We start from the raw sequence: 57671 nt of genomic DNA, 5'->3' as shown, positions 1-57671 counted from the left end.
GACCCTATGGGGTCGTGCTGGCACCGGGCGAGACCGCGCGCTATGGCTTTACGGTCACGATAGAGGGCTAGTGGCCTATTCGGCCGCGCCGCGCTCGTCGATCAGGTTGTCGGGGCCATTGGGATCGCCCGCAGCGGTTTCGGCACCCAGGTCGGGGAAAGCCACGACCCGGTTGTTGCGGAAATCGAGCCGCACGACGAGCAGGCCCCGTTCCTCGAACCAGGTCAGCAGGCGCCGGGCCCGGCTGGCCGAATGGGTGCCATAGAGGCGCGCCAGCGTTGCGTCGGACGGGCAGGGCGCATTGGTGAGCGCGGCCTGCGCCAGCACGAGGAACACGCCCTGCACGTCGTCGGTCAGCGATTCCGACATGTTGAGGGCATGCTGCCAGCCATCGGACTGGGCGACTTCCTTGTCCGGGGCGACGCGGGCAATGGCCAGCTTGCGCTTGAATTCGGGCAGGGCCGGCGGCTCGCCCGGCACGCGGCGGATGCGGCAGCGCACCAAAAAGTCCTGATACAGCACGGCGACGGTGCGGAACGAGGCGTCGGGATCGTCCAGCAGCTCCACCATGATGTCCTCGATCTGGCTGGCGCGTTCGGCCTCGTCGATCTCGGGGAACAGGCTTTGCGGCGCTTCCTCAACCGGCGGACGGGCGCGGGCAACTTGCGCCAGCAGCTCATTGGTCGAAGGCGGGGGCGGCGGCGCCGGGCGGCGCACATAGGGCTTGATCTGCTCTTCGGGCGAGGCCGTGAAGATCAGGTCGGCGGCGTCGATCGGCGCTTCGGGCAGGGGCGTCAGCTTGGGGCTGGTCGAGCGGGCCGAGGTTTCCACATTGCCGATGGTAACAGGCAGCGGGCGGCGCGAAATGGCGGGGCCGAGGGCGACAAAGCAGCCGCGCGTCAGGTCGCGGAACTGCTCGGCCTGGCGGCGCTCCATGCCGAGCAGGTCGGCAGCGCGGGCCATGTCGATATCGAGAAAGGTGCGGCCCATCAGGAAGTTGGACGCTTCGGCGGCGACGTTCTTGGCGAGCTTGGCAAGGCGCTGGGTGGCGATGACACCAGCCAGGCCGCGCTTGCGGCCACGGCACATCAGGTTGGTCATGGCGCCCAGCGACAGCTTGCGGGCCTCGTCGCTGACTTCGCCGGCCACGGCGGGCGCGAAGAGCTGGGCTTCGTCGACCACGACAAGCACGGGATACCAATAGTCGCGGTCGGCATCGAACATGCCGCCGAGGAAAGCCGCCGCGGCGCGCATCTGCTGCTCGACGTCGAGGCCTTCAAGATTGAGCACCACGGAAACGCGGTGCTGGCGCACGCGGGCGGCAATGCGCGTCAGCTCGGCCTCGGTGCGCGTGGCATCGACCACCAGATGTCCGAACTTGTCGGACAGCGTGGTGAAGTCGCCTTCTGGGTCGATGATGCATTGCTGCACCCAGGGGGCCGATTGCTCGAGCAGGCGCCGCAGCAGGTGCGACTTGCCCGAACCCGAATTGCCCTGCACCAGCAGGCGCGTGGCCAGCAGCTCTTCGAGATCGAGCGTCGCGGGCTTGGCGCCCGTCGTTGCGCCCATGTCGATTGCTACCTTCATCGGGTCTCCGGAGGGGGGCACGGCCGTCATTCGGGCGTGCGCAGCACTAGGTGTTCCCGACTGTTAGCACCGACCGCGCCGATTCGGGGAATAGGGATGGGGAAGTCACAGGGTGGTGAGATCACGATGTGATTGCCGCACCCCCACAAACTCGGCGTCATCCCGGCCTTGAGCCGGGATCCATCTCTAGATCTCAGGATGGGCCCCGGCTCAAGGCCGGGGTGACATAGTGGGTGGTGGAGATGTGCCTATAAATCCCGCAACAGCCTCGCCGGCCTTGCCGTCGCCGCGCGCAGGATCGTCAGTGCGCCCAAGAGTGCGGTGATGGCGATGGCGGCGAGCAGCACGACGCCGAGCGAGTCGATGTCGAGGGTGAAGTCGACATTGAGCATTACCATGCTGACCAGCCGGCCCAGGCTGACGCCCAGAATGGTGGCCGGAATGGCGGCGAGGGCGGCCAGGATCAGATATTGCGCGAAGGCAGTGGTCATCAGCTCAAGGCGTGTGGCGCCCAGAACCTTGGTGATCACCGTGTCGGCCTCGCGCTGGCGGCGGCCCGTCGACAGGCTCCCGATCAGCACCAGCAGGCCATTGCCCACGGCCAGCCCGCCCACCAGGGTCGCGGCGAAGGACAGCTGGCTCAGCGCATCGGTGATCTGCTTGAGCGTGTCGCCGATGGCGATGAAGCGCACGTCGGGGAAATCCGATGCCAGCATGCGCTTGACCGCCTCCTCGCGCCCCGGCGCGGCGGTGACGGCCGCGAACAGGGTGGTCGGATATTGTTCGATGACGCCGGGCGAGAAGGTGGCGAGGAAGTCGATGCCGCCCTGCCAGGAATAGTCGCGGAAGCTGGCGATCGCCACGGTGACCGCTTCGCCGAAAATGGTAAAGGTCAGCGTGTCGCCAAGCTCGACGCCAAGCCCGGAGCGCAGGCTCTGGTGCAGCGAGACGAGGCCCGGGCCGGTATAGTCGGCGGGCCACCAGCTGCCTGAGACGATGCGCGACGAAGCCGGCAACTCGGTGCGGTAGGTCAGCGGCACTTCACCGGCCAGCAGGAAGGTCGCTTCGGGCCCGCGGGTGTGGACGCTGGCGGCGGGCACGCCGTTGATGTCGGTTAGGCTGCCGCGCAGCATGGGCGTGGCGACAAAGCCGGGAATGTCGGTGCCGGGGCCAGCCTGGGCGGCCAGTTCGTCCACCTCGTCGGGGAACAGGTCGGAGGCCACCAGCGTCGGCACGTCGAAGGCCGAGGCGCCGAGGAATTCCTGCCGGAGATTGGCCTGCAGCACCAGCACCACGATCAGCATGGAGAGTGCCATGCCGGCCGAAACCACCACGGCGGCGGCATTCTGGCCAGAGCCGGAAATGGCGCGCAGCGCGTGGCGCGGAATGCGGGCGCGCGGTTCGGGTAGGCGGGGAAGGATGGTTTGGATGGCGTGGATGAACAGCTGGAACAGGATGGCTGCGGCAAAGCTGGCAAGGCCGAAAGCCGCCACCAGCGCGACGTCGCCGGTCATGAGCCAGGCCAGCACGAAGAAGGCCAGTGCGGCGGCAACCAGCGGCAGGAACTGCCACGAGCTCAGCAGCGCCCGCCAGTCGACGGGCGGGGCCGACAGGCCCTTGGAGCGGAACAGCAGCACCGGGCGGATGGTCTGGGCCTGCTGCAGGGGCAGATAGGAAAAGGCGAAAGCCGTGACGAAGCCCGCCGCGGCCGCCACCAGCAGCGGTTGGGGATGCAGGCTCGCAACCAGATCGATGCCCACGGCGCGCCCGATGGCAGGCAGCACGAGGAAGGCCGCGCCGCCGCCGATGATGAGGCCGATGCCCACGCCGACGGCGGCCAGGGTCGCGACCTGCGCGAAAAAGTGGATGAAGATGCGCGAGCGGCCGGCACCCATGCTGCGCAGGATGGCGATGACGTTGGCGCGCTCGGCAATGTAAGACTGCATGCCGGTCCACACGCTGACGCCGCCGATCAGCAGCGAGCCCAAGCCCACAATCACCAGGAAGCGTATGAACAGGTCGTAGTACGTTACCATCTGGCCCAGCCCGTCGCGGGCGGTGCGGAGACTCCAGCCGGTGTCGGCAAAGGCCGTGGCGACGGCGTCGGTGGCCGCCGTCGTGTCGTCGCTGGTAAGCAGCAGCTTATAGCGGTACCAGGTGCCAAGACCGGGCAAAGGTGATGAGCGGTCCGAGACGGTGGCAAAGCCATCGGTGGTGATCAGCGTGGTGAGGCCGAGGCGGAAGCCGCGCACCGGGCCATCGGGCAGCTTGGTCAGGGTGCCGCGCGCCTCAAAGGGCGTGCCGCCCAGCATGAAGGTGTCGCCAATGGCAATGCCCAGCTGGTCGAGCAGCAGCGCATCAACCAGAGCGCCGTGCACGTCGCCGTGCGGCGCGAGGAAGTCGAACACCGACTGGTCGGCGGCCAGCTGCGGGCTGACCACATGCCCCAGCAGCGGATAGGTCGAGCCGACGGCCGAGAGATCGACAAAGGCGTCGGCGCTGTCGGATTCGGCGCGGACATTGGTGTCGACCACGCTGGAAACGCGGCCGAACTGCTCCATGGCCGTCACCTCGTCTGAGGTGGCCATGCGGTCGGCGCGCGAAAGTTCGAGGTCGCCGCCCATCAGTTCGGCGGCGCTGCCATCGATGGCGCGGGTAATGCTGGCGCCAACCGAGTTGACGCCGGAGATCAATGCCGTGCCAACGGCCAGGCACACGACCAGCAGCAGGAAGCGGCGGAGATCGCCGCGCATGTCCAAAAGGCCAATGCGGACAGCGGCCCACACGGCGTTCATCAGGCGTGCACCGGCGTTTCGGTCAGGTGGCCCGCCGTCATGGTGAAGACCCGGTCGGCGCGGGCAGCAAGATGGGGATCGTGGGTAATCAGCACCACGGCGGTGCCCTGCTTGCGGGCAAGGTCGAACATCAGCTCGACCACCAGCGCGCCGGTCTTCTGGTCCAGGTTGCCGGTCGGCTCGTCCGCCAGCAGGAGCGGGGGATTGGCGACCATGGCGCGGGCGAGGCCTACGCGCTGCTGTTCACCACCCGACAGGGCTGATGGGCGATGGTCAAGGCGGTCGCCGAGGCCGACGGCCACCAGCGCCGCGGCGGCCTTTTCGCGGATTTCGGCCATCGACAGTTCCGGCGAGGCGATTTCGAGCGCCAGCCCCACATTGTCATGGGCGGTCAGCGAGGGAATGAGGTGGAAGCTCTGAAACACGATGCCCAGGGTCTTGCGGCGGAAGCGGGCCAGATCGTCTTCGCTGAGATCGCCCAGCTCGGAGCCGTTGACCACCACCTGTCCCGTGGTGGCGCGCTCGAGCCCGGCCAGCAGCATCAGCAGGGACGTCTTGCCGCTGCCGGACGGGCCGACAATGGCGACGACTTCGGCCGGCGCGACGCGCAGTGAGACGCCTTTGAGAATGTGAAGCGGCCGGGCGGCGACTTCGAGATTATAGGTTACATTGAGGGCATCAATGATCGGCTTGTCAGAGGTTTTCACCCGAACCTGATCCATCTCTCCCGCGGCGGTCTCGCGGCTTGGCACAAACGATACAGAAATTTGTACGCTCCAGCTGGTAGCGAAATCGTAACATCATTGTCAGGTGTGTCAGATTCTTATTGGCTTAGGTATCTCCCTACTGGCAGACATGAACAGAATCTGATGTCAGAGACCGACAGGGGGGCTTTCCGGATGAAGCGTTCGAATATTGTTGGTGCCGTGCTGGCGGCTGTACTTGTGCTTGCGGGCGCTGCGCCATCGCAGGCGGGTGATGCCGAGCTGGCACTGCTGACATCCTATGTCGGCAGCTGGCGGGGCGAAGGCGCCCTGGTGGGGGGTGATCGCCCCGAGCCGTTCCGTTGCCGCCTCAACATTGCCAAGGGCAACCAGACCAAGGTGAACTATACCGGCCGTTGCACGCTGGTGGATGCCACGCTCTCGATCAGCGGCACGATCGCCTTCAATGACGATCAGAAGCGCTACGAAGCGGCGATGAGCTCCAATGCCGGGTTTACCGGCCTCGCCGTCGGGCGGCAGAGCCAGGGCCAGATCAGCTTCGATCTCAAGGAGCAGCAGAAGGATCGCGCCGGCAGCGACGTGCGCATCGGTTCGCGGATCCTGCTGCAGGGCAATGACAGCATCACCGTCGACTTCGAGGTTGAGTTCAACAATTCCGGCCGGGTGCTGACCGCGACGGTGCCGTTCGCCAAATAACGACCCGCAAGTAACGAACGCGTTCGCTGTTGATTTTCAGCCCGCATGGCCTCAGGCCGTGCGGGCTTTCTCTTGTCCGGCCGCGCAAGCGCGATTGACAGCGGCAATGATATGATTAGTCTTGTATGGAAGATATAACCAAGCGGTTCACCGCTTTCCCCTACCAGACATCAGTAGCCAGATATGACCCAGAAATTCGCCATTGTCGGCACCGGCGGGCGTCACCAGATGTTCCGCGAAGCCGTAGCCGAAACCCATGCCGCGACGGCCGAACTGGTGGCGCTGTGCGACGTCAACCAGAGCCGGCTGGCGCTGTCGGCCGACAAGGTCCCCAACACGGGCGGCAATGGCATCGCCACCTATCTGGCCGAAGATTTCGACAAGATGCTGGCCGAGCAGGATCCCGATACGGTGATCGTCACCACGCCCGATTTCACCCATGACGAATATATCGTGCGGGCGCTGCGGGCCGGTCGCAATGTGATGACCGAAAAGCCGATGACCATCGATATGGCCAGGCTCAAGCGCATCCTCGATGCCCAGCGCGAGACCGGCAAATCGGTCACGGTGACCTTCAACTACCGCTATTCGCCGGCCCGCACGCAGCTCAAGGACATGCTGATGAGCGGGGTGATCGGCGATATCACCGCCATCGACTTCCGCTGGTATCTCGATCGCGTGCATGGGGCCGACTATTTCCGCCGCTGGCACCGCTACAAGGACAAGTCCGGTGGCCTTCTGGTGCACAAGTCGACCCACCATTTCGACCTGCTGAACTGGTGGGCGGGTTCGACGCCAAAGTCCGTCTCGGCGACCGGCAAGCGCGATTTCTATACCCCGGAAATGGGTGACAAGCTGGGCCTGCAGGGGCGCGGCGAGCGCTGCCACACCTGCCCGGTGGCCAGCAAATGCGATTTCTACATGGACCTCGAGGCTGACGAGCCGCTCAAGGCGCTCTATCTCGATGCCGAGGATGACGACGGCTACTGGCGCGACAAATGCGTGTTTGCCGATGATATCACCATTGAAGATACGATGCAGGTGCAGGCGCAATATGCCTCCGGCGCCTCGCTCAACTACACGCTCGTGGCCTATTCGCCCTGGGAGGGGCTGGAGGTGAAGTTCCACGGCACCAAGGGCGAGCTGACGCACAAGCATATCGAAGTGCATGGCGTGTTTGCCGGTGGCGAGCGCGACAGGGAAGAGCGCCACAACATGACCACCGAACTGCACCTGGCGGGCGGCCTGCCGCAGCCGGTTCAGGTGTGGGAAGGCAAGGGCAGCCATGGCGGCGCCGATCCGATCATGCTGGGCTATCTGTTCGACCCCGCCCATATGGAGGCCGACAAATATGGCCGCGCCTCCGATCACCGGGCGGGGGCCTGGTCGATCCTGACCGGCATTGCCGCCAACCAGTCGATCGCGCGCGGCGGCGAGCGCATCAATATCGATCAGATGCTGGCCGAGGCCGGGATAGAATTGTAGGGCGTGCCGCAATATCCTGTGGAAGTGCGCAATCAGGGGGCGCGTCGCGCGCCCTGATGGGCACAAGGTCGGGAATGGAATCAGCGAAAGTGGCAGTCAACGTGCTCGATACAGTTGAGGAGACCATGGCCATGCGTGTCGTCCGCACTTTGCGCGACGATATCGTGACTATGGCGCTCAAGCCGGGCGACGTGATTTCCGAGAGCGATATTGCCGGCCGCTACGGCGTGTCACGCCAGCCGGTGCGCGAGGCCTTCATCCGGCTGGCCCAGCAGGGTCTGCTGCTGATCCGCCCCAAGCGGGCCACGGTGGTCAAGAAGATCTCGCCCGAAGGGGTGCGCCAGTCGCGCTTCATTCGCGAATCCATCGAAGTCGAGATCATCCGCCGGCTTGCCGCCCATCCCGGCGCCGATGTCTCCAACGTGCTGCGCGAGCTGATCGGCGACCAGGAAGCCGCGTCGTCGGCTAATGACAGCCGGCGTTTTCACACGCTCGACGAGCTGTTCCACCGCACCCTGGCGCGGCTGGCGGGCGTTGAATATGCCTGGCAGCTGATCGACGATCACAAGATGCAGCTCGACCGCGTGCGTTATCTGACGCTGGGGGCATCGTCCTCGCAGGTCGCCATTGGCGAGCACAAGATTATCGCCGCGGCGGTTTCCCAGGGCGACGTGGCGGGTGCGGAAGCGGCGATGCGGGCTCATCTGGCGCGCGCCGAGGTGCTGCTCAGCCAGACCATTTCCGACCATCCGGACTATTTCGAGTAATCGAGCGCGGGCCTCAAGTCCTTTGACTTGACCGGGAGCGCCGTGGCGGCCATTTTACTGGCTCTGCCGCAATCCCCGTTCCCAGGAAGCCCGATGACCACACCGGACTGGAAGACCGCATTGCCGCCGTTACGGGCCATTTATGGCCGGTTTCTGTCCGAAGAGCGCTGGATGCTGGTGGGGGTGGCGCTGGTCGTTCTGGCCAGTTCTGTTCTGGCGGTGGTGACGCCCTATGCCTTTTCGCGGCTGGTGGACGCACTCACCGCCAATAGCCTGCCGGCGGGCATTCTGTGGGGCTTTGTCGGCTATGCCGTGCTGCGCGGGCTGGGCACGGTCTTTGGCTATTCGATCAATTTCCTCTCCTTCATCGCGGCGGAAAATCTCAATTTCATCGCCGCCACCAGTTTCTTCAACACGCTGCTGCGCAAGCCGGGCGGCTTCTTCATCGACAACAATCCGGTGCAGATCCAGACCGCGCGTCAGCAGGGCCAGAGCTCGGTCTATATGCTGGTGCAGTTGGCGCTCATCGTCTTCATCCCCGGCACCGTCCAGATCACGCTGGCCATCGGGCTGCTCGGCGCGGTGATCAGTGCCGAACTGGTGGTGATTGTCGTGGTCTATGGCACCTGCTTCATCGGGCTGACCTACCTCGCCAATCTGTGGACCCGGCCCCTCCTCGATCAAGCCATCGAGGCCCAGCAGGACAATGCCCGCTTCGTCGGCAATGCGGTCAATGCCATGGAGACGCTGCGCTATTTCAATGGCGACCGCTGGATCAGCGAGCGTTTCGCGGACAAGGCGCATCTGCAGCGCACCTCCTGGGTCGCCTGGTCGCGCCGCCGCATCATGCTGGCGGGGGTGTTCGGCGGCGGGCTGGCGGCGCAGCTGGCCATCACCTTCATCGTGCTGCTGCCTCGCTTCGAGGCGGGCCTGCTCAGCGTCGGCGATATCGTGCTGATCAACCTGATCCTGATCCAACTGAACCAGCCGTTTGAAATGATCGGCACCTCGATCGACGAGGTGATGCGGTGCCTGTCGCGCTTCAAGCCCTTCGCCGATATGTGGACCGCGCCCGAGGATCGCGCCGCTCACGGAGGAGCGCGCCTGGTGCTGCGCCAGGGGCGCCTGCGGTTCGACAAGGTCGGCTTCCGCTATGGCGACCGGCAGATCCTCGATGGGGTGAGCTTTGAGGCCCATTCGGGGGCCATCACCTTCATCACCGGCAATACCGGCGCGGGCAAATCGACCCTGTTCAAGCTGGCGCTCAAATCGCTGGAGCCGACCTCGGGCAGCATTACCGTGGACGGCGCCGATCTCACCAACATCGACCGCGAGAGCTGGTACGAGCAGGTCGGCGTGGTGCCGCAGGACGTTATGCTGCTCAATGACAGCATCGGCGCCAATATCGTCCTGGGGCGCGATCCCGATCCGGTCCGGCTGCGCGAAGCGGCGGCTCAGGCCTCCATCCTCGACTTCATCGAGCGTCTACCCGATGGCTTTGAAACCACGGTGGGCGAGCGCGGGCTCAAGCTTTCGGGCGGCGAGCGGCAGCGCGTTTCCATCGCGCGGGCGCTTTATGGCCGGCCCAAAGTGCTGTTCCTCGACGAAGCCAGCTCGGCGCTCGATGAGCGCACCGAAGCCGAAATCATGGGTGAATTGCGCCTGTTGGTCGACCGCGTGACCATCCTCGCCATCACGCACCGGCGCAGCGTCATCGGGCGCGACGATCAGGTCGTTGTGCTGTCGGGCGGCTCGGCGCCCGAGGTGCAGGTGGAAGATGCCGTCGCTGGATAATGCGGTGGCGAGCGAGTCGTTCGCCCCTAGCGCATCCATCGCGCCATGCCTACGTTGTGCATCAACACGAAATCCTGCCGAGTAGAGTCATGACCCATCACGAAGCCTTCGAACTCATCCGCGACGAGCACATCGCGGAGACAAATTCGCAGGCGCAGCTGTTCCGGCATAAAAAGACCGGGGCCGAGGTGCTCAGCCTGGTCAATGACGACGAGAACAAGGTGTTTGGCATCACCTTCAAGACGCCGCCCGAGGATTCGACCGGCATTGCGCATATCCTCGAGCATTCGGTGCTGTGCGGCAGCCGCAAATATCCGGTCAAGAAGCCGTTCGTGGAGCTGATCAAGGGGTCGCTGAACACCTTCCTCAACGCCATGACCTTCCCGGACAAGACGGCCTATCCGGTGGCGAGCCAGAACCTCAAGGACTTCTACAACCTCGTCGACGTCTACCTCGACGCGGTGTTCTTCCCGCTGCTCACCGAAGACACGTTCCGCCAGGAAGGCTGGCACTATGAGCTCGAGGATACGGCGAGCCCGCTGGTCTATAAGGGCGTGGTGTTCAACGAGATGAAGGGCGTGTTCTCCTCGCCCGACGCTGTCATGCGCGATCTTTCGCAGCGCTCGCTCTATCCCGACGTGACCTATGGCAAGAGCTCGGGCGGCGATCCCAAGGCCATTCCGGACCTCACCTACGCGCAGTTCAAGCACTTCCACGAGACGCTCTATCACCCGTCCAACACGCGCGCCTTCTTCTCCGGCGATGACGAGCCGGGGCAGCGCCTCGCCATTCTCGACGAGTATTTCAGCCAGTTCGAGCGGGCGCCGGTCGATACCGAGGTCAAGCTCCAGCCGCGCTTCAACGCGCCGCGTAAAATCGTCTCGACCTATGCCGGCACCAAGGAAGAGGGCAAGCCACGCGACGGCATGATCTCGGTCAACTGGATGATCGATCCTCCGGCCGATCGCACGGAAGCGCTGAGCCACGGTATGCTGAGCTATCTGCTGGCAGGCAATTCGGCCGCGCCGCTGCGCAAGGCGCTGACCGAAAGCGGGCTTGGTGAGGGCATGACCGGCGGTGGTATCGGCTCGGGCATGCGCCAGCCGATGGCCAGCTTTGGCATGAAGGGGATCGACCCTGCCGATGCCGACAAGGTCGAAGCGCTTATCCTGTCGACGCTCGAAGAGATTGCCGAAAAGGGGTTTGACACCGAGCAGCTGGAAGCGGCGATCAACACGTTCGAGTTCTCGCTGCGCGAGAACAATACCGGCTCCTATCCGCGCGGCATGGTCTACATGTTCAACGCGCTGGGCACCTGGCTGCATGATGGCGACCCGCTGGCGGCGCTGCATTTCGAGGAAGCGCTCAGCGCCCTCAAACAGAAGGCCGGGCAGGGGCATTTCGCCTCTGAAATCCGTCGCCTGTTTCTCGACAATACCCACCGCACCACGGTGGCGCTGAGCGCTGACCCCGAACAGGGCGCGCGCGAGGTTGCTGAGGAAGTGGCCAGACTCGCCGCAGTGCGTGAGGGTATGGACCAGAAGGCGCTGGAAGCGACAGTTGCCGAGACGGAGAGGCTGAAGGCGCTCCAGGAAGAGGTCGACGATCCCGCGCTGCTCGCCAAGATTCCGACGCTGACGCTGGCCGACCTGCCGCGCGAAAGCCGCACCGTGCCGATCGATATCGGCACGCTCGCCGAGGCGCGGCTGTTCTACCATGACCTGCCGACCCTCGGGATCGTCTACCTCGATCTCGGCTTTGACCTGCATGTGCTCGACAAGGACCTGCTGCCCTATCTGCCGCTGTTCGGGCGGGCACTGCTGCAGACCGGTACCAGCAAAGAGGATTTTGTTTCGCTGACCCAGCGCATCGGGCGGTCCACCGGCGGCATCGCCCAGCACCGGGCGTTATCGGCACGGCAGGGCAACGACGGCAGCGCGGCATGGTTCTTCCTGTCGGGTAAGGCCGTGCCGGACAAGCTCGAGGAAATGCTCGCCATCATGGGCGATGTGCTGCTCGATGCGCGGCTGGACAACCGCGAACGCTTCAAGCAGATGGCGCTCGAAGAAAAGGCCGGCTTCGAGGCCCGGCTGGTGCCGAGCGGCAATGCCATTGTCAATTCCCGGCTCAATGCCGGGCTGACCGAAGCCAGCTGGATCGCCGAGCAATTGACCGGGGTGAGCTATCTCAACTTCCTCAAGACGCTGGTCAAACGTGTCGACAGTGATTGGGATAGCGTAGAGGCCGCGCTGGTACGCATTCGCGATACGCTGTTCAACCGCGGACGCATGGTGGTCAATGTTACGGCCGACGGTTCTCTCTGGGGCAAAGCCAAAGGCGAGCTCGAGACCTTCCTCCCACGCCTGCCTAACCAGCAGCACGCAATCGCAGACTGGACGATCGAGTTCGCGCCCAAGTCCGAAGGGCTGATCATTCCGGCGCAGGTCAACTATGTCGGCAAGGGCGCCAACCTCAAGGCGCTCGGCTTCGAGCTGTCCGGCGCGTCCAGCGTGGTGCTGAAATTCCTCAACACCACTTACCTCTGGGACAAGGTGCGCGTGCAGGGCGGGGCCTATGGCGGCTCCAGCCGGTTCGACCTCACCAGCGGCAATTTCAGCTTCCTCAGCTACCGCGATCCCAACCTGCTCAAGACCATCGACGCCTATGACGGGGCCAGCAAGGCGCTGAAGGCTGGGATCGGCGCCAATGACCTCACACGCTCGATCATCGGGGTGATTGGCGATGTGGACGGCTACGAGTTCCCCGATGCCAAGGGCTATTCCTCAATGTGGCGGCAGCTGACCGGCACGACCGACGCCATCCGCCAGCAGCGGCGCGACGAAATTCTCGGCACCACCGAAGCCGATTTCAAGCGCATGGCCGAGGCGGTGGATGCCGTCGCTCGCAATGGCCACGTCGTGGTGCTGGGCGGCGAGGCAGCCATCAAGGCCGCCAATGAACAGCGCCCGGGCCTGCTGGAAGTCAGCAAGGTTCTCTGATTTAGGGCATTGAGGTCATCCCGGCCTGAAGCCGGGATGACCCTGAACGTTACTTGCTCAGCACATCCGCCAGATAGGGCAGGCTGAAATCCATCCGGTAGTCGACGCCGGAATGGTTGTCGGGGAATTCCTCATAGCGATGGGCGATGCCCAGCCGGTCGAGCGTGCGGTGGATGCGGCGCGTGCCGTAGAGAATATTGTACTGATCCTCGGTGCCGCATTCGAGATAGAGTCCCTTGAGCTTGCGCAGGGCCTCGCCCTCGGTCTCGACCATTGCTGCGGGATCGAAAGCTAGCCAGTTGGCCCAGCGGTCGGCGATCAGCTCGCAGGTGTCGGTATCCACCGGCAGGCGAAGCCCGAGGAAACTCCCGGCGTCGGGATCGGGGTCGAAGCTGGCCGCCTGGGCGAGCATCATCAGCACCATCGTATCCTTGCCATCGAGCTTGGGCTTGGCCTCGAAGGCCTCAAACCACGCCTTGATGGAATTGTCGTGCTTGGCCAGGGCGCGCAGCGTCGGCGGGAATTCGGGCAGGTAGAGATGCTCGAACCCCGCGTCGCCGGAATGGCTGGCCGCAGCCGCCCAGACGTCGCTGTGGCGCATGGCGTGAAACAGCGCGCCAAAGCCGCCCGAGCTCTTGCCGAACACGCCGCGACGGCCGGTGCCGCCGCAGCCGAAGCGGCTTTCCACGGCGGGCAGCATTTCGCTGATCAGGAAGCTCGCCCAATTCCCCATGATGGGGCTATCGACATATTGGTTGCCGCCGAGCCGGGTGAAGCAATCGGGAAACGCAACGACGACAGGGGCCATCTTGCCCTCGCCGATCAGCCGGTCGAGCCGTTCGGGCACGTTTTCGCCAAAGCCCTTCCAGGCGGTATGGGCAGGGCCGCTCGATGTGTAGCCCACCAGATCGACCAGCAGCGGCAGGCCCGCGCCGTCGTGGCCATGCGGCACATAGACATCGACAATGCGATTGGTGGAATCGCCCAGCCGGTTATTGGCCATGGCGGCGCTGTCGACCACGAGGCGATGGATGGTGCCGGCGGGATGGTTGTGGCGGCGCATGCTGGGCTCCCAAGTAACGCGATAATCGGTCAAGCTTGTCCCGCGCGCGCCGCTGCTTGGCAAGTCCGGCGGGGAACGCCACCATCGCTGGTGCGTTGCCCGGAGGGCCGCTAGGCAGCTGACAGGACCTGACGCGCGCCCCTGCGAAAATCCGCCCCACCGAACCGCAAAGGGATGCCATGGCCAGCCAGATCCTCGACCGGAACCTGCATATCAGGGCGATCGATGCCTATATCGACCCCTCGGTTCCGCGCGATCGCGCCATCATCACCCATGGTCATGCCGACCACGCCCGCAGCGGGCATGGCGCCGTCCTGGCGACGCCCGACACCATTGCCATCATGAAGGTGCGCTATGGCGAGGATTGTGCTGGGCGTTTCCAGCCGCTCGATTTCGGCGTGCCGCTGCAGATCGACGACGTCACCATCACCCTCTTTCCCGCCGGGCACATTCTGGGGTCGGCGCAGGTGCTGATCGAGCAGGGCGGGCAGCGCGTCGTGGTCACCGGCGACTACAAACGCCTCGCTGAGCGCACCGCGCAACCCTATGAACTGGTGCCCTGTGACCTGCTGGTCACCGAGGCGACGTTTGGCCTGCCGGTGTTCCAGCATCCGCACCCGCAGGTGGAAATCGCCCGCCTGCTGCGCTCGGTCGCGGCCAATCCGGAGCGGGCGCATCTGGTGGGATGCTACGCTTTGGGCAAGTCGCAGCGGGTGATCGCCCTATTGCGCGACGCCGGCTACGACGCGCCGATCTATCTGCACGGGGCGATGCTGCGGCTCTGCGCGCTTTACGAGGAGCTGGGCGTGCCGCTGGGCGACCTGCGTCCGGCGACGGAAACCGGCAAGGCCGAGCTGGCCGGTGCCATTGTCATCGCCCCGCCATCGGCCATTCGCGATCGCTGGAGCCGCCGCTTCCCCGATCCGGTGACGTGCCAGGCCTCGGGCTGGATGAGCGTCAAGCAGCGCGCCCGCCAGGCCCTGGTGGAGCTGCCGCTGGTCATTTCCGACCACTGCGACTGGGGCGAACTCAACCAGACTATCGATGAAACCGGCGCGGGCACGGTCTGGGTCACTCATGGCCGCGAAGATGCGCTGGTCTATTGGTGCCGCAAGAAAGGCCTTGCCGCTGAGCCGCTCAACATTGTCGGCTTCGAGGATGGCGGCGGGGAGGGGGAAAGCGCATGAAACGTTTTGCCCAATTGCTGGAACTGCTGGCGCTGACACCCTCGCGCACCCGCAAGCTTACCGCGCTGACCCAGTATTTCCGGGAGGTGCCCGACCCCGATCGTGGTTATGCGCTGGCGGTGCTGACCGGCGCGCTGACCTTCCGCAACGTCAAGCCGGCCCTGCTGCGCGAGACCGTTCTGGCCGAGGTGGACGAGACGCTCTTCGCCATGAGCTACGACTATGTCGGCGATCTCGGCGAGACCATCGCGCTGATCTGGCCGCATCACGGCGATGGTGGCGACCTGCCTTCGCTGACCGATCTCATCGGGCTGTTCAACACCACCAGCAAGAGCGAATTGCCCAAGCTGATCGCCGGCCTGTTGACCCGCGCGGGCATCAACGAGCGCTGGGCGCTGGTCAAGCTGGCGACCGGGGCGCTGCGCATCGGCGTCTCGGCGCGCCTCGCCAAGACGGCGCTGTCGGAAATGAGCGGGCAGCCGCTGCAGGAGATCGAAGAGGTCTGGCACGGGCTCAAGCTGCCCTATACCGAGCTGTTCGCCTGGCTCGATGGCCGGGCCGAGCGCCCCGATATCGACCACACCGCGCGCTTCCACCCGCTGATGTTGTCGACGCCGATCGATGAGGCGAAGGATTTCGAGGTGCTCGACCCCAAGGACTTTTCCGTCGAGTGGAAATGGGACGGCATTCGGGTGCAATTGATCGTGGGCGGGGGCACGGCCTCGCTGTTTTCGCGCACCGGCGACGACATCGCCGCGGCCTTTCCCGATATCGTCGACAATGTCACCGGCCGGGCGGTGCTCGATGGCGAATTGCTGGTCGGCCGCGATTTCGATGCGCGCAGCTTCAACGACCTGCAGCAGCGGCTCAACAAGAAGGTGGCGTCGGCAAAACACCTCAAGGAGCTGCCCGCCTTCATTCGCGTCTATGACATGCTGTTCGATGGCGACGAGGATATTCGCGCATTGAGCTGGACCGAGCGGCGGGCGCGGCTCGAGGCTTGGTTCCGCGCCAATCCGCAGAGCCGGCTCGATCTGTCCGAAGTGCTGCCCTTTGCCGATTGGCAGGAACTGGGCCGGATGCGCCGGGCCGGGGCGGATGAACACGGCCATGAGGGCGTGATGATCAAGCTGCGATCCTCGCCCTATGTGCCCGGGCGCCCCAAGGGCTACTGGTTCAAGTGGAAGCGCGACCCCAATGTGGTCGATGCCGTGCTGATGTATGCCCAGCGCGGGCACGGCAAGCGCAGCTCGTTTTATTCCGACTACACATTCGGGGTGTGGAAGGGCAACGAGATCGTGCCGATCGGCAAGGCCTATTTCGGCTTCACCGACGAGGAGCTCAAGCTGCTCGACAAGTGGATCCGCAATAACACGGTGCAGTCCTTCGGCCCGGTGCGCGAGGTGCGCAAGGAGCTGGTCTTCGAGGTGGCCTTTGATTCCGCACAGGAAAGTGCCCGCCACAAATCCGGCGTGGCCCTGCGCTTTCCTCGCATCAATCGCATTCGCTGGGACAAGCCGGCCAGCGAAGCCGCGACGCTGGAAGACATGGCCGTGTTCGTCGGGGCAACGTAGGATGTTGCGAAGCCGCCAGGTGGGAGAAAGCCAAAGATGTCATCGCATTCCAATCATCTGCGTCTAGTGGCGCTGACCAAGCAGATGCAGGCGGCAGCCGAGGCGATGGATTTCGAGAAGGCGGCCGCCCTGCGCAATGAGATCGCCCGGCTCAAGGGCGAAACGCCTCTGCCGGAGAGCGACGACGGCAGTTTGCAGGTCACCGTCAGCCAGCCCCCGCCGGGCGCCATGGGGCTAGGCACCCAGGTGCCGGTGCGCCAGCCGCCCAAGGGCTGGGTTAAACCGCAGAAACCGGATTTCATGAAGAAGGGCCGGAAGTAGTGGTACCACGAGGGCGTGCCCCGGACCTTACCCCGCCTTTGCTTCAAGCCGCTCGTCGGCCAGTTTCTTGATTTCGCGCAATTCGGTGATGGTGGTCTGCAGGTCCTGCAGCTGGGCTTCGAGCGAGGCCAGACGCTCCTCGACCTTGCCGGCCAGCAGGTGAACCTGCTGGCTGCGATTGGCGTCATAAAGGCTGAGATAGTCGGAAATATCGCGCAGCGAAAAACCCAGTCGCTTGCCGCGCAGGATCAGGATCAGCCTGGCACGGTCGCGGCGGCGGAAGATGCGGGTGGCGCCCACGCGTTCGGGCGCCAGCAGCCCCTTGGTCTCATAGAAGCGGATGGCGCGCGTCGAAATGCCGAACTCCTTGGCGAGGTCGGCGATTGCGAACAGGTCGCGGTTTTCCGAAGGGATCGCGGTCACTTCTTGGCTCTCGTCTGGGCATATTCCTCGCGCAGCTCTTTCTTGGAGAGCTTGCCGACGAGGGTTTTGGGAAGCGCATCCTTGAAAATGATGTGCTTGGGCATTTCGATCTTGTTGAGCCGTTCGGCAAGGAATTTCTTGAGGCTTTCCTCGTCCGCCGTTTCGCCAGAGCGCAGCTTCACATAGGCAACAGGGGCCTCGCCGCGATACTCGTCGGGCACGCCGATGACATTGGTTTCTTCCACGGCCGGGTGGCTCATCAGCGCTTCCTCGATGGTGCGCGGATAGACGTTGAAGCCCGAGCAGATGATCAGGTCCTTGATGCGGTCGACGAGGAACACATAGCCGTCTTCATCCATGTGGCCGACGTCACCGGTGCGCAGCCAGCCATCCATGAAGGCGTCCCGGGAGGCCTCAGGATTGTCGAAATAGCCCGCCATCACCTGCGGGCCCCGCACCTGCAATTCGCCATTCTCGCCGGTGCCGACGGTGCGGCCGCTGTCGATATCGACGAAGCGGATATCGGTGCCGGGCAGGGGCAAGCCGATCGACATCGGCTTGGAGGGAACACGGAGCGCAGCGCAGCAGACCACCGGCGAGGCCTCGGTCAGGCCATAGCCCTCGGCCAGGGTGGCGTTGGACTTCTTGGCAAAGGCCGCGCGCACTTCGTCGGGCAGGGCCGCGCCGCCGGAAATGGCGACTTCAAGGCTCGCCAGCTGTTCGCGCGTCACGCTGTCGGCGCGGGCAATGGCATTGAGCAGGGTGGGCACGGCGGGCAGCACATTAGCCTTGGTGCGCGCGAATACATTTAGCAGCGCCTTGAGCTCGAAGCGCGGCAGCATCACCACCTGCGTGCCATTGCACAGCGGCACGTTCATGCAGACCGTCATGGCGAAGATGTGGAAGAAGGGCAGCACCGCGATGACCTTGGAGGGCGGATAGAAGAGGCCACACCCCCACTTGTCGATCTGGCTCATATTGGCCGCGATATTGGCGTGGGTGAGCAGGGCGCCCTTGGGAACGCCGGTCGTGCCGCCGGTATATTGCTGCACGGCAATGTCGTTCACCGGGTCGATCACCACGGCGTCCGGCGTCTCGTTGCGCGCGATCATCGCGGCATAAGAGGTCACCTGGCTGCGGATCGGCGAGGACCCGAGCTTGGCCAAATCCTTGCGCTTGGCGACGGAGAACAGCAGTTTCTTGACCAGCGGCAGCGCGTCGGGGAAGTGGCACACCACCACCGACTTGATATGGCCGGCCTGCAGCAACTTCTCGGCCTTCTCGTAAATCTGCTGCAGGTCGAGCGTGATCATCACATCGGCGCCGGCATTGGACGTGATGTGGCTGAGTTCGTGCACGGTGTAGAGCGGGTTGCAGTTGACCACGATGCCGCCGGCGCGCAGCACCGCGTAATAGGCGATCGGATAGAAGGGCGTGTTGGGCAGCATGATGGCCACGCGCGTGCCCTTCTTGACGCCGAACTGATGCTGCAGCGCGCCCGCAAAGGCGATGATCTTCTTGGCGAGGTCGCCAAACGTGGTGGTGCCACCGAGGAAATCGAGGGCGACGGCGAAGGGGTCACGGGCGCAGGCGGCCAGCACCTGCTCATGCACGGGGCGGGTGTCGATCTGGGCGCGCCAGTCGATGCCTTCGGGGTAGCTGGCGATCCAGGGGCGGAGCGATGCTTCGTCGGTGATCGTCATAAGAGTGGTTTCCTCCGGGTGCCGTTCTTGGCCGATAGGCTTGCCGCCTTTGTGTGACGAATATTTCACGGCCTTACGTTAGCGTCAAACAGATGCCTCAACTTATCAGCCCCCGGCGCGTTGTTGTTCAGCGTTGCTTGGCATCTGCGTGCATAGACGTAATGGTCGGTTAGTTGACGTTAACGTAAGCTATGATAAACAGGTCTCGACACTGATGGGCGGTGGCGCCACGATCCCGGCGCCGATGGCCCAGCGACCAGACCGGCGAGCCGGCGCCTGGTCAGGTATTTTGGGGGTCGAGTTGTCCGGGTGGGAGAGCCCGGCGACGCCAAGGAGGACACGCCGTGACCCCAGCGCTTACCGCACTTAGCCTTATCGTCTTCGCCGTTCTGGCCGTGCGCGAAAGCCCGCTCTGGCAGTGGGCGATCGGCGCGCTGGTGGTGGGGCTTTTGACCCGCATCGGCTTTGGTCCGGGCGGGATGACGCTGGCCACCGATCTCGGCGGGCTGATCCTGGTGCTGCTGCCGGCCATCATCTTCGGCCTGCTGAGCATCGCCGGGTTCCGCAAGGCGGTGCTGATGCGACCGGTCTATGGCGCAGTCAAATCTATCCTGCCGCGCGTCAGCCGCACCGAGCAGGAAGCGCTCGACGCCGGCACGGTCGGCTGGGATGCGGAGCTGTTCTCCGGGCGCCCGGACTGGAGCAAGCTCAATGCCATCCGCCCGCTGACGCTGACCGCTGAAGAGCAGGCTTTCCTCGATGGCCCGACCGAAGAGGTCTGCGGCATGCTCGATGACTGGGATATCCGCAACAACCGCGCCGATCTCAGCCCCGAAGTCTGGCAGTTTCTCAAGGACAAGGGGTTCCTCGGCATGCTGATTGCCAAGGAACATGGCGGCCTCGGCTTCGGCGCGCAGGCGCAGTCGATGATCGTCTCCAAGATTGCCAGCCGCTCGGTGGCGACCGGCATCACCGTCATGGTCCCCAATTCGCTCGGGCCCGGTGAACTGCTGGAAAAATACGGCACCCATGCCCAGAAGGAAAAGTACCTCGGCCGGCTGGCCAAGGGGCTCGAAGTGCCGTGCTTTGCGCTGACGGGCGTGCATTCGGGCTCCGATGCCGGCGGCATGCGCGACTATGGCACCGTCACCAAGGGCATGTATCAGGGCCAGGAAGTGCTCGGCGTGCGCCTGAGCTTCGACAAGCGCTACATCACCCTCGCCCCGATCGCGACGCTGGTGGGGCTGGCCTTCATCCTCGAAGATCCGGACAACCTGCTCGGCCGCGGCAAGGATATCGGCATCACGCTGGCGCTGGTGCCGCATGACCATCCGGGCGTCGAGATCGGCCGCCGCCACTTCCCGGCACGCCAGGCCTTCATGAATGGGCCAGTGCGGGGGCGGGATGTGTTCATCCCGATGGATTTCCTCATCGGCGGCACCGACTATGCCGGGCAGGGCTGGCGCATGCTGATGGAGTGCCTGTCGACCGGGCGCGCCATATCATTGCCGGCCATCGGCTCCATCTCGATCAAGCAGACTTTGCGCGCCACCTCCGCCTATGCCCGGGTGCGCCGCCAGTTCGGCATTCCGGTGGGCATCATGGAAGGCGTGGCCGAGCCGCTCGGCGAGATGATCAAGCGCGCCTATACCTTCGAAGCCGGACGGCGCCTCACCGCCTCGATGGTCGATGAGGGCCAGCGCCCCGCCGTCATCGCGGGCCTGCTCAAATACACCACCACCGAAGCCATGCGCGCCAGCATGGACGATGCCTTCGATATCCATGGTGGCCGCGCCATTCAGGATGGCCCCAGCAACTACCTGTTTGGCGCCTATATGGCCCTGCCGGTCGCCATCACGGTGGAGGGGGCCAATATCCTCACCCGCACGCTGATGACCTTTGCCCAGGGCGTGCTGCGCGCCCATCCCTATCTGCTCAAGGAAGTGGAAGCCGCCCAGAACAAGGACCGCAAGCAGGGTCTGGAACAGTTCGACGCGGCCTTTGGCGGGCACACCAAATTCATGCTGCGCAATATCGTGGCCAGCCTGCTGCATGGCGTGAGCCATGGGGCCTTTGCCTCGACGCCCAATCAGGGGCCGATGGCACACTGGTATCGGAAGCTCCACCGCTATTCGCAGGATTTCGCCCTGGTGGCCGATTGGACCACGGTGTTCCTGGGCGGCGCGCTCAAGCGCAAGCAGAAGATTTCGGGCCGTATGGCCGATATCCTCTCCGACCTCTACCTGATGTCCGCCACCTTGCGCCGCTTCGAGGATGAAGGGCGCCTGGCCGAAGACAAGGAACTGGTCGACGCCATCATGGCCGACCGCATCGCCTCCATCGAAAAGACCTTTGGCGAAGTGTTCGCCAACTTCCCCAACCCGGTCTTTGCCACGGCTATGCGTGTGCTGTGCTTCCCGCTCGGCCGCCATGCCAAGCCTGCCAGCGATCGCGTCAACTACCGCTTTGTGCGGGCGGTGCTGCGGCCCGGTTCGTTCCGTGACCGCCTGACGACGGGCGCCTATGTGTCCTTCGATCCCAAGGATGTCACCGGTGTGCTGGAAGATGCCTTCATCAAGGTGACCGAGGCCGAGGAGATCGAGGCCCGCTTCGTCAAGGCTGCCCGCAAGGGCGTCATCGAGCGGCGGCTGGACCGCGATGCGATCGCCGATGCGGTGGCAGCTGGCGTGCTCAACGACAATGAAGCGGGCATCATGCGCGCCGCCGACGAGGCGACCGACCGCGTGGTCAAGGTCGATGACTTCGCCAGCGACGAACTGGCGGCCGAAGGCAAGCACCGCGTGGCGGCGGAGTAATTTGTGACTGCGTTAGCAGTCGACTCCCTCCCCCTTGTGGGGAGGGATCAAGGGTGCGGGCCTTTTTCGCGAGAGCGGAGCGTGGTCACCCCCACCCACATTCCTTCCCCACAAGGGGGAGGGAGGCCCGGCCGGTGGAGCGGCGGGAATGGCCAAAAGTCAGAGACTTCGAGGAGACATGATGATCCAGCCGCAAATGCCCGAGACCAGGAACTGGAGTTTCCGCAGGGATGTGGAGAATCTGGGCTGGCTCACGATCAATTCCCCCGGGGCGCCGGTCAATACGCTCAGCCGCGAAGCCATCATGGAGCTGGAGACCCTGGTCACCCGTTTCGAAGAGCTGGCCGAAACGCGCGAGCTGGCGGGCGTGATCCTGCTGTCGGGCAAGGATAGCGGCTTCATCGCCGGGGCCGATGTCAGCGAATTCGACGCGATGAGCGACTTCTCGGTACTGCCCGAAGCGCTGCGCCGCACTCATGCCCTGTTCTCCCGCATCGAGAATCTCAGGATTCCGATGGTCGCCGGCATTCACGGCTTCTGCCTGGGCGGCGGGCTGGAACTGGCTTTGGCGTGCCACTATCGCGTCGCCGTCAATGACGACAAGACGCGCATCGGCTTCCCCGAGGTCAACCTGGGCATCTTTCCGGGCTTTGGCGGCACCGGACGCTCGATCCGCCAGGCAGGGCCGGTCGATGCGATGCAGATCATGCTCACCGGCCGCATGCTCAAGGCCGGCGCGGCGCGGGGCATGAACCTCGTCGACAAGCTGGTCCGACATCGCGACATGCTGGCCTGGGAGGCGCGCAAGGCCGTGCTGCAGCGCCGCAAGTCTGGCCCGGCGCCGCTGGTCAAGAAGGTGATGGCCATGGGGCCGCTGCGGACCTATGTGGCCGGCAAGATGCGCGAGGAGGCCGGCAAGAAGGCCCGGCCCGAGCATTATCCGGCCCCATTCGCGCTGATCGACCTGTTCGAAAAGCATGGCGACAACTGGCCGGCGATGACCCGCGGCGAGATCGACGCCTTCGTGCCCTTGATGGGCAGCGATACGGCGACCAATCTGCGCCGGGTGTTCTTTGCCTCCGAGGCCCTCAAGAAGCAGGGCACCAAGGGCGCTAAATTCTCCCGCGTGCATGTGATCGGGGCCGGGGTGATGGGGGGCGATATCGCCGCCTGGTGCGCGTTGCGCGGCATGAGCGTCACCCTGCAGGACCTCGATATGGCGCGCATCCAGCCAGCGCTCGATCGCGGCAAGAAGCTGTTCAAGAAACGCCTCAAGAAAAAGTACGAGGTCGATGCCGCGGTGATGCGGCTTGAGGCCGATCCGACCGGCAAGGGCGTCGGCCGCGCCGATGTCATCATCGAGGCGGTGGTCGAAAAGCTCGAGGTCAAGCAGGCGATCTTCAGCGGGCTCGAAGGCAAGCTAAAGCCCGGCGCGATCCTTGCCACCAATACCTCGTCGATCGAACTCGAACGCATTGCCGAAGTCCTCAAGGATCCGGCGCGGCTGATTGGACTGCACTTCTTCAACCCGGTGGCGCAGCTTCCGCTGGTGGAAGTGATCCGCTCCACCTTCAATAGCGATGCCGAAATCGGCAAGGGCGCGGCCTTCGCGCTGGCCATCGGCAAGAGCCCGGTCGTGGTCAAGTCGGCGCCGGGCTTCCTCGTGAACCGGGTGCTGATGCCTTACATGCTGGGCGCCGTGCAACGCGTCGAGGCGGGCGAAAGCAAGGAACTGCTCGATGCCGCCGCGGTGGCCTTCGGCATGCCGATGGGCCCGATCGAATTGATGGATACGGTGGGGCTCGATGTCGGCAAATCCGTCGCCACCGAGCTTGGCCACGCCGTGCCCGAGGCCAGCAAGTTCGCCACCCTGGTCAATGAGGGCAAGCTGGGCCGCAAGAGCGGCGAGGGTTTTTACAAGTGGGTCGAAGGCAAGGCACAAAAGGGCGAAACGCCCCCGCATGCCGATCTGGCAGGGCTTGGGCGCGAACTGGTCAAGCCCCTGGTGGATATGACCGAAGTGGTTGTTGCCGAAGGCGTCGTGGCCAATGCCGGCCTGGCCGATATCGGGGTGATCCTTGGCACCGGCTTCGCGCCGTTCCTGGGTGGGCCGCTCAAGGCGCGTCAGGATGGCAAGGCATGATGGGGCGGGGTCGAATGCCGACTGCAGGGCGCCCGGTGCCGATGCAGGGATTTCAGTTACGCGGAGACGAAAACAATGACTGAACTTCGCAAGGTCGCCATCGTGGGGTCGGCGCGCATTCCGTTCGCGCGCGGCAACACCGCCTATATCGAGCAGACCAACCTCTCCATGCTCGGCACCGTCATGGGCGGGCTGGCCGACAAATATGGCCTCAAGGGCGAGAAGATCGACGAGGTCATCGCCGGCTCGGTGATCGGGCATAGCCGCGACTTCAATATTGCCCGCGAGGCGACGCTCGATGCCGGCTTCTCGCCGCGCACGCCGGGCACCACGATGCAGATCGCCTGCGGCACCAGCCTGCAGGCCGCTTTGGTGCTGGCCGCCAAGATCGCCTCAGGCGAAATCGACAGCGGCGTGGCCGCGGGTTCGGATACCGTCAGCGACAGCCCCATCGTCTTCGGCAACAAGTTCCAGCATCGCCTGCTCGATGTGAATAAGGCCCGCAGTACGGGTGAGAAGTTCAAGGCGTTCAAGGGCTTCTCGTTTGGCGAACTGACGCCGGTGGCGCCCTCGGTCAACGAGCCGCGTACCGGCATGTCGATGGGCCAGCATTGCGAGCTGATGGCGCGCGAGTGGGACATTACCCGCCAGGCGCAGGACGCGCTGGCCGTGGCCAGCCATCGCAACGCCGCCGCTGCCTATGACGAAGGGTTCCACGACGATCTGCTGGTGCAATGCGCCGGGCTTGACCGCGACAACAATGTGCGCCCCGACGCAAATCTGGAAAAGATGGCGACGCTCAAGCCGGCCTTCGACAAGACCAGCGGGCTGGGTACTCTGACCGCCGGCAATTCGACGCCGCTCACTGATGGTGCCTCCTCGGTGCTGCTGGCGAGCGAGGAGTGGGCGCGGGCGCGTGGCCTGCCGATTCTGGCCTGGCTCACCACTGGCCGGGTGGCTGGCAATGATTTTGCCCATGGCGAGGGCCTGCTCATGGCCCCCACCATTGCGGTCAGCGAGATGCTGGCGCGGGCCAATCTGGGCTTTGACGATATCGATTATTTCGAGCTGCACGAGGCCTTTGCCGCACAGGTCCTGTGCACGCTCAAGGCCTGGAATGATGCTGAATACTGCCGGACCGTGCTCGGTCGCGACCGGGTGCTGGGCCCCATCGATCCCGACAGAATCAACGTCAAGGGCTCGAGCCTGGCCTATGGGCATCCCTTTGCAGCCACCGGCGCGCGCATTCTGGGCCTTACCGCCAAACTGCTCTCGACGGCGCCGGGGAAACGCGCTTTGCTGAGCGTGTGTACAGCAGGCGGCATGGGTGTCGCCGCATTGGTTGAAAGTGCCGCATGAGCGACAACGTCGTCAAATTCCGTCCGATGCCGAAGAAGCCGGACCCCAAGGCGAACCAGAAACCGCCGCGCAAGCCGGGCTTGCCCGGCTGGGTTCCATGGGCGGGTGTGGTTGCGCTGGCCGTGCTCCTCTATCTGGTGCGCCAGCCGGGCCTCTACTGAATAGGGGTAAGCTATGCTCAGAAATGGCAACCTCGCGCAAAGCCATTGCGAGTATTTGACCAGTGTACACTGTGTTAACAATGTGGCCATGGCTGACGCATAGGTCAATCTTTTGCTTGTCAGTGGACGGATTACCGTAATACCGTCCAGCATCTTGCCCGGGGGTGGTGTACGCCACTTCCGGGCACAGACTATCGCATCCCACGGCGAGGACTGTGGGAGCATAAAAGTTTCAGGGACCATAAGGAGATGGGACGAGAATGAAATTTGCGCAGATTTTGATGGCGACAGCCACGGCCGGCGTTATCGCCCTGGCCATGACCGGCGGCGCTTCGGCAGTCACGCTCAACATGATGAACGGTTCCGAGCCCGGCTCGATCGACCCACATCAGGCTTCGGGCGACTGGGAAAACCGCATCATCGGTGACTATATCGAAGGCCTGATGGCCGAAGACGCCAACGCGCAGGCCATTCCCGGCCAGGCCGAGAGCTACACGATTTCCGACGACGGCCTGGTTTACACCTTCAAGCTGCGCGACGGCATTCAGTGGTCGGACGGCACCCCGGTGACCGCCGGCGACTTCGTGTTCGCCTTCCAGCGCCTGTTCGACCCCAAGACCGCGTCGGACTATGCCTATCTGCAGTTCCCGATCGTCAACGCCTCGGAAATCGCCGAAGGCACCGTGACCGACTTCAACGAGCTCGGCGTCAAGGCGCTCGACGACAAGACCGTCGAAATCTCGCTCGAAGGCCCGACCCCGTTCTTCCTGCAGGCGCTGACTCACTACACCGCCTATCCCGTGCCGAAGCACGTGATCGACAAGGTCGGCACCGAATGGACCAAGGTCGAGAACATCGTCTCGAACGGCCCCTACACTCCTAAAGAGTGGGTTCCGGGCAGCTACATCAAGTCGGTCAAGTCCGACACCTACTGGGATGCTGCCAACGTCCAGATCGACGAAGTGAACTACTTCGTGCAGGACGACCTGGCTGCTGCCCTGTCGCGCTACCGCGCCGGCGAGTATGACATCCTGACCGACATTCCGTCGGACCAGGCCGAGTGGATCAAGACCAATCTGCCGGGCCAGGACTACTTCGCTCCGTTCCTGGGCATCTACTACTACGTGATCAACCAGGAAAAGGCGCCGTTCGACAATGCAGACGTCCGCAAGGCGCTCTCGATGTCGATCAACCGCGACGTGATCGGTCCGGACGTGCTGGGCACCGGCGAAGAGCCGGCTTATGGCTGGGTTCCCCCCGGCACCGCCAACTATGAAGGCGTGAGCCCCTATCAGCCGTCGTGGATCAACCTGAGCTACGAAGAGCGCGTTGCCGAAGCCAAGGGCATCATGGAAGGCCTGGGCTATACCTCGGCTTCCCCGCTGGCCGTTCAGCTGAAGTACAACACCAACGACAACCACCAGCGTATCGCCGTGGCGATCTCCTCGATGTGGGAACAGATCGGCGTCAAGACCGAGCTGTTCAACTCCGAAACCGCCGTGCACTACGACAGCCTGCGCGCTGGTGACTTCGACATCGGCCGTGCTGGCTGGCTGCTCGACTACTCGGATCCGTCCAACACGCTTGACCTGCTCCGCAAGGGCATCGAGCAGGGCGGCACCACCAACTGGGGCAACAACTACGGCCGCTATTCGAACGACCAGTTCGAGGCGCTGATGAACTCGGCCACCACCGAGCAGGATCTGGCCGTTCGCGCCAAGATGCTCGGCGATGCCGAAAAGATCGCAATGGATGAAACCGCTGCGTTCCCGATCTACTGGTACATCGCCCAGAACGTCGTTTCGCCCAAGGTTACCGGCTTCGTCAGCAACGCTTCGGACATTCACCGTACGCGTTGGCTCTCCAAGTCCGAGTAATTTCGTACAACCTTGCGGCGTCGCCCTTCGGGGCGGCGCCGTAACTATTCGTCCAGCCCGCTGCTTTGCATCAGCAGCCCGGTGGATGTGAAAGGTCCGAATCCATGTTTGGATATGTGACGCGGCGTGTGCTGTCGGCGATTCCGATAGCGCTGATTGCCGTGACTGCCTGTTTCTTCATTCTGCGGCTGGCGCCCGGTGGTCCCTTTGACGGTGAACGCGCGCTCCCCCCGGTGACGCTGGCGAACCTTCGTGCGCACTACAATCTGGATCTGCCGCTGATCCAGCAATACTTCATCTATGTCGGCCGGCTGCTGCAGGGCGATTTCGGCCCCTCGATGGTCTACAACGACTTCACCGTGGCCCAGATGCTGTGGATCGGTCTGCCCTTCACGCTGATGCTGGGCTTTTCGGCCTTTATCATCGGCACGATCGTTGGCCTGGTGGCGGGCGCGCTGAGCGCGGTCAACCAGAACAAGTGGCCCGATTACGTGCTGGTCATGCTGGTGATGATCGGCCTGGTAGTGCCCAACTTCCTGATGGCTGCGCTGCTGCAGCTGGTCTTCGGCGTCTATCTCGACTGGTTCCCGGCCGGTGGCTGGCGGAACGGGTCGATCGCCCATCTGGTGCTGCCGGTGACGGTGCTGGTGCTGCCCCATGCCGGCCGTACTGCCCGCCTGATGCGCGGCTCGATGATCGAGGTGCTCGGCACCAATTATGTGCGCACCGCCAAGTCGAAGGGTCTGGGCCAAAGGCTGATCCTGGCGCGGCACGCCATCAAGCCGGCGCTGCTGCCGGTGGTGTCCTATCTCGGACCGGGCCTGAGCTATCTGCTCACCGGGTCGCTTGTGGTGGAGCAGGTGTTCGCGCTGCCCGGCATCGGCAAATACTTCATCAGCGCTGCGCTCAACCGTGACTACGGCCTCGTTCTGGGAACGACCATTTTGTACATGTTCATCATTCTCGCGGTGAACCTGGTGGTCGACATTCTCTACGCGTGGCTCGATCCCAAGGTGAGGTACAGCTGATGGCCGGCATAACTGGCAAAGACGCCGTACTCACGGAGTATGCGCGCAAACTCGAAACCCTCGACGCGCCCAAGGGCCGCTCGCTGACCCAGGATGCCGTGCGGCGCCTGGTGCGCAACAAGGCGGCCCTGGTGTCGATTTTCGTCGTGGGCTTCATCATTCTCTTCGCATTTGCCGGGCCGTATTTCCTGCCCTGGACCTATGACAAGATCGACTGGAGCGGCATTCGCAAGCCACCCAATTTCGAGGCCGGCCACTATGCCGGCACCGACCAGAATGGCCGCGACATGCTGGCCCGCATCATGCAGGGCACGCAGATGAGCCTGATCGTGGCGGGCGTGGCGACGCTCGTCTCGGTGTTCATCGGCGTGGTCTATGGCGCGATCGCCGGCTATTTCGGCGGCAAGGTCGATGCCGTGATGATGCGCTTCGTCGACATCATGTATGCACTGCCCTACATCCTGTTCGTGATCATTCTCGTGGTGATCTTCGGGCGTAATCCGGTCCTGCTCTTCGTCGGCATCGGGTGCCTGGAATGGCTGACCATGGCGCGTATCGTGCGTGGCCAGACTATGTCGATCAAGGAACGCGAATTCGTCGAGGCGGCCAAGGCCGGCGGCGCCAAGCCCTGGACCATCATCTTCCGCCACATCGTGCCCAACCTGACCGGTCCGGTGGTGATCTATGCCACCCTTACCATTCCCGAAATCATCCTGACCGAGAGCTTCCTCTCCTATCTCGGGCTGGGCGTGCAGGAGCCGCAGACCTCGCTCGGCACGCTGATTTCGTTCGGAGCGCCGGTGGCGGAAACGCTGCCCTGGATGCTGATCGGCCCCGCCGTGGTGCTGGTCACCCTGCTGCTGTGCCTGACCTATATGGGTGACGGCCTGCGCGACGCGCTCGACCCCAAGGATCGCTGATATGAAACAAGTCCTCAAAGTCGAAGACATGTCGGTCACCTTCGCCCTGCATGAGAGCGAAGTGCATGCCGTGCGCGAAATGAACTTCACCCTCTCGGAAGGCGAGACGCTGGCCGTGGTCGGGGAGTCCGGGTCCGGCAAGAGCCAGGCCTTCCTCGCCATCATGGGCCTCCTGGCCAAGAATGGCCGGGCCGGCGGCCGGGCCATGATGGGGGATATCAACCTCATCGGCATGGAGCCCCGCCAGCTCGACATCCATCGCGGCCGCGACATCGCGATGATCTTCCAGGATCCGATGACGAGCCTGAACCCCACGCTCAAGGTCAAGACCCAGCTCGCCGAAGTGCTGGTCAAGCATCGCGGCTTCGACAAGGCCAAGGCGGTCAAGACCTCGATCGAAATGCTGGAACGCGTCGGTATTCCTGAACCGGTCAAGCGCGCCAACTCCTATCCGCACGAGCTCTCGGGCGGCATGCGCCAGCGCGTCATGATCGCCATGGCCCTGCTGTGCCAGCCCAAGATCCTGATCGCCGACGAGCCGACCACGGCGCTCGACGTGACGGTGCAGGCGCAGATGCTCGATCTGTTCAAGACGCTCACCGAAGACTTCGGCACCTCTCTGGTGCTGATCACCCATGACCTGGGCGTAGTGGCCGGCGTCGCCGACCGGATGATGGTGATGTATGGCGGGCGTGCGGTGGAAAAGGGCACGGTCGACGACCTGTTCTACGATCCGCGCCACCCTTATACGCTAGGCCTGCTGCATTCGACGCCCCATATCGCCCATCGCGCCGCCCGGCTCGATCCGATCCAGGGCCTTCCGCCCAGCCTTGAAAACCTGCCCAAGGGCTGCTCGTTCAATCCGCGCTGCGCCTTTGCCTTTGATCGCTGCCTGGTCGAGCGGCCGGCGCTGGTCGATACCGGCAATGGCCGGGAAAAGGCTTGTTTCTATGAAGGCCCGATGGCCTACGGGAAGGTGGCGTAATGGACCAGACCCCGATCAACCTGCTTGAGATCAAGGATCTCAAGAAGACCTTCTCGATTGCGGGCGGGCTGTTCTCGCGTCGGCTGACGCTGACCGCGCTGGACGATATCAACTTCACCATCCGCCAAGGCGAGACCCTGGGCATTGTGGGTGAAAGCGGCTGCGGCAAGTCCACTCTGGGCCGCTGCATCCTGCAATTGCTCCAGCCCGACGAGGGCCAGGTGCTCTGGCTGGGGCAGGACCTGACGCGCCTGCCGGCCGAGGAGATGCGCAAGCGCCGCCAGGACCTGCAGATCATCTTCCAGGACCCGCTGGCCTCGCTCAATCCGCGCATGACGGTGGGCGAGATCATCGCCGATCCGCTACGCGCCCTTCGCCCCGAAATGGGCAAGGAAGAGCGCCGCGCCCGCGTCCTCAAGACCATGGAATCGGTGGGGCTGCTGCCCGAGATGATCAACCGCTACCCGCACGAGTTTTCGGGCGGGCAGGCGCAGCGCATCGGCATTGCCCGGGCGCTGATCACCGAGCCCAAGCTCATCGTCTGCGACGAGCCGGTTTCCGCGCTCGACGTGTCGATCCAGGCCCAGATTCTCAATCTGCTGGCCGAGCTGAAGGACGAGTTCGGGCTGACGCTGATCTTCATCTCGCACAACCTGTCGGTCGTGCGGCACGTATCGGATCGCATTCTCGTGCTCTATCTCGGCCGCATCGTCGAACTGGCGACCGGTGACGAGATCTATGAAGATCCCAAGCACCCCTATACGCGGGCGCTGCTGACCGCCGTGCCGATCCCCGATCCGAAACTCGCCCGGGAGCGCAATATCGACGCGCTCAAGGGCGAGATTCCGTCGCCGATCAATCCGCCCTCGGGCTGCACCTTCCGCACACGCTGCCGCTTCGCCAAGCCGCTCTGCGCCGAAAAGCGCCCGCCGCTGGAAATGATCGAAGACGGACGCCTGGTCGCCTGCCACCGCTGGCGCGAAATCGGCGTGCCCGAACAGGCCGTCCTGGGCGACTAGCCCCAAAGAACCAAAAAGGCCCGCTCCGGCGGGCCTTTCTTTTTGGGGGGTATGGCGCCGCACCTTCCCCACCCGCGGTGTTATCCCGGCGCAGGCCGGGATCCATCCTGAGATTGCCCCTCGCCGCCAGGTGCCTCGTGGCGCAGGCGGCATACGGCTCCGCTGGTGGTGAGCCCCGATCTCGTTCCCTCTCCCTTGTGGGGAGGGTTAGGGTGGGGGACTTGGCCCAGCACCGAACCCTGGGTACCCCCACCCTTGATCCCTCCCCACAAGGGGGAGGGAGACGACTGACGGGTTCCTGCCCACCACCTTCCCCACCCACGATGTCGTCCCGGCGCAGGCCGGGATCCATATCCGTGGCGCCCCGCACGCTCAGGGGAGGGGGGGCCACTTATCCATCTTGTCCCCGCTGGTTTCATCCGTGTCATCCTGCCCCTACCAATCCCACGACAACAGCGGGTCGCGCGAACCGGCTGTGGGATGGCGGATGGGAGCGGGGGATGTTCGTAAACCCTGTGGGTCCGCGGAAAGTGCCCGGATGTAATGTCCGATCAGCCGAGTCCGCCCACCAGAAGTCCCATCGCATGCGGCGAGGCTCTGCCTCACTCTTCTACTCCCCTCCATGAGGCGAAGACTCGCCGCATGCAACGCTGTGCTGTTGAAACCGTGAGGCAATTGCCGGGCGGCGCTCCGGCGCGGGCCGAGTCCGGTGCAGACCCGAAAAAAGCGGTGGCGGCAGTGCTCGACTCCGCAGGAAACCCGCGTTGGCGGCTGTTGGACGCGCTCCCTGCGCTCCCACTATACTTGTGTGGCCCCAATGGCTTAGCCTGGGGCCGCCGCGGACAATCCACATTCGGCGATGGAGTCGAGGAAAACGCAGTCACAGGGCGATTTTGATCCCCGTTCCGCGTTGACAGGCCAGTCTGTTTTCCATATGTATGCCCCCAGTTTCCGGGCGCCTTGCGCGCCTTCTTTGTTTGACTGAGGATTGACCGATGAAAGTCCGTAACTCGCTGAAGGCGCTGATGACTCGCCACCGCGCGAACAAGCTCGTCCGCCGTCGCGGCCGGGTCTACATCATCAACAAGATGGACAAGCGCTTCAAGGCCCGTCAGGGCTAATCGCGTATTCCATACGACGCTTCAAGCCCGCGCAAGCGGGCTTTTTGCGTTTCTGGGGTTAGTGGATCCCTCGGGGCGCCCGCCCCACCGTCGCGGCCCCGTGTCCAAAGAAAAGGCCCGCTTGCGCGGGCCTTTGGCGTTTCAGTATTTTGCGCAGCAACTCAGCTGGAGCCGGCGCCGTCCTGGCGGACGAAGGCGATACGCAGCATGTTGGTGGCGCCGGGCGTGCCCAGCGGAATGCCGGCGGTGATGGCGATGCGGTCGCCGGGGCGGGCAAAGCCCTCCTGGTAGGCGATGACGCAGGCGCGATCGACCATGTCTTCCAGGTTCACCGCATCCTCGGTCTGCACGCAGTGGACGCCCCAGACGAGCGACATGCGGCGGATGGTGCGCTGGTTGGGCGACAGCACGATGATGGGCTTGCTTGGCCGCTCGCGGGCAGCGCGGATGCCCGTGGAGCCCGAGGAGGTATAGGTGACGATGGCAGCCAGATCGAGCGTCTCGGCCACCTGGCGGGTCGCTGCCGAGATCGCGTCGGCCGCGGTGGCCTCCGGCTCGGTCTGGGCGGCGCGGATGATGCCGCGATAGTTGGCGTCGCTCTCGACGGCCACGGCCACCTTGTTCATGGTCGCGACGGCCTCGACCGGGTACTGGCCCGATGCGGACTCGGCCGACAGCATGATCGCGTCGGCGCCTTCGAATACCGCGATCGACACGTCCGAGACTTCGGCGCGGGTCGGCACGGGGGCGGTGATCATCGATTCCAGCATCTGGGTGGCGACAACCACCGGCTTGCCGTAGCGGCGGGCCATGCGGATCATGCGCTTCTGCAGGCCCGGCACGGTTTCGAGCGGCAGTTCGACGCCCAGGTCGCCGCGCGCCACCATGATGGCGTCGCTCAGCTTGACGATTTCCTCGAGGCGCTCGATGGCCTGCGGCTTTTCGATCTTGGCCATCACGCCGGCGCGGCCCTGCACGATCTTGCGGACATCGATGATGTCTTCGGGGCGCTGCACGAAGCTGAGGGCGATCCAGTCGGCTTCGGCCTTGAGGCCTTCAAGCAGGTCGGCATGGTCCTTCTCGGTCAGCGCGCCGGTCGGCAGCAGCGTATCGGGAAGGCTGACGCCCTTCTTGTCGGAGAGCTTGCCGCCATAGATGACTTCGGTCTCGATGGCGCCATTGCCGACGCGGGTTGCCTTGAGGGCAATCTTGCCGTCGTCGAGCAGCAGGCGGTCGCCGACCGAGACGCTCTCGATGATTTCGGGATGGGGCAAGTAGACGCGCTCGGCATTGCCCTTGTCGTCATTGTGGCTGTCGAGCGTGAACTTCTGCCCGGCGACCAGGTTGATCGAGCCTTCGGCGAACTTCCACACGCGCAGCTTGGGACCTTGCAGGTCGACCAGGATGCCCAGGGGGTGGTTAAGACGCTTCTCGACGGCACGGATGCGCGCCACGGTCTGGTGCAGAACCTCGTGGCTGGCATGGCTCATGTTGATGCGGAACACGTCGGCGCCGGCCTTGGCAAGTTCCTCGATCATCTTTTCTTCGTGGCTGGCCGGCCCGAGGGTTGCGAGGATCTTTGCGCGTCTCATGCGTCTCATTGCGGGTCCGTTTCTTCTTGCGTCGTTATGTCGTCCTGGGGAGCGTCGATGGTGACATCGTCGGGATCGACGAGGAATGCGGGGTCTTCAAGATTTTCACCATCGGGTCCCACCACGGCGGGGCCTCCGGCGCTCTCAGTCAGTTGCAGCGTCCAGTCGGTACGGCTCTGTGTATCGATTTCAAAGAAACCGGTGCGCTCATAGCCGCGCGCGAGGCAATCCTCAACCCCGAATATGGTGAAGGTTTCGTCCCGCGTGCACATGAATACTGAGCCGTCCCATGCACCGCCGCCAATATCATCTACTGCGAAGACATAATAGAAGCGGCGTTCAAGATCGCCCTGATAAAGTACTCGGCAATCGCCCGGTGGGGTCTGCCACCAGCCTTCGCTCATCCAGCCGCGCTCGGCGCGATAGCCCAAAGCCACCGAGACGAGATTGCTCGTTTCGTTGCAGATGCGCAGATCGGCGCGCGCAGGCGTGGAGAAAAAAGCGAGGCTAGCGAGCACCGCGCCAATCAGGGTGATACCGAGACGGGGGATATGCAATTTTCTGCCAGCAAACATCGGGAAAACGTGCCTTCTTTGAGCCCATGGAGAAGCGTTGGTCAATGGCTAATGGCGCGATTTGACGGAATTGCGGGTATGCGGCCCCCACCAGTGTGGAATGGCCCAGAAAGGGGTTGAACCGGGCGGGCTTGTGCTGTTGAACCATGCCAACAAACAAAAGGATTGAGCCATGGCCGTCGAAGACAGCGTTGCCCAGGACCAGTTGCGCGCGTTCATCGAGCGCATCGAGCGCATGGAAGAAGAGAAGGCGGCCATCGCCGCCGATATCAAGGAAATCTACGCTGAGGCCAAGGGCAACGGCTTCGATACCAAGATCCTGCGCAAGATCGTGACCATCCGCAAGCAGGACGCCAATGAGCGCATGGAGCAGGAAGCCCTGCTCGAGCTCTACATGGCTGCGCTCGGCATGGTTGCCGCGCCACCCGAGGACTAGGCGCCTCTGGCGTCAGTGCGGTAATGAAATTCGGGGGCCTTGCGGCCCCCGTTTTCGTTTCTAGCTGGTCTGGGCGAGGGCGGCGGCCATGGCCGCCTCATCGTAGCCCAGTGTGGTCAGCGCCGTGGCGACGATCCCGGCGCGGTCGAGACCGGCATCGGCATACATGTCGGCCTGGCTGGCATGCTCGACAAAGCGATCGGGGATCATCAGCGGGCGGAAGCGCAGCTTGCCATCGAGCAGGCCATTGCTGGCGAGGAAGGTAGCCACATGGCTGCCGAAGCCGCCGATCGAGCCTTCCTCGGTGGTCAGCAGCACGTCGTGGGTGCTGGCCAGCTTGGCGATCAGTTCCTCGTCGAGCGGCTTGAGGAAGCGGGCATCGGCCACGGTGGGGTTGAGGCCAAGCGCGGCCAGCCGGTCGGCGGCCGCCAGCACTTCGCCGAGGCGCGTGCCATAGCTCAGGATGGCGATCGTGGCGCCCTGGCGCACGATGCGGCCCTTGCCGATCGCCAGCTTCTGACCGCGCGCCGGCATATCGACGCCCATGCCGTCACCACGCGGATAGCGGAAGGCAATCGGGCCGTTGTCATAGGCGGCGGCGGTCGCCACCATGTGGCGCAATTCGGCTTCGTCGGCGGCAGCCATCTGCACGATGCCGGGAATGGCGCCGAGATAGGCGGCATCATAATTGCCGGCATGGGTGGGGCCATCGGCACCGACATAACCGGCCCGGTCGATGGCGAAGCGCACCGGCAAATGCTGGATGGCCACGTCATGCACGACCTGGTCATAGGCGCGCTGCAGGAAGGTCGAATAGATCGCGACGAACGGCTTCATGCCCTCGCAGGCGAGGCCAGCCGCAAAGGTCACGGCGTGCTGCTCAGCAATGCCGACATCGAACACGCGGGTCGGGTGGACCTCGCCAAACTTGTCGAGCCCGGTGCCCGAGGGCATGGCGGCGTTGACCGCGACGATGCGCGGGTCGTCATTGGCTTCCTGGATCAGGCTTTCGGCAAAGACCGACGTATAGGACGGGGCGTTGGACACAGGCTTGGCCTGCGCGCCGGTGACCACGTTGAACTTGGAGACCCCGTGATACTTGTCGGCGGAATCCTCGGCGGGGCCATAGCCCTTGCCCTTCTTGGTCACGACATGGACCAGGATCGGGCCTTCGGCCGCGTCGCGCACGTTGTCGAGAACAGGCAGGAGGTGGTCGAGGTTGTGTCCGTCGATCGGGCCGACATAATAGAAGCCGAGTTCTTCAAACAGCGTGCCGCCGGTGAAGAACGAGCGCGCAAATTCCTCGGTCCTTCTTGCAGGTTCATGCAAGAAAGGTGGCAGTTTGCTGACAAGATTCTTGGCCGCTTCGCGGGTGCCGCGATAGACCGGGCCCGAAACCAGCCGGGCCAGATAAGCGCTCAGCGCCCCAGTCGGCGGGGCGATCGACATGTCATTGTCGTTGAGGATGACGATGAGGCGCGCATCCATGGCGCCGGCATTGTTCATCGCTTCATAGGCCATGCCGGCAGACATGGCGCCGTCGCCGATCACGGCGATGACGTTGCGCGGCTTGTCCATAAGGTCGCTGGCCACGGCCATGCCGAGGCCAGCAGAGATCGAGGTGGAGGAATGGCCCGCGCCAAACGGATCGTATTCGCTTTCGGCGCGGCGGGTGAAGCCGGACAGGCCATCCTTCTGGCGCAAGGTGCGGATGCGGTCGCGGCGGCCGGTCAGCACCTTGTGCGGATAGGCCTGGTGGCCAACGTCCCAGATGATGCGGTCGTGCGGGGTGTCGAACACGGCGTGCAAGGCCACGGTCAGCTCGATGACGCCGAGGCCGGCGCCCAGATGCCCGCCAGTGACAGAGACCGCGTCGATCACCTCGGCGCGCAATTCGTCAGACAGCTGCCGCAGGTTCTCGCGCGGCATGGCGCGCAGGTCGGCGGGCGATTGCACGGTGTCGAGCAGGGGCGTGGAGGGCTTGTCGGCCAAGCGGGCGGTCCTTTGCCAATAGCGGCGCTGGAGCACTAACGCTTCCAGTCCGAAAATCGTCGCGCGGCGAAACGAAAATACCGGGTTCAGACCCGGGTCGCGCTATCCCCGATCTTTAGGCTTGGAGCGCCAGCTTTGCAACAATTGCAGCCTAAAGCTTTCGCTGGGCGCCGAACGGCAAATGCCGCCCGGTGCCCAGCTCTTGCTGGATCAATTGGTCGAAAGTGCGACGGGTGCGGTGGCCACGAAACCGGTATGCGATAGGCCGGCCGGGAAGTCGCCAACGCCCATCACGGTGACGTAGCGGCCCATTTCAGCGGTCGGGTCGAAGTCGGCCTCGTCATGATCCCAGATCACGGCGAAGTGGTCCGAGCTCAGCGCGGCGGGGGTTGTGAAGACGTCAGCCACGTGCTCCAGATCGGGCGCGATCAGCTCGGGCTTGCGCATGGCGCCGGGAGCCGGACGCTTGGCGAGATGCTCGGCCAGGGCGGCGGCAATCGGTGCGTCCTGCTGGGCGGCGCCGAAAGTACCACTGAACAGGCCGGCAAGCGCGTTGGGCTGGTTGCCCAGCGAGGCGGTGCGCAGGCCGGTGTCGATCACGGGCTGGCGGGTGGCGGGGGCCGGGGCGGTCGAGGCCGTGCTGTCGCGCTGGATGATCATTTCAAGCGCGCGCTGGGAACCGGCATCCTGCTGTGGCGGCAGATAGGCCGTCATCAGGTCGGGGGCGGGCTTGTCGCTCATGATCAGGCGGGGCTGCGGCACCGGCGCGGTCAGCGCGGCGAGTGCTGTCACGGCATCGCCCGCAGGCAGGGCGGCGGCGGTCGCGACCTGAAGAGCCTGTGACTTCATCAGCGGCAGAGGCGCGGTGACCGGCGTGGTCATCTCGGATGGATCGAGCGGCGCACTGCCGACCGTCGAGAAGGGGAGCACGGGCGCAGCTGCGGGGACTGGCGCGACGGCTGCGGCCACTGGCGCTGCGCCACCGGTCAGCGCAGCGGAGCGCAGGGCCGGGACCGGGGCGGGCGTTGCCGCCTGCGGAGCGAGCGCGGCCATCTGAACCGGAGCTGCAGCCTGGGGCTGCGAACGGGTCGTTGGCGGCAGGGCCGCGGTCACGCCGGCCGGCTGCTTGTTGCCGCCAAAGAACATGTCCATGAGCGTGCGGCCGCCACCGGAATCGGCGACCTGGGTGCCCGAGGAGCTGCCATTGCACGGATAGGCATGGCATTTTTTCCACTCTGTCATGGCGAGCTGATAGCCCTGCTGGGACAGCGGCTTGCCATCGGTGGGCAGGTGCATGGTCTTGCCGTCGGGGAACAGGTCCTGCAGTTGGGCGCGGGTCATGCGCGGCCAGGCGCGGACCGAGCCGGTATCAAGATGCACGAAGGGGCTGCCCGAGGTGGGGTAAAAGCCAACGCCACCGACCTGCTTGCGCATCGCAGCGGCGCGCAGCTTGGTCAGGGGAACGCCGGGAATATAGAAATCCATCGCATTGCCGCGCATGTGCTGGGAATCGTCGGCAACGCCGGACGAACTCTTGGCGAGCATGGCGTTGGTCGCGGGCGAGCGATAGGCGGAGACGACGGTCACCGGCTGGCTGCCGCCAACCTCCTGATAGACTTCCCACACCAGGTCGAACAGGCGCGGGTCCATCTTGGTCGGCTCGTTGCGGCGCCAATCGCGCAGGAACTGGTTGAGCTCATTGAGCCCGGACTGAACATATTGCCCATTGCGCTTGAAGACGATGCGGGCCGTCTCCTTGGTGTGCACGTAATGGATGTAGAGGGCGCGCTCGCTGGCGGCGGCGGCAGGCCCGATGGCCAGCGGCAAGATCACGATAATGCTCATTAGGACGGCCGCGACGAGCCGCTCGAAATGGTGCCGTATCAAATAGGAAGTCCCCGTCACGCCAAACTCTGCCCGGTTATTGCCAGCTATCGTTGGACGTTAGCGCGAAAAGTCATCGAATTGATTAACGCTAACGAGATCTCAAGTGGCCAAAGCCGAGCCCCTCACATCCGGGAATACTATGGGCAAAAGCGGGCGCAACCAAGGCGAAATTGTAAAGCTCGGGTTAACGGGCTGGGGCTGCCAACGGCATCAAAAAAACCAGCTCTCCTCGGGGAGGGCTGGTTCAAAATCGCTGCAATAGAGGTGCTGTTACGGGGAGAGTTCGCCAATCGGCGCGGCCTCTGCCATCACTTCGGGAGCGATGGCGGGCTTGTTGAGGCCCATGGCCGCAATCAGCTTGCCATTGTGGCCATAGACGTCACCGAAGGACTTGAGCGTGCCATCGGCACCAACCCGCAGGGTGAAATAGGTCAGGTGCACCGGGATCTGCTTTTCCGGGTTCACCCAGCGCTCGTTGGGGCCGAACATGGCCTCGAGCGAGGTGCGGCTGATCTTGCTTTCATTGGCCATCAGCGCGTCGGCAAATTCCATCGGGTTCTGCACGCGCACACAGCCATGGCTCAGCGCGCGCGCTGCGCGCGAAAACAGGCCCTTGGATGGGGTGTCGTGCAGATAGACGTCGTGCTTGTTGGGGAACAGGAACTTGATCTGGCCCAGCGAATTGCCCGGGCCCGGGCGCTGGCGCACGCGAAACGGGAAGTTGGACGCGCTGACCTGCGACCAGTCCACCTGCCAGGGGCTGACCGGGGTGCCATTGTAGAGCAGGTCCATGTTCTGGCGGTCGATATAGCCAGGATTGTTCAGCACGGCCGGGGCGACCTCGCCCTTGATGATCGAGCTGGGGACGTTCCAATAGGGATTCACCACGACGTGGCGGATATTGTCCGAGAAGATCGGCGTCTGGTTCTTGATCGAGCCGACCACAACGCGGGTAGCATATTCCTCCTGCCCGTTGCGCTGGATGGCCAGGCGGTATTCGGGAATGTTGACCATCACGTTGAAGGCGCCCAGGTCGCGCGGCATCCAGCGCCAGCGCTCCATATTGGCGATGATGTCGGCGCGGGTGACCGGCGCACCGCCATTGAGGGCGGCTAGCGTCGCCGGGCCCATGACGCCATCGACGTCGAGTTCGAGGCTGCGCTGGAAGCTCTTCATCGCCTCGACCAGGGCATCGTCATAGACGAGGCCATCGACGGGCGTCAGCTTGAGGCGGGTGCGCAGCGCAGGGACGCGGGCATCGCTCATGCCGGGCTTGAGCGTGGGGCCAGCGGCAATCTGCATCGGGCGGGAGGCGGCCTTATCGTCAAAGGTCGCAAGTGCGGCCTTGAGCGCGAGGAATTCCGGGTGGGTTGGTTCGAGCGCCGCGAGCACGGCGACCGGATCGGGGCTTGAGGCCAGTTCGATCAGCAGGGCCGCGGTATCGAGCTTCTTCGGCGCAATGTCGAACTGGTCGCTGACCGACTGCGGCACGATGCGGCCGTTATAGAGGTGGGTGGCGTAGCGCAGGGTCGCGCCGGAAAACGCGGTTTCCAGCGCCGCGAGCTTGAGCGGATCGCCCTTGGCACCAGCGGGATTGAGATCGGGCGTCAGATAGTCGCTCGGACGCAGGCCTTCGCTGGCCGCGTTCTCGAACAGCTTGAGGATTTTCTGGGCGGGGGCGGAAAAGCTCACGTCGCCATTGGCTGCGGTATCGAGCCAGATCGGCTCGAAGTGGCGGCTGCCGTAGAAAAAGTAGAGCTTCTGACCTTCATTATAGGCCACGCTGTCCTTGGTCGCGCCATAATAGCTGGCGGACAGCCCGGTCTTGATGGTGTGAGCCAGCGGGGTTTGCGGCGGGGCGATGATGACGGGCGAGGCTGCAAGGCCTGCCACTTCCTGGGCTGAAACGGGCAGGGCACCAGTGACGCCGAGAGAGGCGGCGAAAAAGCAGACCAGGATCTTCTTCATCTGAACTCCATGCACGGCAACGCTCCGACGGTCGCGCTACCGGCCCAAACAAGGACTCAGCGACCGGCTTCCGCACCAAAATTCAATACTCTGCAAACCTTAACGGGAGCAATCGATCGCAAAGTCGTGAGGAGCATCTGTGGTGTGGCGGCAACGCTGGCGGCCGGAGGGGCGCTCAGACCGGCAGGTTGCGCTGGTCGGCAATGGCTTCCATCGTGATGTAGGAGGTCACCGCGTCGAGCTCGGTCCTTTCGATGAGCTGCTGGTAGACGCGGTCATAGGCGTTCATGTCCTCGGCCATGACCTTGAGCATGTAATCGTAGTCCCCGGCGATGCGGTAAAAATCGATCACATTGGGAATGGCGGTGACGGCGCGGCGGAAGGTTTCCAGCCATTCGCGCGAGTGATGCCTAGTGCGCACCATCACGAAAACCGTGAGGCCCAGCCCCACCCGGGAAGGGTTGAGCTTGATCGTGTGCCGCTCGATCAGCCCGCTCTCCTCGATGGCCTTGAGGCGCCGCCAGCAGGCATTTTGCGACAGGCCGACGACCTCGGCGAGGTCGCGTTGCGACAGCGAGGAATCCGACTGCAGGGCGCGCAGGATGGCGCGATCGATATTATCCAGTTTTGGCTTATCCATGTGGTCATTTGACCCAATTGTGGGTTGTTTGCAATCAAGATAGCGATTGTTTGCGCGGTTTGTTGGCTCCTATCATCGCGCCGTTGATCCGGTGACTAAAGGGATGGGCCAGACATGACATTGAACACACCGGATACGCCGCTGGCCCGCTTCGCCGCGAGCCTGCAGGGGCCCGACCTGATCGCCCGGTTGCGCGCCGGCGTGATCGGTGAAGGCGTGGCCGTGCCGGGGCCGTTTGGCGACCATCCGCTGGTCTATGCCGACTATGTCGCTTCGGGCCGGGCGCTGCGCCAGATCGAGACCTTCGTCATGGAAGAGGTGCTGCCCTTCTATGCCAATAGTCACACCGAGGCCTCGTTCTGCGGCGCCTCGATGACGCGGATGCGGCGCGAGGCGCGGGCGGTGATCGCTCGGCTGACCGGCGCCACCGACGAGCATGCCGTGATTTTTGCCGGCTCGGGGGCCACGGCTGGCCTCAACAAGCTGGTGCAGCTTTTCGGAATTCCCGAAGCCGTGGCGCGCGGCGAGCGGCCGGTGGTCTTCATCGGCCCCTACGAGCACCATTCCAATATCCTGCCCTGGCGCGAAAGCGGCGCCGAAGTGATCGAAATCGACGAGGCGGCCACGGGCGGCCCTGACCTTGAGCAGCTTGAAGCCCTGTTGGCCGCGACCGCCGATCGCATGCTGCGCGTCGGCTCGTTCTCGGCCGCGTCCAACGTCACCGGCATCATGACCGACACGGACGCCGTCACCGGCCTGCTGCGGCGGCACAATGTGCTATCGGTGTGGGACTATGCGGGCGGCGCGCCCTATCTCAGCATCGACATGCGTGTGGGCACTGCATTCGCCAAGGACGCGGTGGTGCTCTCGGCGCACAAGTTCCTCGGCGGTCCATCGGCCTCGGGCGTGACGATCGTGCGACGGGATGTGACCCATCGCGACCGTCCGGTCTCGCCTGGCGGTGGTACCGTGCGGTTCGTTTCCCCGACCAAGCACGATTATTCGAGCGACCTGGTGACCCGCGAAGAAGCCGGTACGCCCAATGTGGTCGGCGATATCCGTGCTGCACTGGCTTTCCTCGTCAAGGAGGCCATCGGCCAGGAGTTTCTCGACGCGCGCCATGCCGAGCTGAATGCCAGGGCAATCAGCGTGTGGCGGAACAACCCCAATATCGAGCTGCTGGGCGTGGGGCGTGGGCAGCGGCTGCCGATATTCTCGTTCCGGGTGCGCGATTCGCATTCGGGCGGCCATATCCACCAGCAGCTATTTACCCGGATGCTGAGCGACTGTTATGGCATCCAGGCGCGCGGTGGCTGTGCCTGCGCCGGTCCCTATGCGCACCGCCTGCTGGGGATCGATCCGCAGAAGTCCGACGCCATGCGCCAGGCCATTCTCAGCGGTGTCGAGTCGGAAAAGCCCGGCTGGACGCGGCTGAATTTCAGCGCGCTGCTCGACGACACCAAGGCCGACCGCATCATCGCCTCGGTTGATGAGCTGGCCCGCAATCCCTATCCGATGGCGGACATGTATCTGCTGGACACTAAGACGGCGCGCGCCGCCCCCCTCAAGCCGGCAGCCTGACGGCCGCCGGCGTACACCACCGCAACCGAAAACTAAATCTGCGCCGTTCCGGCGCAAGGAGCCGACGTGTCCGACTACTCCGTCGAAATCGATGCATGGCGTGCCACGCGCCTCAAGAACCTGATGGCCGAGACGGGCTGGCTCAATCTGGTTGGCCGCGCCTGGTTGTCGCCGGGCACGATCACGCTGGGCTCGGCTCCCGGCAATGACGTGGTGCTGAGTGGGGGACCGGCCCATATCGGAACCGTGGCCATGGATGCCGAGGGCGTGGTGACGATCACGTCGGCCAATGGCTTGCCGCCCCTGCATTTCCCGGCCAGCGAGGCGTCGCAGAGCCAGCAGCTTGGCAGCGTGTTGATCGAGATTCATCTGCTCAACGGGCGGCGCTCAATCCGGGTCCGCGATCGCGATGCCAATCCGGCGTCGAGCTTTCCCGGCATTGCCAGCTTTCCGGTCGATCCCAGCTGGCGCGTCACGGCCCGGTTGGTGGCCCTGGATAGCCCCCTCGACATTGAGATCGATACGGCCGCGGGCATTCCAACAACGGTGACCGTAACCCATCGCGCCGAGTTCAGCCATGCCGGGACGAACCTGTCGCTGCTGTTGACGCACGGCACCTACGAAAAGCCGATGTTCGTGTTCAAGGACCGGACCGGCGACGGTGAAACCTATAGCGCGGCGCGTTTTGTCTATGGCGAAAACCGCACCGACGATCAGGTGACGCTGGACTTCAACAAGACGTTCAACCCGCCCTGCGCCTTCACCAGCCACGCCCTGTGCCCGATGCCGCCGCAGCACAATGTGCTGCCCGTCCGCGTCGCGGCGGGAGAGCTCAAGCCACTCTGAGGGGAGGGGACGACGACGCGGTCAGGCCGCGTCGTTGATCAGTTCTTCGGCGAGCCCGTATTCGTGCAGCTTGCGATAGAGCGTCGAGCGGCCGATCTTGAGGGCGCGGGCCACGCGTGACATGCGGCCGCCATGGTGGGCGATCGCAAAGACGATGGCGGCGCGTTCGATATCGGCCAGCGCCGCGATCTCCCCGCTTTCATCGAGGAAGCGATCTGGAACAGCGGGCTGTTCGAACGCGGCGCGCTGGCGGGTCGTGGCAGTGTCGATATGCACCGGGCCATCGGGCACCGGTACGGCTTCGATGGCCTTGTGCGCGGTGTCACGGCCTGCGGCCTGCGCCACGATCTGCGGGAAATCGATGGTGTCGAGGAAGGCGCCGTCGGTGAGCACCACGGCGCGGTACACCGCATTCTCCAGCTGGCGCACATTGCCGGGCCAGTCATAGTTCAGCAGCAGGTCCAGTGCTGCGGGCTCGATGCCCAGCACGCGCTTGCCGGCCTCGGCCGCGAAGCGGGCGATGAACATGGTGACGAGGGCCGGGACGTCCTCCATGCGGTCGCGCAGCGGCGGCACATAGATCGGGAAGACGTTGAGACGATAGTAGAGATCCTCGCGGAACTCGCCGGATTTTGCTAGGTTGAGCAGGCGCCGGTTGGTCGCCGAAATCACCCGCACATTGACCCGTTCCGAGCGCGTTGCGCCCACGGGCTCGATTTCGCCCTCCTGCAGGGCGCGGAGCAGCTTGACTTGGGTTTCGAGCGGCAGCTCGCCTACCTCATCGAGGAACAGCGTGCCGTTATGGGCCTCGGTGAACTTGCCCGGCTGGTCGGATACTGCGCCGGTAAAGGCCCCCTTTTTGTGCCCGAACAGTACGGACTCCACCAGATTGGGCGGAATGGCCCCGCAATTGACGGTGACGAATGGCTTGCCGGCGCGGTCGCCATTGCCCTGGATGATGCGGGCGACCAGTTCCTTGCCGACGCCGGTTTCCCCTTCGATCAGCACGGGGATGGATGATTTTCCGGCCTTGGCGCAGAGCGAGAGCACGCGCGCCATGGCGGGGGCTCGCGCAATCATGTCGGCGGCGGAGAAGGTGCCAGCGCGGCGCGAGCGCTCCGAGCGGATAGCGGCTTCAAGCGCGTCGAGCTTCATGGCGTTGCGCAGCGAGATGACGAGGCGCTCGGGCGAGACCGGCTTGACGAAATAGTCGGCGGCGCCGTTGCGCATGGCCGAAATGACGGTTTCCAGCGACGCGGTGGCAGTCTGGATGATGACGGGGGTGTTGAGGCCTTCGCGGCGCATGGCGTCCATCACGCCCATGCCATCGAGGTCGGGCATGACGAGGTCGAGAATCATGGCGCCGATATTGCGATCCTCGCGCAGCATCGACAGCGCCTGCTCGCCGCCGGTGGCGGTCAGCGGCTTGAACCCGGCCCGGTTGGCGACCTCTGCCGTGAGGCGCAGTTGAACCGGATCATCATCCACCACCAGAACGCGCGTCATCCAAACTCCAGCCTAATTGGTCGACATCGAATCGTGTGCCGTTTTGGGAGAAGGATGCGATGCTGTGCTTAAGAGGGTGTTAATCATAGGGAATTTCCCGGTCGATGGACGCCGGAAGAGGCGGGCACTACTCTGGAACGATCGAAAACGGAGATGGTTCATGCCCGGCAGAACTTTGAGCAAATGGGTGGCCGCGATGGTGGCAATCATGACACTGGGGGCGGGTGCGGCGATGGCAGACGGGGCGGTGCTCACCGGTACGGTCAGCTATCGCGAGCGCATCATGCTGCCGGTCACGGCGAGCGTGCGGGTGCAACTGCTCGACGTATCCCTGGCCGATGCGCCGGCCAAGGTGCTGGGCGAGACGACTGCGGAGGGCGCGTCGCCGCCATACCACTATGCCATCGCCTACGACCCCAGCGACATCCTGCCGGGGCATCGCTATGCTGTTGCCGCCCGCATCACCGATGGTGACGAGTTGCTGTTCATTTCCACGACGCAGCATGCGGTGTTCGGCGATGGACCTGATGCCACCGACATCATGGTGGAGCGCGTCATGAAGCAGGACCTGCCGGATGCCTCGGCTGTTGGCGAATGGCTGGCTGAAGACATCGCCGGTGGCGGGGTTATGGACTATGCCCAGACCACGCTGACCATTGCCGCGGATGGCACGGTGCATGGCAGCGGTGGCTGCAACCGTTTTTCGGGCAGCGCCACGATCGATGGCAGCGCGCTGCGTTTCGGCCCGATGGCGGCCACCAACATGGCCTGCACCCCAGCGCAGATGGATCAGGAGCAGAAGTTCTTCGCCGCGCTGGGCAAGGTCGCTGCCTTCCGCCTGGACCGGACGCAGGGCAAGCTGGTGCTGCTTGATGATGCCCACGACGAGCTAGTAGTGCTGGCGGCGCTTTAGCCGCGAGCCCTTCACAGCGCAGCCATGGCTGGCTAAGGTCCGCGCAAAATCGGACCAGCCGGAGACCAGCCATGACCGCCACCGCCCAGAAAGGCCACAACCAGTTCGGCAACCTGCCGGTGTGGGATCTCTCGGACCTTTATCCCGGCGGGGACAGCGCGGCGTTCAAGGCGGACCTCGAAAAGGCGAAGGCCGAGGCGAGCCGGTTCGAAGCCAATTACAAGGGCAAGCTGATCGAGCTGACCAAGGCCGGGCGCCTGGTCGAGGCGATCAAGGACAGCGAGGCGCTGGGCGATGTCAGCGGGCGCCTCGGCTCGTTCGCCTTCCTTCAATATGCGCAGAAGTCGACCGATCCTGATCGGGCCAAGTTCATGGGCGACACCAACGAGGCGCTGACCAACCTGTCGACCAAGGTGCTGTTCTTCGAACTGGAACTGAACCGGATCGAGGATGCAGACCTCGAAGCGGCCTTTGCGCAGGACTCTGAACTGGCTCGCTACCGCACCTGGTTTGCCGAGCTGCGCAAGGCCAAGCCCTACCAGCTCGACGACAAGCTCGAGGAACTGTTCCACGACAAGTCAGTGACGGCGTTTTCGGCGTGGAATCGCCTGTTCGACGAAACGCTGTCGAGCCTCGAATTCGAGGTGGATGGCGAAACGCTGAACATGGAATCAACGCTGCATCTGCTCAGCGAGAAGGACGAGAAGAAGCGCGAAAGCGCCTTCAGAGCCCTGAGCAAGACGCTGTCGGCCAATACGCGGCTTTTCACGCACATCACCAATGTACTGGCCAAGGACAAGGAAATCTCCGATCGCTGGCGCGGCTACGAGGACATTGCCGACAGCCGCCACATGGCCAATTCGGTCGAACGCGAGGTGGTCGATGCGCTGCAGAAGGCGGTGCAGGATGCCTATCCGCGCCTCAGCCACCGCTACTACCGGATGAAGGCCAAGTGGTTCGGCAAGGACAAGCTCAATGCCTGGGACCGCAACGCGCCGCTGCCGACCAGCGACGAGCGCGTCTGGGACTGGGACAGCGCCGTTTCCACCGTCATGGAAGCCTATGGCAAGTTCTCGCCCGAACTCGCCGAAGTGGCGCGGCCCTTCTTCAATTCAGGCTGGATCGATGCGCCGACGGGCGACGGCAAGCTCTCTGGCGCCTTCGCGCATCCGACCGTTCCCAGCGCCCATCCCTACCTAATGCTGAACTATCTGGGCCGGACCCGCGATATCATGACGCTGGCCCACGAGCTTGGCCATGGCGTGCACCAACGGCTTGCGGCGGCGCAGGGCCCCATCCTGGCCAACACGCCCCTCACGCTGGCCGAGACCGCCAGTGTATTTGGCGAAATGCTGACCTTCCGACACCTGCTCAATGGCACCACCGATCCCAAGCAGCGCTTCGCCCTGTTGTCGGGCAAGGTCGAGGACATGCTGAATACTGTGGTGCGGCAAATCGCCTTCTACACCTTCGAAAGGCGCGTTCACACCGCTCGCCGGCAGGGTGAATTGCGGGCCGAGGAAATCAACCAGATCTGGCTCGACGTGCAGGCGGAATCGCTAGGCGACGCCATCGTTTCCAACGAAGGCTATGAGGTGTTCTGGGCCTATATTCCACACTTCATCCACTCGCCCTTCTACGTCTATGCCTATGCCTTTGGTGACTGCCTTGTGAACTCGCTCTACGCACAGTATGAGAAAGCCAATGAGGGCTTTGCAGAGCGCTATTTCGAGCTGCTGAAAGCTGGCGGCAGCAAGCACCATTCCGAGCTGCTGGCGCCGTTCGGTCTGGATGCCAAAGACCCCCAATTCTGGTCGCTGGGCCTTTCCATGATCGAAGGGCTCATCGACGAACTGGAAGCGACGTCTCCCTGACTGCGACTTTCGGCTGATAGACTTTGAGATTACTGGACTAACGAGGACGACATGGCCACTAAACACCGCCCCGAACATCACTCCGAGCTTCAGCTGGAATCCCCGATGGACTACGCACAGCACGAAGCGACCTACAACGGTTTCATCACTGGCTTCAAATGGACCGCCGTTGCGATCGCTGTATCCATCATCATCCTTTATTTCCTTATCAAACCTTGATTTAGCGAAATTACGGGCACTTGAATCGAGCCTGTCCGTCGGGCAGGCGGGCAGGAGACTTTCATGAAAATTGCCATCGTCCGTGAACGTTTCGAGGGAGAGAACCGCGTAGCGGCTACCCCCGAAACGGTCGGCAAGCTGATTGCGCTCGGCGCCAGCGTATCGGTAGAAAAGGGTGCCGGGCTTGGCTCGCGCATTCTCGACAAAGACTATGAAACCGCTGGTGCGACCATTGCAGCCAGCGCTGAAGCTGCCCTCAAGGGCGCCGAGGTCGTTCTGACCGTCCGGCGGCCGGCTGCCGCTTCGCTTTCCGGCGTTGCCAAGGGCGCGCTGGTCATCGGTGCACTCGACCCCTATGGCAACGACAAAGACGTCGCTGCGCTGGCCAAGGCCGGTGTGACGGCCGTGTCGATGGAGTTCATGCCGCGCATTACCCGTGCGCAGGTGATGGATATCCTGTCCTCGCAGGCCAACTTGGCCGGCTATCAGGGCGTCATTGAGGCAGCGGCAGAATTTGACCGCGCCATGCCGATGATGATGACCGCTGCCGGTACCGTGCGTCCGGCCAAGGCCTTCGTCATGGGTGCCGGTGTTGCCGGTCTGCAGGCGATCGCGACAGCCAAGCGCCTTGGCGCCGTGGTGTCGGCGACCGACGTGCGTCCGGCCGCCAAGGAACAGGTTGAGTCCCTGGGCGGCAAGTTCGTTGCCGTCGAAGACGAAGAATTCAAGCAGGCCGAAACCGCTGGCGGCTACGCCAAGCAGATGAGCGCCGAGTACCAGGCCAAGCAGGCCGAACTCACTGCCCAGCACATTGCCAAGCAGGACATCGTCATCACCACCGCCCTGATCCCGGGTCGCCCAGCGCCGCGGCTGATCAGCAAGGCGATGATCGAGTCGATGGCGCCCGGTTCGGTGATCGTCGACCTTGCTGCCGAGCGCGGCGGCAACGTCGAGCTGACCGTGCCCGGGAAGGTTGTCGAGCACAACGGCGTCAAGATCATTGGCTACACCAACGTTCAGGGTCGCATCCCGACCACTGCCAGCCAGCTCTACGCCCGTAACCTGCTGGCCTTCCTCGAGACGCTGGTCGACAAGACGACCAAGGCACTGGCCGTCAACTGGGATGACGAACTGGTCAAGGCAACCGTGCTGACGCGCGATGGTGCCGTGGTTCATCCGAGCTTTGCCGCACCTGCCGCCGAAGCCAAGCCGGCTGCTGCAGCGGCAGCTGAAGCCGCACCTGCCAAGAAGCCTGCCGCCAAGAAGGCTGCCACCAAGGCCGCCGAAGGCGCTGCCGCTGAAGCTGCTCCGGCAGCCAAGCCTGCCGCGAAGAAGGCTGCGCCCGCCGCTGCCGACGCCGCTGCACCTGCCAAAAAACCGGCTGCGGCCAAGAAGCCTGCCGCGGCCAAGACGGCGGCAGCCAAGCCAGCAGCACCCAAGGGAGCCAAGTAAATGGAAGCAACGGCTGAACAAACTGCCGATGTGATTGCCGCTGCGGTGTCGACTGCAACCGGCGGGGTCATCGATCCCTTCACCTTCCGCCTCGCCATTTTCGTACTGGCGATCTTTGTCGGATATTTCGTCGTCTGGTCGGTTACCCCGGCCCTGCATACCCCGCTGATGAGCGTGACCAACGCGATCTCCTCGGTGATCGTGGTCGGTGCGCTGCTGGCTGTGGGCGTGAGCCTGGTTTCCGGCGGTAGCTGGGAATCCAAGATCTTTGGCTTCATCGCCTTGGTCTTTGCCAGCGTGAACATTTTTGGCGGGTTTCTCGTCACCCAGCGCATGCTGGCAATGTACAAGAAGAAGGGTTGATTAGATGATCTCTGGAGATATCTCAGCCCTCCTGTATCTGGTTTCGGGGGTCCTGTTCATCCTGGCGCTGCACGGGCTTTCGAGCCCCAAGTCGTCGCGCCGCGGCAACATGTTCGGCATGGTCGGCATGGGCATTGCCATTGTCACCACGCTGCTGGTCGCTGCCCCGTCTGACTGGGAAAGTTGGGCGCTGATCGTCGGTGGCATCGCCATCGGTGGCGGTATCGGCGCCTACATGGCCCGCACGGTAAAAATGACCGACATGCCCCAGCTGGTTGCTGCCTTCCACTCGCTGGTTGGTCTGGCCGCCGTGTTCGTGGCTGCTGCTGCGCTCTACGCTCCGGTCGCCTTCGGCATCGGTGACGTGGGCCACATCCACGCTCAGGCGCTGGTCGAAATGTCGATCGGTACCGCCATTGGTGCCTTCACCTTCACCGGCTCGGTCATCGCCTTCCTCAAGCTGAACGGCAATATGGGCGGCAAGCCCATCATGCTGCCGGCCCGTCACGCGATCCACATCGTGCTGGCGCTGGTGATCATCGGCCTCGTGGTCGCGTTCACGCAGAATGCCGATCCGACCCTGTTCTGGGTCATCACCGTGCTGGCCCTGGTGCTGGGCGGCCTGATGATCATCCCGATCGGTGGCGCGGACATGCCCGTGGTCGTCTCGATGCTCAACTCCTATTCGGGTTGGGCGGCAGCCGGCATCGGCTTCACGCTGGGCAACACCGCCCTGATCATCACCGGTGCGCTGGTGGGTTCGTCGGGTGCGATCCTGTCCTACATCATGTGCAAGGCCATGAATCGCAGCTTCATCTCGGTGATCCTGGGTGGCTTTGGCGCCGATTCCAGCGCTGCTGGCTCGGCCGAAGAAGAAACCCGTCCGGTCAAGCAGGGCGCAGCAGACGACGCGGCCTTCCTGATGAAGAATGCCGGCAAGGTCATCATCGTGCCCGGTTACGGCATGGCTGTGGCTCAGGCTCAGCACGCCCTGCGCGAAATGAGCGACATGCTCAAGGCGGCTGGCGTCGAAGTGAAGTACGCCATTCACCCGGTTGCCGGTCGTATGCCTGGCCACATGAACGTGCTGCTGGCCGAAGCCAACGTGCCCTATGATGAAGTGTTCGAGCTTGAAGACATCAACTCGGAATTCAGCCAGGCCGACGTTGCCTTCGTTATCGGCGCCAACGACGTGACCAACCCTTCGGCCAAAACCGACAAGACCTCGCCGATCTACGGCATGCCGGTCCTGAACGTCGAAGACGCGGGCACGGTGCTGTTCATCAAGCGCGGCATGGCAGCAGGCTATGCTGGCGTGCAGAACGAGCTGTTCTTCCGCGACAACACCATGATGCTGTTCGGCGACGCCAAGAAGGTGACCGAGAATATCGTCAAGGCGCTCGGCCACTAGGCCAGGTCCCAGAATTGAAAAGGCCCGCTTCGGCGGGCCTTTTTGTTGCGCAGCGCTATTTCAGGGGCAGGAACAGTTCCACCACGACGTCGTGGGCCCCGGTGTCGGGGATCAGCGACAGCTGGCGCCGTACATAGAGCGGAAAGTCGCGCGCTTCCTCGCCGCTGGTGGGCAGCCAGTCGCGATATAGGTAGAGCCCGGCCGGCTCGAGGTTGTTGCTATTGCCGGGGTAGCGCAACACCGCGCAGCGGCCGCCCGGGATCATGCCGGGTTTCACCTGCCATTCGTTTTCCGCGACCGGGCCCCTGGTTTCGACGCAGAGGTCCATGGCATAGTCGGCGGGGTTGTCCGGTATCCGTTCGGATCGGAATACCATGTAGGAGCCGGCGGTTTCGGGGGAGAGGCCCATTGCCTTGCGCCAGGCAAGGAAACGCTGCCTTGTTTCGGGAATGGTCGCCCGGTCTCCCCGGTGTTCGATCATCGCCACCGGCGTATCGGGGACGTCGCGAATGGTCACGTCATCGGTTTCAAAGGTAATCTTCATCAGCTTGTTCCTGGCTTGGTCGAGAGGCCCGAAGGCGACAAGCCACGGCTCCCAGTCGGGAGACTTGCGGAAGGATGATGGCGATTGCCCCAGCCGTTTCCGGAAGGCGCGGGCAAAGGCGTCAGGTGCTTCATAACCGGCGTCCATCGCTATGCTGGTGACGCTCGGGCTGTCACCTCCGACCAGCCGCTGTGAGGCGCGCTGGAGGCGGGCCAGCTGGACATAGCGATGCACTGACAACTCGAAGGTTGCCGCGAACTGCCGGTGAAAATGAAACTTCGAGAAGGCCGCGACGCGACTGACCGTGTCCAGGTCGAGATCGTCGTCCAGATGCTGGTCGATATGGTCCAGCGCCCGCTGCATCCGGGCATGGTAGTTGTGTAGCGCCGCCGTCATCGTTTTCCTCCGTGGCGCCTCCATCTAGTCGCTCCGGGTCCCGACGTTCTCGACCGATCTTGCGGTTGTTGTCCGCTCAGTAATGCGGGGGCGGGGGCTCGGTGGCGGGGTCGGAGATATGCACTCCACTGCGCACCTGCTGCTCCATCTGGTCGAGTTTGCGGGTCAGCAGGTCGATCTGCCGCCACTGGGCGGTGATGGTGGCGTTCAGCTCCTCGATCGTCTGATCCTGAAATGCGATGCGCACCTCGAGCGCCTCGAGGCGATCGTTGAATTCAGTCATGGCATGCTCCGTCGCTGCTCTGGGGATTGGGCCACCGTCGCGGGGCGGGTGACTAGGCTATACCTCAAGCGGTGTGTCCGGCGACACCCCTGCGATCGTCCATTGCGGCCATGCTGGTGCCGGAACCTGCTAGTGCCCATCTCCTGAAGTCGATGGGACTAGCAGGTGGAGCCGTCCGGCTCATTCCGCACCTGGGACCACGCTGTTCAACTGCGTGCGAGCACGTTGACGTATACGGAACCCTTTTAGCGTTGACGGCATTGCTCCTTCCGACGGCAACAATGGGAGCCGACCATGGCAACCAGTACGACGGGCAGAATTGGTTATCCTTCGGCACTGCATGTGGACTGGCATAGCGGCCTGGCCCTGGTGCTCAGCGCGGCGCTGCCGCTGGCTGCATTCGCCATCGTCAATGGCATTGCCGAAGCCAATGGCAATCCGCCGCTCTACTTTTCGCCGATGGGTCTGCCGGGCTGGCTCGGCGCAACCTTGCACCTCGTCAGCCTGCCTCTGTTTGGCATTGCGCGCTGGCTCGTGGCTTCCCATGGCCCGGCCGGGCACAAGGCCGGCTGGTGGGTGGTGGCGCTGATCGCGGGCACGATTATCTTCCCCTTCATCGTCATGCCGCTGGATTCAGTGCAGCTCAGCATGGTGGCGATGGGGCTGTTCCTTCTGGGCCTTGCGGCTGTTGTCCGCGTGGGGGCCATCGAGCCTCGCGCTGCGGCAATCATGGCGCCGGGCCTCGCCTGGATGGGGTTCAGCGCCCTTGTCGGGCTCAGCTTCGCGGCCGCCTGGGCCCCGCCTTTTGCCGTGACCAACAGTCACCCGGCCAGCTAGGTTACTTCGGCGTGCGTTCTTGCAGGAGACGCCAATCCGCGCCATGTGATGGGCAAACAGGATTTGCCCATGACCAAACTTCTCAAGATTGACGTTTTCACCGATGTGGTGTGCCCCTGGTGCGTAGTGGGGTCTGCCCGCCTCGACAGGGCCATTGCCGCTCTGCCCGCTGACATTGAAGTCGTCGTCGAAAACCACCCTTTCTATCTCGACGCCAACACCCCCGCTGAAGGCGTGGTGGTGGCCGATGTGCTGCGTGAGCGCTATGGCAAGGATCCCAGCGAGATGTGGGAACGCGTCGAAGGCGAGGCCCGCAAGGCCGGTGTCGAACTCGACCTCAGCAAGCAACCGCGCATGTTCCCCACCAAGAAGGCGCATACCATCACCCGGCTGGCCAAGCCGCTGGGCATCCAGCATGAGCTGGCCAATGCCATCGCCAATGCCTATTTCCTCGAGCACCGCCAGATCAACGATGACAACGTGCTGGCCGATATCGCCGTCGAGTTCGGCTTTGACCGGGGCGATGCCCTTGACGCGATGAATGACGAGAACGAGCTGGCGATTACCGAGCAGCTGGCAACGGACGCTGCCGCCCAAGGCATTCGCGGCGTGCCGTTCTTCATCTTTGGCGAGAAATACGCCCTGTCGGGCGCCCAGCCCGATGAAGTTTTCGAGCGGGCACTGGCCCAGACCATCGCCGAGCTTTAGCAAACTGCTGCTGGCGCGGGGGCCGCTGGATTGGTGTAGGGTCAGGTCGCGAATCGATCCGACCGAGGCACCGCCATGAAGCTCCTGCGCCGCATCCTTATTGGCATCATTGTCCTGATTGCCATCGCCTACGCGGCGGCGCTCGCCTACATGTATTTCAACCAGCGGGCCCTGCAATATGACCCCGAGGATGGCGAGGTGGTAGCGCTTGCCGACACCACGCTGAGCGGCGCGCAGGCCGTCAGCATCCCCTCGGGCGATGGCGTCATCAATGGCTGGTACGAGGCGCCTCAGCCCGGCAAGCCGCTGATCATTTACTACAAGGGCAATGCCGGCAGCTTCAGCGCCGAGCATATCCGCTTCGAGACTTTCGTCGCCGATGGCTTCGGTTTCCTGGCCTTCGACTATCGCGGCTTCCCGATGTCACCGGGCTCCATAAGCCAGGACGGGCTCCTCCAGGATGCACTGGCGGCCTACGACTGGGCTGCGGCCAAGGGCGATCCCATCGTCATCTGGGGGCGCTCGATCGGCACCGGCCCGGCCACGCATACCGCGAGCCTGCGGGACGCCAAGGCGCTGCTGCTCGAAACGCCCTACCTCTCCACCGCCAAGGTCGCCCAGGAGCGCTACCCGTTCCTGCCGATCGATCTGGTCATGCTCGACAAGTATCCGTCCGAGCAGTGGATCCGCGATGTCACCGAGCCCGTGCTGATTGCCCATGGCACCGGGGACACCACGATTGACGTCAGCCATGGCCAGCGCCTGTATGAACTGGTGCCCAACAAGGATGAGCTGTGGATCGAGCCGGGGGCCGGGCATAGCGACCTGTGGGCGCGCGGCATCTGGAGCCACGCCAAGCCCTTCTTCGAACGAGCAATGGCCAACTAGACCATGACGCAGGCGAGCGCGATGTCACCCCGCCGCACCGCTCTGGTGGGCGGGCTGATGGTGGCGGCCGGCCCGCTCTCCATCACGCTTTACGGACCGGCTTTACCCACCATCGTCAGCGACCTGGGCACCACGGCCGCCATGGGCAAGCTGTCGCTGTCGGTCTATTTCGGAGCCTTCGCGCTGGCGCAACTGGTGTGCGGACCCCTGTCGGACAGTTGGGGACGCCGGCGCGTCACCGTGCTGTTCCTCGTGCTCTACGTGCTGGGCAGTCTCGTGGCGGCTCTCGCGCCGACCATGGAATGGCTGCTGGTCGGGCGCGTGCTGCAGGGCGTCGGCGTGTCGGTGGGCGTGGCCCTGTCGCGTGCCATCGTCCGTGATCTGTTCGTGGGCGCGGAATCGATCCGTATCATGACGCTGATCAATCTGGTGCTGACCGTCGCGCCCATGGTGGCGCCGACGCTGGGCAGCATGATCCTGCTGGTCGGCAGCTGGCACCTGCTGTTCGTGGTGATGGCGGCCTATGGGCTGGCGATCATCGCGCTGGTCATCTGGGTGGCGCGCGAGACTCATCCCGTCGAGCGCCGGGTGCCGTTCCGTCCAAGAACCATCATGGCCAATTATTGGGCGCTGCTGCGCGCGCCGGACTTTCTGATTCCAGCGCTGGTGCTGGCAGTGGCCTTTGGCGGCTTCTATGCCTTTGCGGCCCTGCTGCCCTTCGTGCTGATCGACGAGCTGGGCCTGACCACGTTCCAGTTCGCCATGGCCATGCTGATCCAGACCTTTGCTTTCATCACCGGCAATGTGCTGGCCGGGTGGGCGGCTTCGCGGCTGTCGGGGCGGGCCATGGTGCGGGTGGGGCTGGTGCTGCTTGCGCTGGCCGGTATCGGCTTTGCGCTGGGCCTGCAGCTGTTCCCGGGGGCGGCGCTGGCCGTGATGGCGCCAGTGGCCCTGTGGATGCTGGCGCTGGCCTTTATCGGCCCCAGCACCACCTCTGCCGCCATGGCGGGCTTTGGGGCCATAGCGGGCGCCGCTGGGGCGCTGACGGGGGTGTTCCAGATCGGCGGGGGCTTTGTCGGCTCGGTTGTCGCCAGCCTGGCCTTTGCCGATGCCAGCACGGCGCTCACCGTCCTGCTGCCCATCATGGCTGGGCTGACCATTGTAGTGGCCCTGCTCCAGCGCATTTCGAGCCGCGGACGCGAGAGCGCTCCGCCGGAAACCTGACAAGTTCTCAGACCAATAGGCAAAGAAAAAAGCGCCGTCCCGAAGGACGACGCTTTTAATTCTGCTATCGATCCAGCGCTTAGCTGCGCGGGGTCGCTGCTGCCGGACGGCCAGCCTGGCCGGGACGAGCAGCTGCCGGAGCGGGCATGCCGCCTTCACGCTGTGCGCGCTTACGAGCCAGCTTGCGGGCGCGACGAACGGCCTCTGCCTTCTGACGAGCCTTCTTTTCAGAGGGCTTCTCGTAGTAGTTGCGCAGCTTCATCTCGCGGAAGACGCCTTCGCGCTGCAGCTTCTTCTTGAGCGCGCGCAGCGCCTGATCAACGTTGTTATCGCGAACGACTACTTGCAAAGGTCAACCGCCCTTTCAAAGAATAGACATGTGGGTTGGACATAAGCGGCGAAGCCAAAAAGCCCCGTCGCCGACCAGCAAAGCCAGTCACCGTTGGCCGCTCTATAGCCCAGCCAGTGGGGCTTGTCCACTGTTCCCTAGCGAAAAACCGCCGATCTTGGGATTGTTGGCTTGCCCCTGTGGGCTCGCTGGTCAAACACTCGGCTAGGAAGAATTTGCCGCCCGGAGTGACGGAATGACAAGCGATCTGGTCCTGTTGCCGGGACTCATCTGTGACGGACGCCTGTGGCGGGACGTGATGGCGGGGCTCGAAATCCGTTCCATGGTAGCCGATCTCACGAGGGACGACTCGATCGCCGCCATGGCCCGGCGGACGCTGGCCGCTGCGCCACCTCGATTCGCCCTGGCGGGCCTCTCCATGGGCGGTTATGTGGCGCTGGAGATCATGCGGCAGGCGCCCGAGCGGGTCACGCACCTGGCTTTGCTCGATACGTCTGCCCGGGCCGATGACGAAGCCCGGCGGGACACCCGGCGCAAAGGGATCGCGCTGGCCCACGAGGGGCGGTTCCTCGAAGTGTCGCGCCGCCTACTGGGGGCGCTGCTCTCTCCGGAACACCTGGGCACAGCCATCGCGGATGA

Annotated in this window: 49 protein-coding genes (2 of these 49 running past the window's edge); 33 read left to right on the top strand and 16 right to left on the bottom strand. The window is 64.0% G+C overall.

Annotation, left to right across the window (positions count from 1 at the left end; genetic code table 11):
- On the top strand, positions 1-71 hold the final stretch of the coding sequence (locus ACZ5WT_RS03535; protein WP_464286012.1) for an aldose 1-epimerase family protein. It extends 793 nt beyond the left edge of the window; 71 of the gene's 864 nt are visible here — the last part of the coding sequence; the start codon falls outside the window, past its left edge; its stop codon occupies positions 69-71.
- 4 nt (positions 72-75) lie between these two features.
- On the opposite strand, the gene ACZ5WT_RS03530 is transcribed toward ACZ5WT_RS03535, so the two are convergent.
- The 3 genes from ACZ5WT_RS03530 to ACZ5WT_RS03520 form a co-directional block, all read right to left on the bottom strand.
- Positions 76-1587, bottom strand: coding sequence for a helicase HerA domain-containing protein (locus tag ACZ5WT_RS03530; protein ID WP_464286011.1), 1512 nt, complete (start codon positions 1585-1587; stop codon positions 76-78).
- A 248-nt stretch (positions 1588-1835) separates the two neighbouring features.
- Entirely contained in the window at positions 1836-4382 is a 2547-nt protein-coding gene (locus ACZ5WT_RS03525; RefSeq protein ID WP_464286010.1) for an ABC transporter permease, read from the bottom strand.
- Entirely contained in the window at positions 4382-5089 is a 708-nt protein-coding gene (locus tag ACZ5WT_RS03520; RefSeq protein ID WP_464286009.1) for an ABC transporter ATP-binding protein, read from the bottom strand. The genes ACZ5WT_RS03525 and ACZ5WT_RS03520 overlap by 1 nt, the downstream gene beginning before the upstream one ends.
- A 192-nt stretch (positions 5090-5281) precedes the next feature.
- On the opposite strand from ACZ5WT_RS03520, the gene ACZ5WT_RS03515 reads away from it, so the two are divergent.
- From ACZ5WT_RS03515 to ACZ5WT_RS03495, 5 genes are all read left to right on the top strand, one after another.
- Positions 5282-5803 carry a heme-binding beta-barrel domain-containing protein gene (locus ACZ5WT_RS03515; RefSeq protein WP_464286008.1) on the top strand — a complete coding sequence of 174 codons (522 nt, stop codon included), beginning with the start codon at positions 5282-5284 and terminating at the stop codon, positions 5801-5803.
- Positions 5804-5986: 183 nt separating this feature from the next.
- Positions 5987-7288 (top strand): Gfo/Idh/MocA family protein, encoded by a 1302-nt coding sequence (locus ACZ5WT_RS03510; RefSeq protein ID WP_464286007.1) that lies wholly within the window; start codon positions 5987-5989, stop codon positions 7286-7288.
- 74 nt (positions 7289-7362) lie between these two features.
- The gene (locus ACZ5WT_RS03505) at positions 7363-8055 is read left to right on the top strand and encodes a GntR family transcriptional regulator (RefSeq protein ID WP_464286006.1); all 693 of its coding nucleotides are present in this window, start codon (positions 7363-7365) and stop codon (positions 8053-8055) included.
- Positions 8056-8148: 93 nt separating this feature from the next.
- Positions 8149-9849 carry an ABC transporter ATP-binding protein gene (locus tag ACZ5WT_RS03500; protein ID WP_464286005.1) on the top strand — a complete coding sequence of 567 codons (1701 nt, stop codon included), beginning with the start codon at positions 8149-8151 and terminating at the stop codon, positions 9847-9849.
- 89 nt (positions 9850-9938) lie between these two features.
- Positions 9939-12848 (top strand): insulinase family protein, encoded by a 2910-nt coding sequence (locus ACZ5WT_RS03495; RefSeq protein ID WP_464286004.1) that lies wholly within the window; start codon positions 9939-9941, stop codon positions 12846-12848.
- A gap of 49 nt (positions 12849-12897) precedes the next feature.
- Here ACZ5WT_RS03495 and ACZ5WT_RS03490 read toward each other — a convergent pair whose 3' ends face one another.
- Positions 12898-13911, bottom strand: a complete 1014-nt coding sequence (locus ACZ5WT_RS03490) for an alpha/beta hydrolase (RefSeq protein ID WP_464286003.1) — start codon at positions 13909-13911, stop codon at positions 12898-12900.
- A gap of 179 nt (positions 13912-14090) precedes the next feature.
- On the opposite strand from ACZ5WT_RS03490, the gene ACZ5WT_RS03485 reads away from it, so the two are divergent.
- Genes ACZ5WT_RS03485 through ACZ5WT_RS03475 form a run of 3 tightly spaced genes read left to right on the top strand, consistent with a single transcriptional unit; the run spans position 14091 to position 16993 of the window.
- Positions 14091-15098: a ligase-associated DNA damage response exonuclease gene (locus ACZ5WT_RS03485; RefSeq protein WP_464286002.1), complete on the top strand. Its 1008-nt coding sequence runs from the start codon at positions 14091-14093 to the stop codon at positions 15096-15098.
- The gene (locus ACZ5WT_RS03480; protein ID WP_464286001.1) at positions 15095-16672 is read left to right on the top strand and encodes a cisplatin damage response ATP-dependent DNA ligase; all 1578 of its coding nucleotides are present in this window, start codon (positions 15095-15097) and stop codon (positions 16670-16672) included. Before ACZ5WT_RS03485 ends, ACZ5WT_RS03480 begins: the two co-directional genes overlap by 4 nt.
- Before the next feature lie 36 nt (positions 16673-16708).
- Positions 16709-16993 (top strand): UvrB/UvrC motif-containing protein, encoded by a 285-nt coding sequence (locus ACZ5WT_RS03475; protein WP_464286000.1) that lies wholly within the window; start codon positions 16709-16711, stop codon positions 16991-16993.
- Between the two features lie 27 nt (positions 16994-17020).
- Here ACZ5WT_RS03475 and ACZ5WT_RS03470 read toward each other — a convergent pair whose 3' ends face one another.
- Both ACZ5WT_RS03470 and ACZ5WT_RS03465 read right to left on the bottom strand, forming a co-directional pair.
- The gene (locus tag ACZ5WT_RS03470; protein ID WP_464285999.1) at positions 17021-17416 is read right to left on the bottom strand and encodes a MerR family DNA-binding protein; all 396 of its coding nucleotides are present in this window, start codon (positions 17414-17416) and stop codon (positions 17021-17023) included.
- Positions 17413-19119 carry a long-chain-fatty-acid--CoA ligase gene (locus tag ACZ5WT_RS03465; RefSeq protein ID WP_464285998.1) on the bottom strand — a complete coding sequence of 569 codons (1707 nt, stop codon included), beginning with the start codon at positions 19117-19119 and terminating at the stop codon, positions 17413-17415. Before ACZ5WT_RS03465 ends, ACZ5WT_RS03470 begins: the two co-directional genes overlap by 4 nt.
- 344 nt (positions 19120-19463) lie before the next feature.
- Here ACZ5WT_RS03465 and ACZ5WT_RS03460 point away from each other — a divergent pair, with 344 nt between their 5' ends.
- From ACZ5WT_RS03460 to ykgO, 10 genes are all read left to right on the top strand, one after another.
- Positions 19464-21935 carry an acyl-CoA dehydrogenase gene (locus ACZ5WT_RS03460; protein WP_464285997.1) on the top strand — a complete coding sequence of 824 codons (2472 nt, stop codon included), beginning with the start codon at positions 19464-19466 and terminating at the stop codon, positions 21933-21935.
- 181 nt (positions 21936-22116) lie between these two features.
- On the top strand, positions 22117-24078 hold the full coding sequence (locus tag ACZ5WT_RS03455) for a 3-hydroxyacyl-CoA dehydrogenase NAD-binding domain-containing protein (protein WP_464285996.1): 1962 nt from the start codon (positions 22117-22119) through the stop codon (positions 24076-24078).
- Between the two features lie 75 nt (positions 24079-24153).
- On the top strand, positions 24154-25437 hold the full coding sequence (locus tag ACZ5WT_RS03450) for an acetyl-CoA C-acetyltransferase (RefSeq protein ID WP_464285995.1): 1284 nt from the start codon (positions 24154-24156) through the stop codon (positions 25435-25437).
- Positions 25434-25598 (top strand): hypothetical protein, encoded by a 165-nt coding sequence (locus ACZ5WT_RS03445; protein WP_464285994.1) that lies wholly within the window; start codon positions 25434-25436, stop codon positions 25596-25598. Before ACZ5WT_RS03450 ends, ACZ5WT_RS03445 begins: the two co-directional genes overlap by 4 nt.
- Positions 25599-25858: 260 nt before the next feature.
- Positions 25859-27475: a peptide ABC transporter substrate-binding protein gene (locus ACZ5WT_RS03440; RefSeq protein WP_464285993.1), complete on the top strand. Its 1617-nt coding sequence runs from the start codon at positions 25859-25861 to the stop codon at positions 27473-27475.
- A 104-nt stretch (positions 27476-27579) separates the two neighbouring features.
- Positions 27580-28503 (top strand): ABC transporter permease subunit, encoded by a 924-nt coding sequence (locus ACZ5WT_RS03435; RefSeq protein ID WP_464285992.1) that lies wholly within the window; start codon positions 27580-27582, stop codon positions 28501-28503.
- On the top strand, positions 28503-29423 hold the full coding sequence (locus ACZ5WT_RS03430) for an ABC transporter permease (protein WP_464285991.1): 921 nt from the start codon (positions 28503-28505) through the stop codon (positions 29421-29423). Before ACZ5WT_RS03435 ends, ACZ5WT_RS03430 begins: the two co-directional genes overlap by 1 nt.
- 1 nt (position 29424) lies before the next feature.
- On the top strand, positions 29425-30408 hold the full coding sequence (locus ACZ5WT_RS03425; RefSeq protein ID WP_464285990.1) for an ABC transporter ATP-binding protein: 984 nt from the start codon (positions 29425-29427) through the stop codon (positions 30406-30408).
- Complete coding sequence (locus ACZ5WT_RS03420) at positions 30408-31427, top strand: ABC transporter ATP-binding protein (RefSeq protein WP_464285989.1); 1020 nt, start codon at positions 30408-30410, stop codon at positions 31425-31427. Before ACZ5WT_RS03425 ends, ACZ5WT_RS03420 begins: the two co-directional genes overlap by 1 nt.
- A 995-nt stretch (positions 31428-32422) precedes the next feature.
- Positions 32423-32548, top strand: a complete 126-nt coding sequence (gene ykgO, locus ACZ5WT_RS03415) for a type B 50S ribosomal protein L36 (protein ID WP_464285988.1) — start codon at positions 32423-32425, stop codon at positions 32546-32548.
- Positions 32549-32709: 161 nt separating this feature from the next.
- Here the strand turns inward: ykgO and pyk are convergent, their stop codons facing one another.
- Positions 32710-34149: a pyruvate kinase gene (pyk, locus tag ACZ5WT_RS03410; protein WP_464285987.1), complete on the bottom strand. Its 1440-nt coding sequence runs from the start codon at positions 34147-34149 to the stop codon at positions 32710-32712.
- Positions 34146-34715, bottom strand: coding sequence for a DUF1036 domain-containing protein (locus ACZ5WT_RS03405; protein ID WP_464285986.1), 570 nt, complete (start codon positions 34713-34715; stop codon positions 34146-34148). The genes pyk and ACZ5WT_RS03405 overlap by 4 nt, the downstream gene beginning before the upstream one ends.
- Positions 34716-34887: 172 nt before the next feature.
- On the opposite strand from ACZ5WT_RS03405, the gene ACZ5WT_RS03400 reads away from it, so the two are divergent.
- Positions 34888-35151, top strand: a complete 264-nt coding sequence (locus ACZ5WT_RS03400) for a DUF2312 domain-containing protein (protein WP_464285985.1) — start codon at positions 34888-34890, stop codon at positions 35149-35151.
- Positions 35152-35211: 60 nt separating this feature from the next.
- Here the strand turns inward: ACZ5WT_RS03400 and dxs are convergent, their stop codons facing one another.
- The 4 genes from dxs to ACZ5WT_RS03380 all read right to left on the bottom strand — a co-directional run bounded on the left by dxs (position 35212) and on the right by ACZ5WT_RS03380 (position 41638).
- Positions 35212-37080: a 1-deoxy-D-xylulose-5-phosphate synthase gene (gene dxs / locus ACZ5WT_RS03395; RefSeq protein ID WP_464287146.1), complete on the bottom strand. Its 1869-nt coding sequence runs from the start codon at positions 37078-37080 to the stop codon at positions 35212-35214.
- A gap of 273 nt (positions 37081-37353) precedes the next feature.
- The gene (locus ACZ5WT_RS03390) at positions 37354-38988 is read right to left on the bottom strand and encodes a peptidoglycan L,D-endopeptidase MepK (RefSeq protein WP_464285984.1); all 1635 of its coding nucleotides are present in this window, start codon (positions 38986-38988) and stop codon (positions 37354-37356) included.
- Between the two features lie 312 nt (positions 38989-39300).
- Positions 39301-40998 carry a L,D-transpeptidase family protein gene (locus tag ACZ5WT_RS03385; RefSeq protein ID WP_464285983.1) on the bottom strand — a complete coding sequence of 566 codons (1698 nt, stop codon included), beginning with the start codon at positions 40996-40998 and terminating at the stop codon, positions 39301-39303.
- 175 nt (positions 40999-41173) lie between these two features.
- On the bottom strand, positions 41174-41638 hold the full coding sequence (locus ACZ5WT_RS03380) for an Lrp/AsnC family transcriptional regulator (protein WP_464285982.1): 465 nt from the start codon (positions 41636-41638) through the stop codon (positions 41174-41176).
- 114 nt (positions 41639-41752) lie between these two features.
- Between ACZ5WT_RS03380 and ACZ5WT_RS03375 the strand changes: the two genes are divergently transcribed.
- Together ACZ5WT_RS03375 and ACZ5WT_RS03370 are read left to right on the top strand one after the other, a co-directional pair.
- Positions 41753-43219 (top strand): aminotransferase class V-fold PLP-dependent enzyme, encoded by a 1467-nt coding sequence (locus tag ACZ5WT_RS03375; RefSeq protein WP_464285981.1) that lies wholly within the window; start codon positions 41753-41755, stop codon positions 43217-43219.
- 66 nt (positions 43220-43285) lie between these two features.
- Positions 43286-44065, top strand: a complete 780-nt coding sequence (locus ACZ5WT_RS03370) for a DUF1684 domain-containing protein (protein ID WP_464285980.1) — start codon at positions 43286-43288, stop codon at positions 44063-44065.
- A 21-nt stretch (positions 44066-44086) separates the two neighbouring features.
- Here ACZ5WT_RS03370 and ACZ5WT_RS03365 read toward each other — a convergent pair whose 3' ends face one another.
- On the bottom strand, positions 44087-45571 hold the full coding sequence (locus ACZ5WT_RS03365) for a sigma-54-dependent transcriptional regulator (RefSeq protein ID WP_464285979.1): 1485 nt from the start codon (positions 45569-45571) through the stop codon (positions 44087-44089).
- A gap of 160 nt (positions 45572-45731) precedes the next feature.
- Here ACZ5WT_RS03365 and ACZ5WT_RS03360 point away from each other — a divergent pair, with 160 nt between their 5' ends.
- The 6 genes from ACZ5WT_RS03360 (at position 45732) to ACZ5WT_RS03335 (ending at position 51803) form a co-directional block, all read left to right on the top strand.
- The gene (locus ACZ5WT_RS03360) at positions 45732-46484 is read left to right on the top strand and encodes an META domain-containing protein (RefSeq protein WP_464285978.1); all 753 of its coding nucleotides are present in this window, start codon (positions 45732-45734) and stop codon (positions 46482-46484) included.
- Positions 46485-46555: 71 nt separating this feature from the next.
- Positions 46556-48358: a M3 family oligoendopeptidase gene (locus ACZ5WT_RS03355; RefSeq protein ID WP_464285977.1), complete on the top strand. Its 1803-nt coding sequence runs from the start codon at positions 46556-46558 to the stop codon at positions 48356-48358.
- Positions 48359-48409: 51 nt separating this feature from the next.
- On the top strand, positions 48410-48577 hold the full coding sequence (locus ACZ5WT_RS03350) for an aa3-type cytochrome c oxidase subunit IV (RefSeq protein WP_464285976.1): 168 nt from the start codon (positions 48410-48412) through the stop codon (positions 48575-48577).
- 63 nt (positions 48578-48640) lie between these two features.
- Positions 48641-50029: a Re/Si-specific NAD(P)(+) transhydrogenase subunit alpha gene (locus tag ACZ5WT_RS03345; RefSeq protein WP_464285975.1), complete on the top strand. Its 1389-nt coding sequence runs from the start codon at positions 48641-48643 to the stop codon at positions 50027-50029.
- On the top strand, positions 50030-50392 hold the full coding sequence (locus ACZ5WT_RS03340) for a proton-translocating transhydrogenase family protein (RefSeq protein WP_464285974.1): 363 nt from the start codon (positions 50030-50032) through the stop codon (positions 50390-50392).
- A gap of 4 nt (positions 50393-50396) precedes the next feature.
- A complete protein-coding gene (locus tag ACZ5WT_RS03335; protein WP_464285973.1) occupies positions 50397-51803 on the top strand; it encodes an NAD(P)(+) transhydrogenase (Re/Si-specific) subunit beta in 1407 nt (468 codons plus the stop codon).
- 55 nt (positions 51804-51858) lie between these two features.
- Here ACZ5WT_RS03335 and ACZ5WT_RS03330 read toward each other — a convergent pair whose 3' ends face one another.
- Together ACZ5WT_RS03330 and ACZ5WT_RS03325 are read right to left on the bottom strand one after the other, a co-directional pair.
- Entirely contained in the window at positions 51859-52743 is an 885-nt protein-coding gene (locus ACZ5WT_RS03330; protein WP_464285972.1) for an AraC family transcriptional regulator, read from the bottom strand.
- Positions 52744-52819: 76 nt separating this feature from the next.
- Entirely contained in the window at positions 52820-53026 is a 207-nt protein-coding gene (locus ACZ5WT_RS03325; RefSeq protein ID WP_464285971.1) for a SlyX family protein, read from the bottom strand.
- 294 nt (positions 53027-53320) lie between these two features.
- Here ACZ5WT_RS03325 and ACZ5WT_RS03320 point away from each other — a divergent pair, with 294 nt between their 5' ends.
- From ACZ5WT_RS03320 to ACZ5WT_RS03305, 4 genes are all read left to right on the top strand, one after another.
- Positions 53321-53863, top strand: a complete 543-nt coding sequence (locus ACZ5WT_RS03320) for a hypothetical protein (RefSeq protein ID WP_464285970.1) — start codon at positions 53321-53323, stop codon at positions 53861-53863.
- 69 nt (positions 53864-53932) lie between these two features.
- Positions 53933-54571, top strand: a complete 639-nt coding sequence (locus ACZ5WT_RS03315; RefSeq protein ID WP_464285969.1) for a DsbA family oxidoreductase — start codon at positions 53933-53935, stop codon at positions 54569-54571.
- A 75-nt stretch (positions 54572-54646) separates the two neighbouring features.
- Positions 54647-55459, top strand: coding sequence for an alpha/beta hydrolase (locus tag ACZ5WT_RS03310; protein WP_464285968.1), 813 nt, complete (start codon positions 54647-54649; stop codon positions 55457-55459).
- A gap of 21 nt (positions 55460-55480) precedes the next feature.
- Positions 55481-56683, top strand: coding sequence for a multidrug effflux MFS transporter (locus ACZ5WT_RS03305; RefSeq protein ID WP_464285967.1), 1203 nt, complete (start codon positions 55481-55483; stop codon positions 56681-56683).
- Positions 56684-56762: 79 nt separating this feature from the next.
- Here the strand turns inward: ACZ5WT_RS03305 and rpsU are convergent, their stop codons facing one another.
- Positions 56763-57032 carry a 30S ribosomal protein S21 gene (gene rpsU, locus ACZ5WT_RS03300; RefSeq protein ID WP_464285966.1) on the bottom strand — a complete coding sequence of 90 codons (270 nt, stop codon included), beginning with the start codon at positions 57030-57032 and terminating at the stop codon, positions 56763-56765.
- Between the two features lie 235 nt (positions 57033-57267).
- Here rpsU and ACZ5WT_RS03295 point away from each other — a divergent pair, with 235 nt between their 5' ends.
- On the top strand, positions 57268-57671 hold the 5' portion of the coding sequence (locus ACZ5WT_RS03295; RefSeq protein WP_464285965.1) for an alpha/beta fold hydrolase. 283 nt of this gene lie beyond the right edge of the window; 404 of the gene's 687 nt are visible here — the first part of the coding sequence; its start codon is at positions 57268-57270; its stop codon lies off the right edge, out of view.

The organism is Devosia sp. T2-14 (assembly GCF_055397495.1).
Note: the sequence above shows the minus strand (reverse complement) of the source record. Positions and strands in the feature narration are given on the sequence as shown.

Bases quoted from the DNA above. Each gene is read 5' to 3' on its own strand.
- ACZ5WT_RS03505 (WP_464286006.1), top strand. From the start codon at position 7,363: ATGGAATCAGCGAAAGTGGCAGTCAACGTGCTCGATACAGTTGAGGAG.
- ACZ5WT_RS03405 (WP_464285986.1), bottom strand. From the start codon at position 34,715: ATGTTTGCTGGCAGAAAATTGCATATCCCCCGTCTCGGTATCACCCTG.
- ACZ5WT_RS03365 (WP_464285979.1), bottom strand. From the start codon at position 45,571: ATGACGCGCGTTCTGGTGGTGGATGATGATCCGGTTCAACTGCGCCTC.
- ACZ5WT_RS03455 (WP_464285996.1), top strand. From the start codon at position 22,117: ATGATCCAGCCGCAAATGCCCGAGACCAGGAACTGGAGTTTCCGCAGG.
- ACZ5WT_RS03330 (WP_464285972.1), bottom strand. From the start codon at position 52,743: ATGACGGCGGCGCTACACAACTACCATGCCCGGATGCAGCGGGCGCTG.
- ACZ5WT_RS03465 (WP_464285998.1), bottom strand. From the start codon at position 19,119: ATGACGATCACCGACGAAGCATCGCTCCGCCCCTGGATCGCCAGCTAC.
- ACZ5WT_RS03350 (WP_464285976.1), top strand. From the start codon at position 48,410: ATGGCCACTAAACACCGCCCCGAACATCACTCCGAGCTTCAGCTGGAA.
- ACZ5WT_RS03445 (WP_464285994.1), top strand. From the start codon at position 25,434: ATGAGCGACAACGTCGTCAAATTCCGTCCGATGCCGAAGAAGCCGGAC.
- ACZ5WT_RS03320 (WP_464285970.1), top strand. From the start codon at position 53,321: ATGGCAACCAGTACGACGGGCAGAATTGGTTATCCTTCGGCACTGCAT.
- ACZ5WT_RS03390 (WP_464285984.1), bottom strand. From the start codon at position 38,988: ATGAGCATTATCGTGATCTTGCCGCTGGCCATCGGGCCTGCCGCCGCC.
- ACZ5WT_RS03375 (WP_464285981.1), top strand. From the start codon at position 41,753: ATGACATTGAACACACCGGATACGCCGCTGGCCCGCTTCGCCGCGAGC.
- ACZ5WT_RS03510 (WP_464286007.1), top strand. From the start codon at position 5,987: ATGACCCAGAAATTCGCCATTGTCGGCACCGGCGGGCGTCACCAGATG.
- ACZ5WT_RS03310 (WP_464285968.1), top strand. From the start codon at position 54,647: ATGAAGCTCCTGCGCCGCATCCTTATTGGCATCATTGTCCTGATTGCC.
- ACZ5WT_RS03400 (WP_464285985.1), top strand. From the start codon at position 34,888: ATGGCCGTCGAAGACAGCGTTGCCCAGGACCAGTTGCGCGCGTTCATC.
- ACZ5WT_RS03435 (WP_464285992.1), top strand. From the start codon at position 27,580: ATGTTTGGATATGTGACGCGGCGTGTGCTGTCGGCGATTCCGATAGCG.
- ACZ5WT_RS03490 (WP_464286003.1), bottom strand. From the start codon at position 13,911: ATGCGCCGCCACAACCATCCCGCCGGCACCATCCATCGCCTCGTGGTC.
- dxs (WP_464287146.1), bottom strand. From the start codon at position 37,080: ATGCCGCGCGAGAACCTGCGGCAGCTGTCTGACGAATTGCGCGCCGAG.
- ACZ5WT_RS03515 (WP_464286008.1), top strand. From the start codon at position 5,282: ATGAAGCGTTCGAATATTGTTGGTGCCGTGCTGGCGGCTGTACTTGTG.
- ykgO (WP_464285988.1), top strand. From the start codon at position 32,423: ATGAAAGTCCGTAACTCGCTGAAGGCGCTGATGACTCGCCACCGCGCG.
- ACZ5WT_RS03425 (WP_464285990.1), top strand. From the start codon at position 29,425: ATGAAACAAGTCCTCAAAGTCGAAGACATGTCGGTCACCTTCGCCCTG.
- ACZ5WT_RS03430 (WP_464285991.1), top strand. From the start codon at position 28,503: ATGGCCGGCATAACTGGCAAAGACGCCGTACTCACGGAGTATGCGCGC.
- ACZ5WT_RS03380 (WP_464285982.1), bottom strand. From the start codon at position 41,638: ATGGATAAGCCAAAACTGGATAATATCGATCGCGCCATCCTGCGCGCC.
- ACZ5WT_RS03530 (WP_464286011.1), bottom strand. From the start codon at position 1,587: ATGAAGGTAGCAATCGACATGGGCGCAACGACGGGCGCCAAGCCCGCG.
- ACZ5WT_RS03340 (WP_464285974.1), top strand. From the start codon at position 50,030: ATGGAAGCAACGGCTGAACAAACTGCCGATGTGATTGCCGCTGCGGTG.
- ACZ5WT_RS03345 (WP_464285975.1), top strand. From the start codon at position 48,641: ATGAAAATTGCCATCGTCCGTGAACGTTTCGAGGGAGAGAACCGCGTA.
- ACZ5WT_RS03475 (WP_464286000.1), top strand. From the start codon at position 16,709: ATGTCATCGCATTCCAATCATCTGCGTCTAGTGGCGCTGACCAAGCAG.
- ACZ5WT_RS03360 (WP_464285978.1), top strand. From the start codon at position 45,732: ATGCCCGGCAGAACTTTGAGCAAATGGGTGGCCGCGATGGTGGCAATC.
- ACZ5WT_RS03525 (WP_464286010.1), bottom strand. From the start codon at position 4,382: ATGAACGCCGTGTGGGCCGCTGTCCGCATTGGCCTTTTGGACATGCGC.
- ACZ5WT_RS03500 (WP_464286005.1), top strand. From the start codon at position 8,149: ATGACCACACCGGACTGGAAGACCGCATTGCCGCCGTTACGGGCCATT.
- ACZ5WT_RS03480 (WP_464286001.1), top strand. From the start codon at position 15,095: ATGAAACGTTTTGCCCAATTGCTGGAACTGCTGGCGCTGACACCCTCG.
- ACZ5WT_RS03385 (WP_464285983.1), bottom strand. From the start codon at position 40,998: ATGAAGAAGATCCTGGTCTGCTTTTTCGCCGCCTCTCTCGGCGTCACT.
- ACZ5WT_RS03440 (WP_464285993.1), top strand. From the start codon at position 25,859: ATGAAATTTGCGCAGATTTTGATGGCGACAGCCACGGCCGGCGTTATC.
- ACZ5WT_RS03325 (WP_464285971.1), bottom strand. From the start codon at position 53,026: ATGACTGAATTCAACGATCGCCTCGAGGCGCTCGAGGTGCGCATCGCA.
- ACZ5WT_RS03355 (WP_464285977.1), top strand. From the start codon at position 46,556: ATGACCGCCACCGCCCAGAAAGGCCACAACCAGTTCGGCAACCTGCCG.
- ACZ5WT_RS03485 (WP_464286002.1), top strand. From the start codon at position 14,091: ATGGCCAGCCAGATCCTCGACCGGAACCTGCATATCAGGGCGATCGAT.
- ACZ5WT_RS03495 (WP_464286004.1), top strand. From the start codon at position 9,939: ATGACCCATCACGAAGCCTTCGAACTCATCCGCGACGAGCACATCGCG.
- ACZ5WT_RS03335 (WP_464285973.1), top strand. From the start codon at position 50,397: ATGATCTCTGGAGATATCTCAGCCCTCCTGTATCTGGTTTCGGGGGTC.
- ACZ5WT_RS03315 (WP_464285969.1), top strand. From the start codon at position 53,933: ATGACCAAACTTCTCAAGATTGACGTTTTCACCGATGTGGTGTGCCCC.
- ACZ5WT_RS03420 (WP_464285989.1), top strand. From the start codon at position 30,408: ATGGACCAGACCCCGATCAACCTGCTTGAGATCAAGGATCTCAAGAAG.
- ACZ5WT_RS03450 (WP_464285995.1), top strand. From the start codon at position 24,154: ATGACTGAACTTCGCAAGGTCGCCATCGTGGGGTCGGCGCGCATTCCG.
- pyk (WP_464285987.1), bottom strand. From the start codon at position 34,149: ATGAGACGCATGAGACGCGCAAAGATCCTCGCAACCCTCGGGCCGGCC.
- ACZ5WT_RS03305 (WP_464285967.1), top strand. From the start codon at position 55,481: ATGTCACCCCGCCGCACCGCTCTGGTGGGCGGGCTGATGGTGGCGGCC.